The sequence below is a fragment of the Leuconostoc sp. S50 genome (assembly GCF_016624925.1).
GTDB classification, from domain to species: domain Bacteria; phylum Bacillota; class Bacilli; order Lactobacillales; family Lactobacillaceae; genus Leuconostoc; species Leuconostoc pseudomesenteroides.
In genome coordinates this window covers 1-47,232 of the sequence record NZ_JACVUE010000016.1, presented here as the reverse complement: position 1 = coordinate 47,232, position 47,232 = coordinate 1, and the positions used below count along the sequence as shown (strand labels likewise).

General features: G+C 38.2%; 57 protein-coding genes and 1 pseudogene. 54 read left to right on the top strand and 4 right to left on the bottom strand.

From position 1 onward, the window contains the following. The 43 genes from IAE53_RS10605 to IAE53_RS10400 all read left to right on the top strand — a co-directional run. On the top strand, positions 1 to 262 hold a 262-nt coding region (locus IAE53_RS10605; protein WP_200136431.1), incomplete at its 5' end, for a hypothetical protein. Positions 263 to 490: 228 nt separating this feature from the next. Further along, positions 491 to 703, top strand: coding sequence for a hypothetical protein (locus IAE53_RS10600; protein WP_200136432.1), 213 nt, complete (start codon positions 491 to 493; stop codon positions 701 to 703). A 183-nt stretch (positions 704 to 886) separates the two neighbouring features. Continuing rightward, positions 887 to 1,303, top strand: a complete 417-nt coding sequence (locus IAE53_RS10595) for a YopX family protein (RefSeq protein WP_200136433.1) — start codon at positions 887 to 889, stop codon at positions 1,301 to 1,303. After that, positions 1,303 to 1,506 carry a hypothetical protein gene (locus IAE53_RS10590; protein WP_200136434.1) on the top strand — a complete coding sequence of 68 codons (204 nt, stop codon included), beginning with the start codon at positions 1,303 to 1,305 and terminating at the stop codon, positions 1,504 to 1,506. Before IAE53_RS10595 ends, IAE53_RS10590 begins: the two co-directional genes overlap by 1 nt. Then, positions 1,499 to 1,621, top strand: a complete 123-nt coding sequence (locus IAE53_RS11580) for a hypothetical protein (RefSeq protein WP_255527381.1) — start codon at positions 1,499 to 1,501, stop codon at positions 1,619 to 1,621. Before IAE53_RS10590 ends, IAE53_RS11580 begins: the two co-directional genes overlap by 8 nt. Positions 1,622 to 1,857: 236 nt before the next feature. After that, complete coding sequence (locus tag IAE53_RS10585) at positions 1,858 to 2,301, top strand: SAM-dependent methyltransferase (RefSeq protein WP_200136461.1); 444 nt, start codon at positions 1,858 to 1,860, stop codon at positions 2,299 to 2,301. A 4-nt stretch (positions 2,302 to 2,305) separates the two neighbouring features. Further along, entirely contained in the window at positions 2,306 to 2,764 is a 459-nt protein-coding gene (locus IAE53_RS11445) for a hypothetical protein (protein ID WP_233610744.1), read from the top strand. A gap of 82 nt (positions 2,765 to 2,846) precedes the next feature. Continuing rightward, positions 2,847 to 5,051, top strand: coding sequence for a glycoside hydrolase domain-containing protein (locus tag IAE53_RS10575; RefSeq protein ID WP_234456359.1), 2,205 nt, complete (start codon positions 2,847 to 2,849; stop codon positions 5,049 to 5,051). 66 nt (positions 5,052 to 5,117) lie between these two features. Continuing rightward, complete coding sequence (locus IAE53_RS10570) at positions 5,118 to 5,741, top strand: hypothetical protein (RefSeq protein WP_200136436.1); 624 nt, start codon at positions 5,118 to 5,120, stop codon at positions 5,739 to 5,741. 169 nt (positions 5,742 to 5,910) lie between these two features. Then, complete coding sequence (locus IAE53_RS10565) at positions 5,911 to 6,447, top strand: HdeD family acid-resistance protein (protein ID WP_200136437.1); 537 nt, start codon at positions 5,911 to 5,913, stop codon at positions 6,445 to 6,447. A gap of 59 nt (positions 6,448 to 6,506) precedes the next feature. Continuing rightward, positions 6,507 to 6,701, top strand: coding sequence for a hypothetical protein (locus IAE53_RS10560; protein ID WP_200136466.1), 195 nt, complete (start codon positions 6,507 to 6,509; stop codon positions 6,699 to 6,701). A 249-nt stretch (positions 6,702 to 6,950) separates the two neighbouring features. Continuing rightward, the gene (locus IAE53_RS10555) at positions 6,951 to 7,109 is read left to right on the top strand and encodes a hypothetical protein (RefSeq protein WP_200136438.1); all 159 of its coding nucleotides are present in this window, start codon (positions 6,951 to 6,953) and stop codon (positions 7,107 to 7,109) included. Positions 7,110 to 7,156: 47 nt separating this feature from the next. Further along, complete coding sequence (locus tag IAE53_RS10550) at positions 7,157 to 7,450, top strand: hypothetical protein (RefSeq protein WP_200136439.1); 294 nt, start codon at positions 7,157 to 7,159, stop codon at positions 7,448 to 7,450. After that, positions 7,434 to 8,069 carry a hypothetical protein gene (locus tag IAE53_RS10545; RefSeq protein ID WP_200136440.1) on the top strand — a complete coding sequence of 212 codons (636 nt, stop codon included), beginning with the start codon at positions 7,434 to 7,436 and terminating at the stop codon, positions 8,067 to 8,069. The genes IAE53_RS10550 and IAE53_RS10545 overlap by 17 nt, the downstream gene beginning before the upstream one ends. A gap of 35 nt (positions 8,070 to 8,104) precedes the next feature. Beyond that, the gene (locus IAE53_RS10540) at positions 8,105 to 8,548 is read left to right on the top strand and encodes an HNH endonuclease (protein WP_200136462.1); all 444 of its coding nucleotides are present in this window, start codon (positions 8,105 to 8,107) and stop codon (positions 8,546 to 8,548) included. 307 nt (positions 8,549 to 8,855) lie between these two features. Beyond that, positions 8,856 to 9,323 (top strand): phage terminase small subunit P27 family, encoded by a 468-nt coding sequence (locus tag IAE53_RS10535; RefSeq protein ID WP_200136441.1) that lies wholly within the window; start codon positions 8,856 to 8,858, stop codon positions 9,321 to 9,323. Next, entirely contained in the window at positions 9,310 to 11,187 is a 1,878-nt protein-coding gene (locus tag IAE53_RS10530) for a terminase large subunit (RefSeq protein WP_200136442.1), read from the top strand. The genes IAE53_RS10535 and IAE53_RS10530 overlap by 14 nt, the downstream gene beginning before the upstream one ends. Further along, complete coding sequence (locus IAE53_RS10525) at positions 11,184 to 11,381, top strand: DUF1056 family protein (protein WP_200136443.1); 198 nt, start codon at positions 11,184 to 11,186, stop codon at positions 11,379 to 11,381. Before IAE53_RS10530 ends, IAE53_RS10525 begins: the two co-directional genes overlap by 4 nt. Before the next feature lie 2 nt (positions 11,382 to 11,383). Continuing rightward, positions 11,384 to 12,550, top strand: coding sequence for a phage portal protein (locus IAE53_RS10520; RefSeq protein ID WP_200136444.1), 1,167 nt, complete (start codon positions 11,384 to 11,386; stop codon positions 12,548 to 12,550). Further along, the gene (locus tag IAE53_RS10515) at positions 12,534 to 13,301 is read left to right on the top strand and encodes a head maturation protease, ClpP-related (protein ID WP_200136445.1); all 768 of its coding nucleotides are present in this window, start codon (positions 12,534 to 12,536) and stop codon (positions 13,299 to 13,301) included. The genes IAE53_RS10520 and IAE53_RS10515 overlap by 17 nt, the downstream gene beginning before the upstream one ends. 5 nt (positions 13,302 to 13,306) lie before the next feature. Beyond that, a complete protein-coding gene (locus tag IAE53_RS10510; protein ID WP_200136446.1) occupies positions 13,307 to 14,527 on the top strand; it encodes a phage major capsid protein in 1,221 nt (406 codons plus the stop codon). Between the two features lie 289 nt (positions 14,528 to 14,816). After that, positions 14,817 to 15,155 carry a head-tail connector protein gene (locus tag IAE53_RS10505; RefSeq protein ID WP_200136447.1) on the top strand — a complete coding sequence of 113 codons (339 nt, stop codon included), beginning with the start codon at positions 14,817 to 14,819 and terminating at the stop codon, positions 15,153 to 15,155. Next, positions 15,136 to 15,480 (top strand): phage head closure protein, encoded by a 345-nt coding sequence (locus IAE53_RS10500; protein WP_200136448.1) that lies wholly within the window; start codon positions 15,136 to 15,138, stop codon positions 15,478 to 15,480. The genes IAE53_RS10505 and IAE53_RS10500 overlap by 20 nt, the downstream gene beginning before the upstream one ends. Then, positions 15,473 to 15,901, top strand: coding sequence for an HK97-gp10 family putative phage morphogenesis protein (locus tag IAE53_RS10495; protein WP_200136449.1), 429 nt, complete (start codon positions 15,473 to 15,475; stop codon positions 15,899 to 15,901). The genes IAE53_RS10500 and IAE53_RS10495 overlap by 8 nt, the downstream gene beginning before the upstream one ends. After that, a complete protein-coding gene (locus IAE53_RS10490; RefSeq protein ID WP_200136450.1) occupies positions 15,898 to 16,269 on the top strand; it encodes a DUF806 family protein in 372 nt (123 codons plus the stop codon). Before IAE53_RS10495 ends, IAE53_RS10490 begins: the two co-directional genes overlap by 4 nt. Before the next feature lie 4 nt (positions 16,270 to 16,273). Then, positions 16,274 to 16,909 carry a phage tail protein gene (locus IAE53_RS10485; RefSeq protein WP_200136451.1) on the top strand — a complete coding sequence of 212 codons (636 nt, stop codon included), beginning with the start codon at positions 16,274 to 16,276 and terminating at the stop codon, positions 16,907 to 16,909. A gap of 80 nt (positions 16,910 to 16,989) precedes the next feature. Continuing rightward, complete coding sequence (locus IAE53_RS10480; RefSeq protein ID WP_200136452.1) at positions 16,990 to 17,433, top strand: hypothetical protein; 444 nt, start codon at positions 16,990 to 16,992, stop codon at positions 17,431 to 17,433. Positions 17,434 to 17,513: 80 nt separating this feature from the next. Further along, complete coding sequence (locus IAE53_RS10475; protein ID WP_200136453.1) at positions 17,514 to 17,657, top strand: hypothetical protein; 144 nt, start codon at positions 17,514 to 17,516, stop codon at positions 17,655 to 17,657. A gap of 15 nt (positions 17,658 to 17,672) precedes the next feature. Beyond that, positions 17,673 to 21,773, top strand: a complete 4,101-nt coding sequence (locus IAE53_RS10470; RefSeq protein WP_233610745.1) for a tape measure protein — start codon at positions 17,673 to 17,675, stop codon at positions 21,771 to 21,773. A 15-nt stretch (positions 21,774 to 21,788) separates the two neighbouring features. Further along, entirely contained in the window at positions 21,789 to 24,515 is a 2,727-nt protein-coding gene (locus tag IAE53_RS10465) for a phage distal tail protein domain-containing protein (protein ID WP_233610746.1), read from the top strand. After that, positions 24,488 to 25,591 (top strand): hypothetical protein, encoded by a 1,104-nt coding sequence (locus IAE53_RS10460; protein WP_200136454.1) that lies wholly within the window; start codon positions 24,488 to 24,490, stop codon positions 25,589 to 25,591. Before IAE53_RS10465 ends, IAE53_RS10460 begins: the two co-directional genes overlap by 28 nt. Before the next feature lie 13 nt (positions 25,592 to 25,604). Then, positions 25,605 to 26,423 (top strand): hypothetical protein, encoded by an 819-nt coding sequence (locus IAE53_RS10455; RefSeq protein WP_200136455.1) that lies wholly within the window; start codon positions 25,605 to 25,607, stop codon positions 26,421 to 26,423. 39 nt (positions 26,424 to 26,462) lie between these two features. Then, positions 26,463 to 26,726: a hypothetical protein gene (locus IAE53_RS10450; RefSeq protein ID WP_200136456.1), complete on the top strand. Its 264-nt coding sequence runs from the start codon at positions 26,463 to 26,465 to the stop codon at positions 26,724 to 26,726. A 3-nt stretch (positions 26,727 to 26,729) separates the two neighbouring features. Further along, positions 26,730 to 27,821 (top strand): GH25 family lysozyme, encoded by a 1,092-nt coding sequence (locus IAE53_RS10445; protein WP_200136457.1) that lies wholly within the window; start codon positions 26,730 to 26,732, stop codon positions 27,819 to 27,821. A gap of 9 nt (positions 27,822 to 27,830) precedes the next feature. Next, complete coding sequence (locus IAE53_RS10440) at positions 27,831 to 28,304, top strand: holin (protein WP_200136458.1); 474 nt, start codon at positions 27,831 to 27,833, stop codon at positions 28,302 to 28,304. Between the two features lie 98 nt (positions 28,305 to 28,402). After that, the gene (locus tag IAE53_RS10435) at positions 28,403 to 28,792 is read left to right on the top strand and encodes a DUF805 domain-containing protein (protein WP_200136465.1); all 390 of its coding nucleotides are present in this window, start codon (positions 28,403 to 28,405) and stop codon (positions 28,790 to 28,792) included. A 90-nt stretch (positions 28,793 to 28,882) separates the two neighbouring features. Beyond that, the gene (locus IAE53_RS10430; RefSeq protein ID WP_200136459.1) at positions 28,883 to 29,056 is read left to right on the top strand and encodes a hypothetical protein; all 174 of its coding nucleotides are present in this window, start codon (positions 28,883 to 28,885) and stop codon (positions 29,054 to 29,056) included. Between the two features lie 34 nt (positions 29,057 to 29,090). Further along, positions 29,091 to 29,234: a hypothetical protein gene (locus IAE53_RS10425; protein ID WP_200136460.1), complete on the top strand. Its 144-nt coding sequence runs from the start codon at positions 29,091 to 29,093 to the stop codon at positions 29,232 to 29,234. 1,102 nt (positions 29,235 to 30,336) lie between these two features. Then, positions 30,337 to 30,894, top strand: a complete 558-nt coding sequence (locus IAE53_RS10420; protein WP_148423690.1) for a WxL domain-containing protein — start codon at positions 30,337 to 30,339, stop codon at positions 30,892 to 30,894. A gap of 84 nt (positions 30,895 to 30,978) precedes the next feature. Continuing rightward, positions 30,979 to 31,986: a DUF916 and DUF3324 domain-containing protein gene (locus IAE53_RS10415; RefSeq protein WP_167497526.1), complete on the top strand. Its 1,008-nt coding sequence runs from the start codon at positions 30,979 to 30,981 to the stop codon at positions 31,984 to 31,986. Continuing rightward, positions 31,970 to 33,892, top strand: a complete 1,923-nt coding sequence (locus IAE53_RS10410; RefSeq protein WP_188353163.1) for a hypothetical protein — start codon at positions 31,970 to 31,972, stop codon at positions 33,890 to 33,892. The genes IAE53_RS10415 and IAE53_RS10410 overlap by 17 nt, the downstream gene beginning before the upstream one ends. 101 nt (positions 33,893 to 33,993) lie before the next feature. Beyond that, the gene (locus tag IAE53_RS10405) at positions 33,994 to 34,155 is read left to right on the top strand and encodes a hypothetical protein (protein ID WP_167497527.1); all 162 of its coding nucleotides are present in this window, start codon (positions 33,994 to 33,996) and stop codon (positions 34,153 to 34,155) included. A 486-nt stretch (positions 34,156 to 34,641) separates the two neighbouring features. Beyond that, positions 34,642 to 35,253 (top strand): hypothetical protein, encoded by a 612-nt coding sequence (locus tag IAE53_RS10400; protein ID WP_188353162.1) that lies wholly within the window; start codon positions 34,642 to 34,644, stop codon positions 35,251 to 35,253. A gap of 113 nt (positions 35,254 to 35,366) precedes the next feature. On the opposite strand, the gene IAE53_RS10395 is transcribed toward IAE53_RS10400, so the two are convergent. Further along, the gene (locus IAE53_RS10395) at positions 35,367 to 35,627 is read right to left on the bottom strand and encodes a SemiSWEET family transporter (protein ID WP_010279817.1); all 261 of its coding nucleotides are present in this window, start codon (positions 35,625 to 35,627) and stop codon (positions 35,367 to 35,369) included. Positions 35,628 to 35,716: 89 nt separating this feature from the next. Beyond that, on the bottom strand, positions 35,717 to 36,013 hold the full coding sequence (locus IAE53_RS10390) for a hypothetical protein (protein WP_148423693.1): 297 nt from the start codon (positions 36,011 to 36,013) through the stop codon (positions 35,717 to 35,719). 262 nt (positions 36,014 to 36,275) lie between these two features. Between IAE53_RS10390 and zapA the strand changes: the two genes are divergently transcribed. The 4 genes from zapA to IAE53_RS10370 all read left to right on the top strand — a co-directional run bounded on the left by zapA (position 36,276) and on the right by IAE53_RS10370 (position 41,055). Continuing rightward, entirely contained in the window at positions 36,276 to 36,671 is a 396-nt protein-coding gene (gene zapA / locus IAE53_RS10385) for a cell division protein ZapA (RefSeq protein ID WP_010279809.1), read from the top strand. Further along, a complete protein-coding gene (locus tag IAE53_RS10380) occupies positions 36,668 to 37,189 on the top strand; it encodes a CvpA family protein (RefSeq protein ID WP_148423694.1) in 522 nt (173 codons plus the stop codon). The genes zapA and IAE53_RS10380 overlap by 4 nt, the downstream gene beginning before the upstream one ends. 15 nt (positions 37,190 to 37,204) lie before the next feature. Further along, positions 37,205 to 39,604, top strand: coding sequence for an endonuclease MutS2 (locus tag IAE53_RS10375; RefSeq protein WP_148423695.1), 2,400 nt, complete (start codon positions 37,205 to 37,207; stop codon positions 39,602 to 39,604). A gap of 146 nt (positions 39,605 to 39,750) precedes the next feature. Further along, positions 39,751 to 41,055 carry an NCS2 family permease gene (locus tag IAE53_RS10370; RefSeq protein ID WP_148423696.1) on the top strand — a complete coding sequence of 435 codons (1,305 nt, stop codon included), beginning with the start codon at positions 39,751 to 39,753 and terminating at the stop codon, positions 41,053 to 41,055. A 37-nt stretch (positions 41,056 to 41,092) separates the two neighbouring features. On the opposite strand, the gene IAE53_RS10365 is transcribed toward IAE53_RS10370, so the two are convergent. Further along, positions 41,093 to 42,541 carry a peptide MFS transporter gene (locus IAE53_RS10365; RefSeq protein WP_148423697.1) on the bottom strand — a complete coding sequence of 483 codons (1,449 nt, stop codon included), beginning with the start codon at positions 42,539 to 42,541 and terminating at the stop codon, positions 41,093 to 41,095. Between the two features lie 215 nt (positions 42,542 to 42,756). Between IAE53_RS10365 and IAE53_RS10360 the strand changes: the two genes are divergently transcribed. Together IAE53_RS10360 and IAE53_RS10355 are read left to right on the top strand one after the other, a co-directional pair. After that, a complete protein-coding gene (locus IAE53_RS10360; RefSeq protein ID WP_148423698.1) occupies positions 42,757 to 43,107 on the top strand; it encodes a hypothetical protein in 351 nt (116 codons plus the stop codon). Positions 43,108 to 43,155: 48 nt separating this feature from the next. Continuing rightward, on the top strand, positions 43,156 to 44,232 hold the full coding sequence (locus tag IAE53_RS10355; RefSeq protein ID WP_148423699.1) for a metaphase chromosome protein 1: 1,077 nt from the start codon (positions 43,156 to 43,158) through the stop codon (positions 44,230 to 44,232). Positions 44,233 to 44,306: 74 nt separating this feature from the next. Here IAE53_RS10355 and IAE53_RS10350 read toward each other — a convergent pair whose 3' ends face one another. Then, positions 44,307 to 44,648, bottom strand: coding sequence for a hypothetical protein (locus tag IAE53_RS10350; protein WP_139968624.1), 342 nt, complete (start codon positions 44,646 to 44,648; stop codon positions 44,307 to 44,309). Positions 44,649 to 44,906: 258 nt separating this feature from the next. Here IAE53_RS10350 and gmk point away from each other — a divergent pair, with 258 nt between their 5' ends. From gmk to IAE53_RS10325, 5 genes and pseudogenes are all read left to right on the top strand, one after another. Continuing rightward, complete coding sequence (gene gmk, locus IAE53_RS10345; protein WP_080519261.1) at positions 44,907 to 45,500, top strand: guanylate kinase; 594 nt, start codon at positions 44,907 to 44,909, stop codon at positions 45,498 to 45,500. Positions 45,501 to 45,521: 21 nt separating this feature from the next. Then, positions 45,522 to 45,734 carry a DNA-directed RNA polymerase subunit omega gene (rpoZ, locus tag IAE53_RS10340; RefSeq protein ID WP_010279781.1) on the top strand — a complete coding sequence of 71 codons (213 nt, stop codon included), beginning with the start codon at positions 45,522 to 45,524 and terminating at the stop codon, positions 45,732 to 45,734. A gap of 17 nt (positions 45,735 to 45,751) precedes the next feature. Further along, positions 45,752 to 46,340 (top strand): annotated as a pseudogene (locus IAE53_RS10335) (peptidylprolyl isomerase). 80 nt (positions 46,341 to 46,420) lie between these two features. Next, the gene (locus IAE53_RS10330; protein WP_148423702.1) at positions 46,421 to 46,804 is read left to right on the top strand and encodes a CvfD/Ygs/GSP13 family RNA-binding post-transcriptional regulator; all 384 of its coding nucleotides are present in this window, start codon (positions 46,421 to 46,423) and stop codon (positions 46,802 to 46,804) included. Between the two features lie 11 nt (positions 46,805 to 46,815). Beyond that, complete coding sequence (locus IAE53_RS10325; RefSeq protein WP_148423703.1) at positions 46,816 to 47,187, top strand: hypothetical protein; 372 nt, start codon at positions 46,816 to 46,818, stop codon at positions 47,185 to 47,187. Positions 47,188 to 47,232: the final 45 nt, after the last annotated feature.

Below are 47,232 nucleotides of genomic sequence, written 5' to 3'. Positions count from 1 at the left end.
GACTGACAATTTGAACGTATTCGCTGAAGTGAATGACACCATCATGAACGTGTTGGACTTGCAATATCATGACTTTGACAAAATTAAGGTCACAGAATTTGTAAGAGATGTTGAAAGTGAGTTGTACAACAACATGATTGACTACAATCCCAAGATAATCAAGAGTCAAATCAATATGGTTATGCAACGAGAAAATTTTGTGAAAAAAGCTGTTACAGTTCATTCAAAAACATTTAGAGCGTACGTAAAATCTAACAATTAAAATTACAAAATATTTTTTCTTCAAAGTTGTTATGTTAACCAAATTACAAAATTGATGTAATTTTGCTAAAAAAATGTAATTGATTAAAACCTATGTGTATCAATCATTACAGCAGTCAAAATTACAAAATTACATTAACTATATATAAAATATATATATATTATTATACGAAGTTAAAGCACATATTGTGTTACTGAAAAACGTAACCGGAAAAACAGGAGATAAAAAATGTTGCAAGATGAAAAAGATAAAAACACTAAGTTAAACCAAGTTGCATTGACAGCTACTTATGATGCAATTCAAATCAAAAACGGTTCAGTTAAGATGACTGTTGAATTTGATCTAAAAAAGAATGCGCATCTATTGGAAAAGCTTTCAAATGAGAGCGGTAATCCAGTGATGTTAGGAATTGCGTTCCAACAACAAGAGATGGACGTTTAATAACGAGTAGCAGGGTGGGCGGAGGCATAGAAAGTGTGATGAGATGGAATTCAATATGGTAATGAAAATTTATTCTGCCGAATTTGAATATGAAAGAGGAAAAATAGATCTTCGATATGAAAGTTTGATTTATGAGGGGCTGATGCCAAATAATCAACGAATTGCGGAATGGAGCGAATAGTTATGCGAGAGATTAAGTTTAGAGCGTGGGATAAAGAAAGCGGTGTTTGGTTAGATGATGACGAATACGTCATTAAACCTGTTAGTGGATTAGTTTCAGAAATTGACTATGCAGATGGTTATGTAGTTATAGCCGCAGATAATCATGACGCAATTCTTGAAGAGTTTACAGGTCTCAAAGACAAAAACGGCGTTGAAATTTATGAAAATGACATCATCAAAAGTAGTGGAGATAATGTGGAAGTCGTTATCTATATTGATGGCAGATTTGAACCTGTTTGTTGGTATGACGAGAAAACTTATGAAGTCGTTGGTAACGTACATCAAAACGCAGATTTATTAGCTGCCGACATTGAACGCATGATTCCTGATGACATCGGCAATGATATTCATGAGTTTTTACACGGAGGAGATGAGTGATGAAAATATCTAATGTATCTCTCGAAAAGTTTGGTACTCAAATTGATGAATTTTTCAGAGACAGAGATTTCACAACGGTAACTTATAACAATGACGGAACTGTCGATATTAGTTATTTTGGAAATATGATGACTTTGGATCCAGAACAGGTTGAGGAACGAAACAACATTATGATTTTAATGGGCAAGGTCAACGATGATTGAAATAGGACACAACTTACAGCATGCGGTTGAGTTTGGCATGTTATTGTCAGCAATGGTCACAGCGTTGCATATCGTGATGAAATTTATAACAGAAACGCGATCTCACTATAAGTGATTTATGTAGACAAGTATCAATATTTGTATCGTTATACCGAAAATAGAAATTACTTTCGTGCCACGGCTATGTATTAAAAAGCCAATCAGAAGAGTGATCAACAATAGAAAAATCATAAAGTAAATTAAAGCGTGAAGTAGTAATAAGGTCATAGCACATCCTAACGTTTTTAATATTATAACATGTAGAAAGAAGAGCGAAAATTGGCGGATAGAGTTGATACACCTGTATTAGATATGACTGCCGGAAGTCGGATGATGTGGTTTGATAAGCAAAACAATCGTGCGACATTTGTCGATAAGCGACAGTTACATGAAAAATTATCATCAGGTCACGTGATTGATGTTGAACCTGATGTATTAGCAGATTGGACGTTAGGACTACCATTTGATAACGAAACGTTCAACTTAGTACTATTTGACCCACCACATTTAATCCATGCTGGTGATAATAGTTGGTTGGCCAAAAAATATGGAACACTCAATGCGGATAATTGGCAAGAAATAATCAAACTAGGCTTTGATGAGGGCATGCGAGTGCTTAAACAGAACGGAACACTGATATTCAAGTGGAATCATAGTCAAATACCATTGCGAGAAATATTATATGTCATTGGTGTTGAACCGTTATTTGGTCAAAAACGTCAGAAAACACATTGGCTAGTATTTATGAAGGAGTAAAGAGTTGAATTATGACCGTAAAAGAACAATTAAAAACGTGTCAAGTTTCTTCGGTGATCCAACCGCTATCAATAGTTCAAGTGAATTTAAGGACTTGATAGACTTGGCACATCTCACAAGTAATGACTTGATGTATCATTCGCCAGTTATATCTGACATGCCAAAAGCCACTTCTTTTGGTAATCACACCGAAGACGCAACGATACGCCTGATGGAAAAAATGTCGGAATCAGAAATAGCAAAGTGGAAAATACAGTGTATTCTTCGTGCTATCAGGAACATGGACAGACGGTTTGGAGACTTATTGTTCAACCGACACTTTAGAAACATGACATTTGATGAACTAGCTGATTTAACTGGCTATTCAAGTGCCAACCTGAGTAAATTACTCAATACTGCATATTTAAAACTAGCATTATGGACGACTGATGAACTAGATTTGATAGTTTCAGTAGATGATTAGTAGAGATTGAGTATAAACACAGTGAACAAAAATTAGTTATATTGTTAGTATCAAATAATAAAGAAAAGGTAGGTCAAGCAACATGGACGCAATGGTATTAGAAACACAAGAGTGGTTAAACAAGACATATGGATCTGTGACTAATTACACAAATGTCCCTCAAAATGGTCAAACTGGATGGGCAACCATTTACGGTCTCATTCAAGGATTGCAACATGAATTAGGAATAACCATTAGAGAGGGAGCACCAGCCTTTGGTGATGCTACGGCCGCCGCCTATGATGAACAAGTTGTTCCAAAATTAAAAAATGGGTATAAGAGTAATATTGTTTATTTAATTCAAGGTGCATTTTGGGCAAAGGGAATTAATCCTGGATCATTTACTGGGGTGTATTCAGATGACACAACCGCAGCTATAGAATCCCTGCAATCGGATGCAGGCATCCCAACAACAGGCGTTCTGAATTCAGAATTAGCGCAAGCATTGTTTGATATGAGTGCTTTTGTGTTGGTAAGTGGAGGTGATAGTGATGTCAGAAAAATGCAACAATACCTAAACGCTAACTATCGTCAATATACTGGTATTTTACCGGCAGATGGCATCTATCAACGAGCTACAAATACCGCGCTTATTTATGGTGTTCAGGCAGAGCTGGGATTGGGTAGTATCGCTAATGGTTTTTGGGGCCCAACCACTATTGCCACCTATCGTTCCGCTTTCAATAGTGGATTGAGTCAACGTGTTATTCAACTAGTTCAATACGCCTTATATGTCAATATGAAAGAATATTTGACTAAAAAGGGCGGGGGACAAGTAACATTTAACGGTAATTTAGATGCAGCAACTCAAAATGTTTTGTCTGAATTTCAGAGTTTCATGGTTTTGGAGCCGGTAAAAGCTGGACAGCCAGATAGCACCACGATGTATTCACTGATGTTATCAAGTGGTAGCCCAGCAAGAAACTTCTTTGGGATAGACACGTCTTATCAATTAGACAATGCGATGATTAAAGCGCTTGTTGATTACGAAGTGAATTATGTTGGCCGTTATCTAACAGGTAGCGTAGGCGTTGGCGATAGCCAGCGTAACAAGAATTTGACTCGTACAGAAGCTCAAAATATTCTTGATGCAGGGCTCAAACTCGTACCAATTTATCAAGACAACAATCCTCACTTGACGTATTTTGATTATGATCAAGGTATGAAAGATGCTAAGCTAGCTGTTTCAGCGGCACTTAATATTGGCATTCCAAATGGTCATACAATCTATTTTGCGGTTGATATGGATATGACAGATGATGAAATTACCTCGGCAGCCATTCCCTATTTTAATGGTGTAGCTGCTGGAATTAGTCATTACAATATTGGTGTATATGGTACGCGAAACGTTAGTTCACGAGTTTCACAATCAGTAAGCTCTGTTAAGTTTAGTTATGTTTCAAATATGTCGACCGGATATTCAGGTAACTTAGGATTTTCGCAGCCCATTAATTGGGCCTTTGATCAATTCTTTGAGGATGATAATGGTGTTGGCACACTACCTGCTTTAGATCGAGTGGCGGTGTCACATCGTGACGAAGGCGTCAATCAGTTGTCAGATAGTGTCCAGCATGATTGGGTTGACGATACAAATTGGACAGAGATTAAAAACTGGATTACAAGTGGTAAACTTGTTTATAATGGTAAGCCGTACACTTGGCCAGGCAGTAACGGTTTGTTGAGAATTGATGTATCTTACCAAGCCGCATTATCAGTTGGTAACTTACCATTTCTAGCACCAACTGTTGAAATTAAAAATGGTAAAATTGATTCATCACTTTTGAACTATTTAATTGCAGAAAGTGGACCAATTAATGGGTTTGTGATTTCTGGTACATTAGATAGCTTGGACTTTGGCATCGAAACAGGATATCTAACACTCAGTATGGATCCAGCAGCTAGCTTTTCACAAAATCAGCCGGGAGGGCATGTACGAGTTGAAGTAACTGGACAAGATCCTAGAGCGGAAAAACAAGAAGGAACAGTCGATTCAGCCATAATCTTTGATATTTATATCAACAATTCACCTTTAGCATTTGCAGCAGTAGCTAAGTGGACTGCTGAAGATGAGAAAAAATTCCAAGAAGGTTTGGAAACGAACATTAAAGTTACATTTGGAATATTTGCATTAATTGGGGTTGCGAGACTTGCTCCTGGCCTCTTAGATTTAGTTGCAGAAACCGGAGCAGGCATAGTTGGAATTGTTAAGACGGTGTTCAGCTTCTTAAAACCAATACTTAAACCATAAAATGGTAGTAGCGTGTATAATTAAACTAATTTATTTTTTAAAAAATTATGAATTTAGGGTAAAACTATGTTGAAAGAATATCAAATTGAGCGGAAAAATCATTACAATAAAATGAGTAGTAGCAGGGTTCTAGGCGAAATGAAGACAGAAGATGTCGTGTTTGGAACTATTGGCGGTGTTTGTTTTTTAATCGAATGGGAATTAAATAATAGCCATTTAATTCGTTTTTTGTGCGTTGTTGCCGCTCTTTTGATTTTTACGAGTATAACAAGTTCAGCTAACCGTTTGCATAAAAATCTGAAAATATTATCAAAAGATGTTACACGACATAATTTAGCGTCTCGTGAACGAAATTTAATTGGAAAGTTTTTATCAGAGGTAATATACCCGCGAGGGGAAGTGTCACGTAGTATTCTTGGAGTATATGAAACTGACTATGCAATTTTGATAGAGTTTACATCTAACAAACGAAAACAATATCAGCCTACAGTAGCAATTTTGAATAAAAATACAAGTGAGTGGCAACAGCTTAAACAGTCTAATAGAGCGATGAAAGCGCTCAATCAAATCAAATTAATTGATGCTGCCAATAGAAAACGGCTCAGGCGCTATTGGACTGTGAGTCAGCTTTTCTATATTGATAAAACCACGAAAGTAACACCACAAGTAAATGATGAGATATCTGAATAAGCGATTTATTGAACACTTCGGGCTAGTAAAAAAGCTAGACCGAAGTGTTGTACATACATGTGCTGCACCTTAACGGGTGCTTTTTTATTGAAATTAACCTTTTTGCAATGTATTAAACAAATAGCGTAGAATAGTACGTGTAAAGTTCTAGATTAGAGGGAGATATTTTATGTCAGATGAATTTTTTAATAAGTTGCGTCTTACAATAGGCTTTGATGGTTTGATTTCAACTATAATTGGTGCTTTGATCGTTTTTTTGCCTAATCGTAGTGCTAGAGCAGCCGCTGGAATGATTGGTGCTGTTTTAATCGCTGTTGGACTGTTCAAGTTACTAGCTGTATTCAAACGTGATGCAGAAAATGGCATGGCAAGATTAGGAAGCTTGATCGTGTCGATTATCTATCTTGTTGCTGGTATTTTCATTTTTATCGACATGCAATCAGCAGCTATTTCGTTAATCCTGGTTGTTGGTATATTAACAGGTATGACATGGTTAATTGAAGGCTTCATTCAAATCACAATCATCAACAAAATTAGTACGAATAAGACATGGTCAATTATTTCTGCATTGATTAGTATTTTGGGAGGATTAAGCCTTCTGTTCAGTCCGGTATTAGGTGGTTTGATTGTCTGGACGTTCTTTGGAATGGCATTGTTGGTTATTGGTATTTTCAAGTTAATCCAATACTTTACTTTGAAAAATTAATAGGTATTTGAAACCGCTAGTTAGTTAAATCTAACGGCGGTTTTTGTTTGGAGAAAACTATGAAAGAATCAACGCAAACAATTGAAAAGCGTAAACAACATTTGCGAGACAACAGTGCTGTGAATAGAAAACACGCTGAGATGATGAAGTCACAGAGTGCTGATCGCAAGCAGCGGTCACGTTTACAAGCTAGGGCTGAGATTATGGACAACAAGAATATTGATTACAAGAGATACATGTCGTGGTTAAGTTAGTTGCCAAGTGGCACGTTTAGGAGAATATCTTGATGATTACTGGTATGATAGTCTTTAATTATTATTGAGAGAAAAGTAGGTAAGGGATATGAGTGAAACAGCATCTAACGGGTCAGTATTATTAGGTGGAGCAATTATTTTAGGCGTCTTGATTATTATTGGTGGAATTCTATATCATTTCTTGAAGAAATAATTTCTAATCCAACCCACGTCTCTCTAGTAGTATAATTACGCTATTGGAGGTTGGAGATGAGACGAAAACGTATAATTGCTATCTACACAGGGATAATAGCAGCCGTAGCTTTATTGGCAACAGACCATTTAGGTCTTGATTTAGGTAAGTCAATGTTCATTGTAGTTGTTGCCGTGATTGTTGGTAGTGTCTTAATGGAAAAGTTTATAAAGTAGTCAAGCGCACAAGCGCTTTTTATTTTGCAGTGAATGAGGAGAACGTTATGCAACAACGACACCCAAGGTATAAACAATTAAGAACAGCTGACCGTGAAATGTATTTGCACAATAAACATAAGGCAGAAGGTGTTTGGAATGCAATAAATAATGTGATGACAGGTATTAACAAAGCAATCAGTGTAGTGGGCAATCGGATAAGTAGTGCGTTAGGAATTGACAAACAAATGTCTGCGCCTGATGTTGAATACGATAAGTTTGAGATTAAAGACATTGCAACGGATATGTTTAGAAACAATGCAGGAATTATGAAAGGACAAAGTTATGACACAATACATTAAAAAAGTAAACAAAATTGAAGCTATTAAAAACAGAGGGAACGTCTTAACTGATGTTATCCCCTTTTTAAATGAGCGTGTTATTCCTTATGAATATACATCATCTTTTTTGCGAGGTGAAAAAATTGGAATCATTAAAGATGGGGATAGTTATGAAAAGGAAGAGTATACACCTTTCAAATCTGGTGAATACTTGGTAATCAATAAAGGTGCTATCTCGATTATGAGTGCCGAAGACTTTGAATCTAAGTATCAAGAAGATGATGGTGTTGTTAGAAAACCTATTGACAATCAAATATCCACTAACATCACTTTAGATACCACGAAAGCAAAACAATCATTTGATTTGTTGGCTTATACTGTTAAACGAATTAAAGATGGCGAACACAAAGCAAAACAGCCACACGTTCGTATTGAGTTTGATGATATCCGTGATGTTCCAAAGGTATGGGTAGATGGTGAGTTGATTGGTGGAGTTCATGACAAACCATTAGTTAGTCTTAAAGTTGATTGGAACACTGACACAGCGGTTGAAGGTCACAAAGAGTTTGACATTAACTATCTTGATTTAAGTGATGGAAGTTTACAACGCAAGGGATTCCATCAACGCACAATGATATGAGAGTCAGACGTTGCAAAGCTAATGGTTGCTTCAATATGGTTGAGTTGCCTAAACATTACTGTGCTAAACATGCAGAGCAAGAACGTGTGTATGTTCCTAGAGATAAGCAAGCAACGCACAGATACAATACAGTGACACGTAACCGTGACGACAACAAGCGCGGTCAGTATAACTTCTATCGGACAAAGCAATGGGTTAACCTGAGGCAGCGAGTGTTAGATGAACAACATTACTTGTGTCAATACTGTAAGTGTGATGGTGTAGTCAAGCAAGGTAAGACAGTAGATCACATCGTACCAGTTGAAGCATCTCCAAATGATAAGGCAGACATGACTAATCTAGCTGTGATATGTAGTAGGTGTCACACGTTAAAGACCAAGTGGGAACAATCCTATTATGGTACAGGCAAAGACAATCAGTTGAAGCATGTCAGTCCTGTTAGAAGTGTAGCTATGATTAATAAGTTGATGAAAGGATAGAACATGAAAGCAAACAGTGCATTGATTAATCGAAAACGTATTTTAAGCTCTAAAAGAATACCTGAATATATAACTATTTTACGTGTCGACGGTACGAAACAAATTGTTAAATTGCAACGATAAAATCGTTTCTAAGACGTTTTAAATCGCTCAAGTGTATTGATACCAAACAAAGTTTAAAATGCAAAATACCCCCGCCCTATTCGAGCAGACAAGAGAGCGCACACATATCGTCATCTTGTAAAAATGTTCAATTTTTAAAATTTTAAGGTAGGGGGGGCTTGACAAGAAAGGAGGTGGTTAAGCGTTGGTAAAAAAAGTTGATAAAGATTTTAACGGCGGGCGTTTAACAATTACACCTCCTGCCTACTTAGGACAGCAAGCGAAGGTGATTTGGCGTAAAGTTGTGCCTTTTTTAGAAACACAAAGTAGCGTCAATCGCATTGATTCTGGTTTAGTAGAAATGTATTGTACCCAATATGAAATTTATAGAAATGCTTACAAACATGTGCGAGAAAACGGAGAAGTACAAGCAATTTATAAACCTGTTCAAGATTTTAAGGGTACAGTAATCGACAAAACGTTTCAGGGGTACAAACGTAATCCTATGACAAATATTTATAGCGATTCCTTAAAGAACTTAGCAAAGATAGGGTCAGAATTAGGCCTATCACCAAAGAGTCGGTCTGAATTAATGGAATTAAGTGGGAATGACGATAGTGATGAAAGTTCAACATCCCAAATGAAGGAGTTCTTTGCTGATGAAGAAGATTGATTTAACAATAAGCCATGATGTTATCGGCGTCTATCATTCACTTGATTTCTCAGACATAAGGATGCGCTACCACGATGAGGGAACGCAATATGCTTTTGATGTCTTAGATGAAAAAATTGAACAAGGCTACTTTATTAAGTTAGCAGCATTTAGACATTTACGTGACTTACAAAGGCAAGGGGATGATGATTTTAAATTTCATTATTCTGTTAAGCAAGCCAAAAACATTCTTAAATTCGCAAGCATTTGCCCTAATGTTGATACAGGCGAACCTACAGAGTTAATGGATTGGCAAAAGTTTATCTTAGCTCAAATGATAGGTTGGCGAAACGAAGATGGCGGTAAAAGATACAGCCGTGTGATTGTTTCTGTTTCTCGTGGCCAAGGTAAAACATATATGATGGCCATCGTTCAAACATATTCATTCTTGGTAGAAACTATTGGACTTGAAAACCAAGACTTCTTAGTTGCTTCAATTAATTTTAAGCAAACCAATAAATTGTTTGGATACATTAAGAGTATGATGCAGAAATTAATCATCAAACCACCGTTCAAAACCTATGCAGAAGAAGTTGGCTTAATGATACAAACTGATCAGATTATCATGAAGAAAAAGAACAATGTAATGCGTGCTATTTCTCATGAATCAGGCCAGTATGATAGTTTCCATTTCACTACAGCGATTGTTGATGAAATAGGCGAAATCAAAAGTCGTGATAAGATATCTAAAATCATATCAGGACAGGTCAAGGTTAAAAATCGTCAATTTATTCAAATATCAACCTCATACCCAGACCCGACCGTTCCATTTCATGAAGACCAAAAGATGATTCAACAGGCCATGGAACAGGATTGGAATAGAGATGCTGATAGTTATCTGGGGTTGATATGGGCTAATGATAGTCTTGACGAAACATTTAAGCCTGAAACTTGGATAAAAAGTAATCCGTTGCTTAATTTGGAAAGCGAAAAAGATGTTTTAATGCAGGGATTAGTTGATAAAAGAGACAGCGATTTGTTAGCTGGAACCATCAGTGACTTCCAGAATAAAAATCTTAACATGTGGTTACAAGAATCAACGAATAGCTTTTTAAAGTTATCAGATGTTGAACGTGCAATTACCACTAGTTTTGAAACTTATGGGAAGCAGGTTTACATAGGCTACGATTACTCAATGTTTAGTGACAATACAGCTATCGCATTTGTTTATCCATACCTAGATAGTAATGGTGACAAACGCTGGCACGTAGAACAACATTCGTTTATTCCTTGGGAAAAAGCAGGTAGTATTGAAGCTAAAGAAAAGCAAGATGGTATTAATTACCGTGAGTTAGCTAAGAAAGGGTATTGCACAATAACGTCACACCCACAAGGGCTAATAAATGATGATCAGGTTTATCAATGGCTATTAAATTATGTAGAAGACAACGCTTTAGAGGTTGTCTTTTTTGGTTATGACGCATGGGGTGCAACTCCGGCGATTAAGCAACTTGAATTAAATACGTCTTGGAACTTGATGGCTATTAGACAGCGGACTAGTGAATTAAAAGACCCCACAAAGTTCTTACAGTCTGCCTTTGTTGAGAGTTCAATTACACGACTTGATGACAAAATCATGGAAAAAGCGTTGTTGAATGCACAGATAATTGAAGACAAAATAGGCATTCAAGTTGATAAAGCAAAAGCAACGCTCAAAATTGATGTTGTTGATGCTATTATTGATGCCTTATATCAGGGGATGATACATTTTGAAGATTATTCAGATGTGAATGACCCTGAAAAGCAGATTGAACGAATGACACCACAACAGAAACTAGACTGGCTACTTAGTGATGAAGCCGGATTGATGGGAGATGAACTATGATTTTTAAACAACTATTGCCGTTTATTTGGCGAATATTTGACTTGCTATGTTATTTAGCAGCTTTAATTACAATTAATTGGGCAATGTTTAGCTTAAACCAAATAGCGGGTGGTGTTACTTTAGCTGTTTCATTTGCTGTTACTGGATTAGTTAGTGAATTGATTGCCAATAACACACCGAAAGGGGGTGATTGATATTGCCATTATTTAGCCCACGCTTTACAAACAGCTTAGATGTGGGTGGTGGTAACGAAATTAATTTTGATGATCCAGAAATTGTGAATTTTTTAAATCCGGTAGGTAAAGATGATTACGTGAGTGCAGACGTTGCGTTGCGTAATTCAGACATTTACTCTACCGTTTTTCAATTAAGCGCAGACTTAGCTTCATCAAAGTTGATTACTGATAATTCGCAGAATCAGAGTATGTTGAATAACCCAACGACTTGGACGAACGGACATAGCTTTTGGCAAGCGGTATATGCTCAACTATTGTTGGGCGGTGAAGCCTTTATTTATCGTTGGCGTAATCGAAACGGTATAGATATCAGATGGGAATATTTAAGGCCTAGTCAGGTTAGTGTATTCCCGTTAGATGACTACTCCGGATTGTACTACAACGTTACGTTCGATTCACCGTTAGTTGGTATTAAACAAAGCATACCATCAGGAGATATGATTCATTTTAGATTGCTAAGCCAAAACGGCGGCGCAACTGGTATTAGCCCGTTGCGGTCATTAGCTAGTGAGTTGAAAATTAAAGACTCATCTAACAAATTGACTATCAATGCTTTAGCAAAATCGGTCTTAACGCCTGGTATTTTAGAAACAGACGGCGGTGGCTTACTGAATGCTAAACAAAAGTCAGCTCGTTCAAGGCAATTTATGAATCAAGTTAACAATTCCAATGGTGGGCCAATCGTAATTGATAAATTAGAGACGTATACACCACTTGAAATTAAAGGCGATGTTTCAAAGCTACTTGCTCAAACAGATTGGACTTCCAAACAAATTGCAAAAGCCTATGGTATACCTGATTCAGTTTTGAATGGACAAGGCGACCAACAAAGCTCGTTGAAAATGATAGGTGGTGACTACGCCAAAGCCCTAATGAGGTTTGGACGTTCAATTACCAGCGAATTATCAAATAAGCAATCATCTTCGGTTGATATCGACATTAAGCCGGCTATCGACCCAGTAAATGATGATTACACAACCAACATCAACGCATTTAAGCAAAGTCAACTACTCTCATCAGGCGAGAGTAAGTGGCTACTCAAGAAGACAGGATATCTACCGCCTGATATGCCGGATATTCCTGAAACAAATACAGAAAGGAGTGAAGATAGTGACCAAAACAATTGATATTAAGGGCACCGTTGTTGATGACGATACGGCTGCGTTTTATAGTTTCTTTGGTATTCCTAGCGCTTCACCGAGTGCTGTTTCTCAAATTCTTAATGATGACGATGATCCTGAAAATCCTGATACAGATGTTCAAGTTAACATTGCTTCAAATGGTGGAGACGTCTTTGCTGCAAGTGAAATATTTACATTGTTAAAGTCGGCTAACGCTAATGTGACGGTGAATATTCAAGGATTAGCCGCCAGTGCTGCAAGTGTCATTGCAATGGCTGGTGATACGGTTAAAATATCACCAACAGCTCAAATTATGATTCATCAAGCCGCTAGTTATGGGAGCGGTGGTTTTGGAGGCAACAAAGATGACCTAGCCAATGAAATAGCCGATTTATCACATGAAATAGATGTACTAGACGGCATTGATAAGTCCATTGCTAATGCCTATGAATCAAAAACAGGCATGCCACAAGGTGATTTGCTCAATATGATGGCTAAAGAAACGTGGATTGGTGCACAAGAAGCAGTTGACAAAGGTTTTGCTGATGAAATCATGTTTGTTGATGAAAAACAGGCAGCTTTCTCAAACGCAGCAGCCAATATTGTTCCTAAATCAGCCGTTAACAAGCTATTAAACTTGTTGAACAAGTCCGAAAAGACTAAAAAACTAGAAAATACTACTAACGAAAGTCAACCTACGGACGCCCTAAAGCAAAGTAAGTTGGCTATTTTATTGGGAAAAGAAAAGGAGAAATAACCAATATGGCAGTAAATATTAACGATTTGAACGAAAAATGGGTGAATTTGGGACAAAAAGTATCTGATTTGCAAAACAAAGCACAGCTCATGGTTGATGATGATGATACTTCTGCGGAAGATGTTGCCGAAATCCAAACAAAGATTACAAATGCGATCGCTAAGCGTGACTTAGCACACGAAAACTTGGTACAAGCGCAAGCTGAAAATATTGTCGATGATGATGTCGAGCCAGCTGCCGAGTTGACACCAAAAGAAAACGACTTGAAGAAAAAGTTTGTTGATACATTCAAGGGAATGATTAAAGGTGTACCAACTGTTGTTAATCAAATTGATTCAAGCACTGATGCAAACGGTAACGCTATTGGCTTGACAATTCCGCAAGATATCCAAACGGCTATTCACACGCTTGTTCGTCAATATGACGCTTTGGAACAATACGTCAACGTTGAATCAGTATCAACCTTGTCAGGTTCACGTGTTTATGAAAAGTGGTCTGATGTTACACCTTTGGCTAACTTGGATGCAGATGATGCAACTATTGGTGACAATGATGACCCTAAGTTGGCAATCGTTAAGTACTTAATCAAGCGCTATGCTGGTATCTCAACAGTTACTAACACATTGCTTAACGATACTGCTGAAAACATCTTAGCATGGCTATCATCATGGATTGCTAAAAAGGTAGTAGTTACGCGTAACCAAGCCATCATTACTGCAATGAATGCTGTTCCTAAAAAACCAACTGTTGCTAAGTTTGATGATATCAAAGACATTGTGTATACATCGGTTGACCCAGCGATTGCCACTACATCGTTCTTCCTTACAAACGTGTCAGGTTTGGCAGTTCTAGCTAAGGTTAAAGACGCCGTGGGTAACTATTTGTTGCAACCTAATCCAACACAACCAGATGTCAAGCAAATTGATGGTAAGAACATTGTTGTTGTAGCAGACCGTTGGTTGCCATCGGCAGGAACTGCATCAGCTCCAGTTTATCCTTTGTACTTTGGTGACTTGAAGCAGGCGGTAACGTTGTTTGACCGACAACAAATGTCTTTGTTGTCAACGAACATTGGTGCCGGTGCTTTTGAAAAGGACTTGACCAAGATTCGTGTGATTGATCGCTTTGATGTTGAAGCAACAGATACGGAAGCGTTTGTTGCCGGTTCATTCACCGCCATTGCTGACCAAACAGCCAACTTTGCGGCTGCTGCGGCTGGCAAGTAATTAAACTTACTCGCTTAGGAAATAAACAGTACACGAAAGTGAGCGGGTAATAACAGGTAACAGTCATTAACTTCGTATAATAATATATATATATTTATATATTGTTTTATGTAATTTTGTAATTTGAACGCGGGAAACTCATGTAGGAGTACGGAATAGGTCAATTACATTTTTTTGATGAAATTACACGATTTTTGTAATTTTGAAGATGTCTCTCATTTTCTCATTTAAAAAGTGTAATTTTATTACTGATTATAATGATTATATTTTACCCAGAAAGGAGGCAATTTTGACAGTAACTTTAGAAAATTTAAAGCTCTCGTTGCGAGTTGATTCTACGGCTGATGATGATTTGTTAAATGGATATATCTTAGCAGCAACTAACTACATTAAGAATGCTATTGGCACTGATGACCATAAGTTTTATGCTGATGTCAATATCTCTTCACTTGTAGATGTCGCTACCATCGCTTTGGCAAGTGGATATTATACCTTTAGGACCTCGCTGTCATTAGTTCAATCCTTTCCGGTTGACTTGGCCACTAATTCAATCATTGCCCAATTAAGAGGCAACTATGCCGATTATTTAGCAGATAAGGGGGTATTTGATGGCGATAAATCCACTTGAGTTTAATGAACGCGCTGAATTTGGCGTTGAGGGAACAATTGGTTACAATCCTAAGAACGGGAATCCGATTAAGGGTTTTGTATCATCGTTTTCAAGGTGGTTTGGTTATCGAACACAAAATTTAACGCAACAGTACACATTTGCTGGTAACAACAGCACTGAAACAATATTAATTGCTATTCGCCATGATGATTCAGTAGTTAAAACACTAAACGTTAAGATTAACGACACTGTTTATAGTATCTACAATATCAGTCCTGATAAGTCATTTGGTCGTGATACTGTTGACCTTATAACCTTACAAAAGGTGGTGAAGAATGGCTAATTTATCAGAACAACTTGATGAAATGTTGCAAGAAATAGGTGGTGTGGTTAACTTGACGATTGAGGAGCGTGAAGAAATCACACAAGCCGGTGCAGATGTGCTTGCTAAAAACCTAAAGCAAGCGACAAAAGACGCAGGTCACTACAACGCTAATCGTAAAGTTGGCGATATGACTCATCTTGCTGACAGTATTCAAATTGGAAAGCTAAAAGGGACAGTAACTGATGGTAGTTCTGCTGTTGGTTTTACTAAACCAGACGCCGACCATTCTCGTATTGCTAGATTTTTAAACGATGGGACACGATATATTAAAGGCGATAGCTTTATTGATAACGCTCGTGACAATTCTTCGGAAGAAGTGTTAAAAGCGCAATCAAAAGTCTTCAAACGAATCGTTGAAGGGAAAAGAGGTAGCTCATGACAGTAGTAATGGATGCCTTTAATTTAATAAAAAAACACGTGACTTGGGCTGACGGTATTTATCCTAAGTTAATCCCACAAGAGGCGCCTGCAAATCAGACGTCTCTTTTAGTTAGGGACGCATATAGCAGTTTGGGTAGTTATGGTGGTGATACTTTTAACACCGTTGCTCAAAATATTGTTATCCAAATCTACTATTCGGTTGATAGTGATTTAGATTATGACGATGTAGAAATTGAACTGATGAAGTTCTTAACTGCAAATGGCTATACGATCACTGACATTAAAGGTCGTCAGACTGACCCGGATACTGAACAGGATTATCAAACAATTCAAGTCACACGAAACAAAGTTATAAAGGAGAAATAAATATATGTCATTAGGTATTGCAGGAGCAAAAATAGCTCTGGTAGATAAAAACGGTATTGTGCTTACTGGTGCGAACGGTATTTTTAAGTATACTGACACAGCTACAACGGATAAGTTGGGGATTTTCGACATAACTGTTGACAATTCTTATGGTGTCGCTTCATTGGCACTTACCAACTTGGTTGGTTCTACAACAGATATCGCTGGAAACAACAAGATTGTTTACAAGGCAGCCGGTAAGGGATCAGCGCAAGCAGTATTAACTGTAAACGCACTGCCAAATGAAATTAAAATGGCTGCGCTCGGCATGCCGTCAGATGGTAAAGGTGGTTACACCATTACTGGTAAACAAAATTCAAACGTTCGTTTAGCTGTCCTAGCTGAATCATCAGAATCGTTTGACGAGACTAAGCCAGTGTATGTTGGAATGTACATGGGTAATGCTTCCGAAGCATCTGCAACTCTGACTTCTAACAGTGCAACAGAATCACGTACACAGGACGTTTTGACCATTGCACAATTAGAGCGTGGTAATGATGGCTTTGGTAAGTATTACTTTAGTTCTGCTTCAAAGTTTGATAACGCAGCTATGTTGGCTGATGTATTCAAGACAACAGCTACTACTACAACTGGTCAATAATCTTCACAAGTCGCTTAGGCGGCTTTTTATTATGTCTCAAAACGAGGCTCCAAAACTAAAATTATTATAGGAGAAAATACATGACTGTTAAAATCAGCGTTAAAGAAGAGCTTGGAATTTCAAAATTATTTGAGGTAAAAGAATCAAATAAGAATATTCGCAAAACATGGAAATTTCAGAAAGATATGGTGAGTGTAGAAATCGATAGTACAAAAAGAGAAAAAGCTCAAAAAGAAAAAGAAGCTGCTCGCAAAATTGCTATTGATGCTGGTGAAGAAGTTGAATCATCTGATGACGATGATGACATTGAAGCTTACGAACAGTCTATCGACAAAATGTTAGCTATTCAAGACAAGATGATTGCATACATTTCCGATATGTTGAATTTGCCCGATAAGTTATCTGAAAAACTAGATGATTTGGATTACGAAAAGACGCAGGAGCTTGCAATGCGAATTTCATCAGAAATTCTTCACATTAAAACTGAAAAAGCTAGTGAGGAAGAAACGGGTTTAGAAGCTTAATAGAAAGATACGACACCTTAGATACCGCTATTAAGGACTTTGATTATAACGAGCAAAAAGTGTTGTCTAACCTGCATATTATGCCCTCTCAATTTGAAGAAGAGGACTTTTACCGTTTAAACGAGGTTTTGAGCGCTCAAAGTCAAGAAGACAGACCAATGACAGGTTCACAGTTTATGGCTTCATTGGGTATCGACCCAGAAACGGCAGAACAATCTATTTAGAAAGGAGGACATTAAATGGCAAAGCAAATTGTTAATGAAATGGCTACCAACCTGACACTTGATTCTAAGAGTGCAGCGGCAGCGATTAAGCAATTAACGCAAGAAGTTAAGAGTGCTAGTGCTGAATCCAGAATCATGGAAAACCAGTACAAGGCAGCGGGTGATACACTAAATGCTTCAAAAGCCAAATATGAGGGCTTACAAACCACTATCGAAAAGCAAAAAGCTAAGGTAGATGATTTAAAGCAAGCTTTGGAAAACAACAACACGACCACTAAAAAAGGTCAAGAGTTGCAAACCTATTTGACTAATGAATTAGCTAAGGCAGAACGTCAATATGCTAGTTACAACGGTCAACTTGCTAAGGCAGAACAGGCTTATAAGTATCAAGAATCAGGCCTTGCTAAGCTGAATGACGAAGTTAAACACGGCAATGATCTAACAGACGCACGAGTACAAAAACTTGAAGCTGAGGGCAACAAAGAAGAAGCTCAAAAGGTTAAGCTTGATAACTTAAAGAGTTCCAACGAGAAGTACAATCAGATGTTAACCATTCAAAAGAATGAGTTAAACAAGCTATCTGAAAGTGGCGACAAGAACAGTGATGCCTATAAACGTCAACAATTACGTGTTGAACAGATGGGCGCAAAGGTCGCTGAAACTACTCGTGATATACAGCATTTTAATAACACGGAAGTGAAACCAAAAACAAGTGGTTTTACCAGCTTTAGAGGACAGATAGAGTCTTTAAACAGAAGTTTAGAGGGTACAAGAAGTCGATTTAAAGCAGTATTTATGGGAAACCTTGTTGCAACTGGTGTTACGAATGCTTTGGGTTCCATCAAGTCACACATTACTGGCGTGATTGACGCCGGCATTGAATATGATAAAGAAATGCAAAATATTCAGGTCGGTTTTGATAACTTCACTAGTGGCAATCAAAAGTTAGCGGGTGATTTATTAACTAATTTCAAAAGTGTTAAGGAAGAGTCTGGTTATGCTTCTGATACCGTAGCGCTGTTAACCAAGAAGACATACGGTTTAACACAAAATACAGATGGTGCAAAAAAACTATCTGATGCGTTTGTCAATCTCGGTCGTGCCACAGGTATGGGTGATGACAAATTAACCGGTTTAATTACAAAATTTAGTCAAGCAAATGCTTCTGGTGAAATTACAACTGGATCTATTACTAAGTTGAACAAACAGTTACCGGGATTCAGCGACGCTCTAGCGAAATCAATGAACGTCTCTAAAGATAAACTTTCGGAGCTGGCTTCGAGTGGTAAGCTGTCAATGCAAGATTTGGCTAAGGCAATAGAAACAATGTCTGACGCTAAGCCTAAAGGTCTTGATAACTACTACAAAACATTTGATGGTTTTACCAATCATTTTGAAGAACGATATAAAAGCTTATCTGGAAAAATAACAGAGGGCTTTTTTAGTCAGTCAAACACAATGTTGGCTGGGTTATCCAAATCATTAGACGGTTCTGATGTTGATAAATCATTTGATAGAATTGGACAGGCTGCTAATAAGTCTGTCAATACAGTTGTCAAAGCGTTTAGTGAATCATTCGGAAAATCTAAGACGAATCCTATTGCAGATATGGCTAATTTTACAGCCGATAGTATTCAGAAGTTGGGCGATTTTGTAGCGAAACATGCAGGCGATATTAAAAACTTCTTTGAGATGACAAAAGAATTTGGTGGAGCTGGCTTTGGTGTGATGAAATCCACACTAAAAGTTGCTTTACCATTGCTTGAAAAGTTAGGTAAATTCGCATCAGAACACCCAACGTCTTTCAAAATACTTGCAGGTTCCATCATTGGATTTGATGTAGCTCTAAAGGGAGCATTAGCAACAATGACAACTTTTGGCAAAGTCAGTGCTTTAGGTTCATTTGCAAAAGGTTTAGTGATTAAACCTCAAGTAGACGGAAAAGAGTCTGAAAGAGAATTGACATTGCTTGGCAAAACATTAACAACAACTGGCCGAGGAATAAAAAAAGGATTAGATTGGACGGCTGACATAGCAACCAAAGGTGCCTCAAAGAGTTTAGAACTTTTTAAGAAAGGTTTGAGCGCATCTAAGTCGGCAATTACTAAGGGATTAAAATTCACAGCTGAAATTGCGACTAAGGGTGCTTCAATAGCAATGGCTGGATTAGTTAAGACTGCGAAAGCGACAGGATCTGGAATTAAGTTAGCTTTTAATTTCTTGAAAGCTAATCCATTCATACTAATAATCACAGCTATTACAGCAGTAATTGCAGCTTTTGTGGAACTATATAAGCACAATAAAAAATTCAGAACTTTTGTTAATGGATTGGTTCAAGGTGCGCAAGACTTTTTCAAGGGTATCGGGAAATGGTTTGGTCAGGCTTGGAAAACTATGTCAAGTTTCTTCAGCAAGGTTTTGAACTTTGCTAAAAAGGACTGGAAAGAGTTACTACTACTGCTTGTTAATCCGTTTGCTGGTGCCTTTGCTTTAATCTACAAGCATAATGATAAGTTCAGAAAAGCAGTCAATCAGCTAGTTAAAGATGTTGTTAATTTCGTTAAAGGAATGGGCGAAAGAATTTCTAACATTGTTAGTGGCATTGTTAAGTGGTGGCAAGACAAGTGGAATGGGGTTTCAAATTTCTTTACTGGTATTTGGAAGTCAATTTCAAAAACAGGCAGCAATGCAATTAACGGCATTAGTAGTACTATATCAAGTGTTTTGGGTGGTATTGGTTCAACATGGCGCTCTGTTTGGGGTGGTTTAAGCAGTTTCTTTGGTGGTATTTGGAAAGATATTAAAGGCTTTGCACAAGATGGTATTAACGGCGTTTTGAGCGTTATTAACGCAGGCGTTGATGGTATTGATTCAGTATGGAAGTTCTTTACTGGACATGAGACATCTATTCATCATTTGAAGCCTGTTAAGTTTGAACAAGGTGGTATTGTTCAGCAACAATTGGCAATGGTCAATGATGGTGCGGGTGAACATTGGAAAGAACTGATTCAATTACCGAACGGCGAAATGAAAATGTCGCAACAGCGTAATGCAGTGATGGCGTTGCCTGTTGGTACACGTGTTTATAACGGAAAAGAAACTAAAGCGATCATGTCAATGGCTGGCATAGAGAAATACGCTAACGGTGGTGTTGTTGGTTCTGCGATTGACTGGACTAAAGGTGCTTTGTCTGACGTTGGCAGTTGGATAGGTGACAAGATGGACGCTATCACGAGTTTCTTAAAGAGTCCGTTATCAGCTGTTAAATCGCTGATTTCTAAGGCAACCAGTGGCATTGTTTCTGGTATGGGTAACTTTGGTCAACTCGCAACAGGAACATGGGACAAGTTATCCAATAGTGTGGCTGAATGGTTCACTAAAGGGTTAAAAAAAGTTCAAGACGAAGACGGTGGAAGTGGTAACGGTGCGCCATCTGGTTCAGGTGTCACACGTTGGACTGAACAAGTCAAAGAGGCACTGAAAGCTAACAACTTGAGCACCAGCTCTGATATGGTCAATAAAGTTCTCCGTCAGATTCAAACAGAATCAGGTGGTAATGAAAAGGCTGTGCAAGGTGGCTACACAGATGTGAATACAGTGAGTGGTGACTTAGCTAAAGGACTAATGCAGACAATCTCTGCTACTTTTAATGCTTATGCTTTCCCTGGTCACAAAAATATCTTCAATGGTTACGATAACTTGTTGGCGGCTTTGGCTTATGCTAAAAACCGCTATGGATCTAACCTATCTTATTTGGGACAAGGACACGGTTATGAAAACGGTGGCTTAATTACCAAAAATCAAATGGTTGAGGTTGGTGAGGGTGATAAATCAGAAATGATTATCCCCTTGTCCGGCATCAAGTCATCTCGTGGTTTTGAGTTACTTGGTAAGACGGCCGTAGCAATGGCTGCTCGTGATGGTGCTAGTTCATCAACTTCTAATGACAGCGAATTGTCATCACAATTAGCACAAAGTAACACGCTATTGGCAACGGTCACGCAGTTATTGGCAAGTATTTTGGGTGAAACTCAAAAAGGTAATGAACCGTTATCAACGACAGCATTAGATGGTTTATCGAAATCGATGGTTAATCGAGCAATTAGAAGTTATTAAAAACAGGAGGGCAAGATGCCAGAAATGTTTCAATTAACGAACGCCAAGCAGGAAAGTGTTGGCATCAATAATGATGTTTTGCGTTCTTATACTCCGACGGGTTTGGGTGTGCAATTTACAAACACATATAGTCAGTTGGAAAGTTATTTTAAAAATACTGATACTAAAGTAGCTCAAGGACAATTACAAGTAAATGTTTTGTTTGGCGATATTGAAAGTGATTCATATCAAACCTTTGCAGATTTTGCAGAATTCTTGGCCTACCAGCCATTGACGCTCACTTATACAACGGATTCAGGCACTTGGTATCGCGATGCTAAAGTAAATAGTTTGACTAAAACAGAAATCGGCGGCAGTACGATATTCGCCACAGACCGTTTAAACGAAATATTTACTTTAGATTTTATCAATCCATGGTATCAATTAAATACTTTGACCTCTACTAAATATGAATTGGATAGTAACTATGGGACTTATGGCAAGATATACGGTCAGGCTGCACAGGCAGGAGGTCGTAATTTTGCCTTGAAAACTTACTTACCATCGACAAATGATGGCACCAACACTAGCACAGAATCGTTTGACTTGTATGATCTATCAACTGATTTTGTTAATCTCGGTGCAGAATGTGTCATCTCGTTTGAGGTTATTGGTCAAAACGCTTCGGGGACTTTTGATGTTAGTTTGAGTTCCACCAGTACAGATGTTGTTTCTCAAACAATCATGAGTGCTCAAACTTTAAGTAAAAGCAAAACAAAGGTCGCATACAATTTTAATCTTACGGATAGAAATTACAAACACGTCACCATGACGCTACACAACGTGACCGGTCAAGTCATCGTTTCAAGATTAAAGATTGAAATGAACGATACAGCCACGCCGTGGGTAATCGCGCCAGAAGATAACTTTATTAAGCGAGTTAAGTCCGGTAACGTTTCAGCGTGGATTAACAGTAAGTTATCCAATATCGTCAGTGCAATTCAAACTCTTAATTTGAATACGATTACTTTGAACGTTAAATTGACCGCAGTTGATAAAAACGACTCTAAGCCAGTCGTTTCTGATGACGATTTAGCTGAGTTAGAGGCAGCCATTAAAGCGATACAAGGTTTTAGAGATGGCACTAGAATTATTTTGGAGCCTTATCCATATGTTAATCAAGGTGTGACACCAGAAACCGAATGGGTTCCTGATGACATGAATACTTGGTTCACTTACTGGGGCAATGCTGTGAATAAGGTAGCTGCGTTAGGAGAAAAATATCACGTCTATGCGATGTATGTTGCCTCTAACTTGGTTAATATGGAATCTTATACCTCAAAATGGGCGACTTTGATCACAAACACTAAAGCAATTTATAATGGTCAGATTGCTTATCGTACAAATTATTGGGTTACGGCTACTTGGGATAGTAGTACTCAGGCAGCTTATCAGAAAAAATTAAATAGTGGTATTTGGCAATACGTTGATATCATTGCCATAGCCGCTTATTTTGAATTAACGGATAAACAGAATCCAACTCTTTCAGATTTAGAGACATCCATCTTCAATGTGCCAAAATACAATCGTGGTCAGAACGTCTTCAACGAGGTTAAGGCTTTTTATGACAAATGGAAAAAACCAATTTTATTTGGTGAATTAGGCGTCCCTGATTTTTCAAGTGCTGCTAGTATTCCATGGAATTATGTTATGCCTGAGGGTGATACTCACTCATCGACTATTCAAGAGTACTGGTTTAATTGCTGGACGGATGTCTTTGGTGACCAACCATGGTTTTTGGGGTATTCTATTTTCTCTGTTGGTGATCCAAGTATTGGCTATTATGTTGAAACAGGTGGTGCGGCATCATATCTCAACCACGTTGATTTAGGGCAGACCGCGGTGGCTAATTTTCCAGAGTACAAATTTATGAATGATAACCTAGCACAAGGGACAGGCACACCAATGGTATTGATTGGTGATAATTCCGATATCAACGCCACAACGTTTTTGTATCAACTTGATAAGAAAGTGATGGGAAACACTGTGACGGTCTCGTTTGATGCTATCTTGTCAGACGATATGAGCTCATCATCAGCCCTTGCCTTACAACTTTACGATTATCCCTCTTGGGACGCTGTATCGGGTTATATCGGTGGTTTAACAAAAGGCGCTAATCACATTGTGGCACTGTATACATTCCCAGCTGACACCAACACTAGTCAAGCTGTCTTTTTACGTGGATCAGTCAATCATTATTTAGGAACGATTACCATTGAAAATGTAAAAGTTGAACTGGGAAAAGAGGAAACACCCTGGCAGAATAACGACAATGACGAGTCGGTTTTTTCGCATTTAGAACCGTATGTCTATTTGCCACAGAATGCAAATTCACTTGGTTTTACGGTGCAAAATGATTCGGTTTATTACGGAACGCAAAAAGGATCGCCGGTGCTAATCACAATTTATGGCCCGCTGAGTCAACCCTCATGGGACGTGATTCAAAACGGTGAGGTTTTTGCAAGTGACCGTTATTTCATCAACCTGAACGCCAACCAAAGGCTAGTTGTTAGCTCGATGCCAGATGATGAGTATGCGCGTATTTATGAAAATGATGGTTCATACCAGTCGGCGATTCCATACCAAGATAAAAACAGAACAAACTTTGTGACTTTACCAGTTGGCAATTCGTCTATCAGATTGAGTCTACCATCAAGTGTAACGGCAAAGTTGCAGTGGAAATTAGAGAGGCTGTTAGTATGATTGTTCAAGTCGATATTTTTAATTCACAATTTCAGCCAACTGAAACAACGTTTTGTTCAGATTTTTCGCTTAGCATGGATTACCTTTCTAATGAAACGTCAACTTTTTCATTAACAGGGGTGAAAATTGATTTACAAAGTTATGTGGCAATCAAAGTGAAAGGGTCAGGCAATAGTTTGTATTTTGGTTATGTTGATTCAATCGACACGACTACTGATAGCAATGTCATCACCGTCACGACAAAATATATTTATGGTCTACTAGATGGCGACATTATTGTGACTAATAAAAGCGGTAATAGTTATGAGTCACATCTTGTTAATCTGCTTAAAATGTTTATCAAGCAAAACAACGCCACTATATTTGATGCTGGTAGTATTGCCAGTACATCATCTACGCCTTATTCGGTCAGTGTTTCTGAAAATATCACAACGACGAGTTTTTTAACTTATTTGATCAGAGGTTTAAAGCTACACGCCGTTACATTTAAAGTTGATGGACTGGCAGTTAATAAAAGTACCGACATTCCGGTTTATCACCCTAATATTGTCGTGGGAAAATCGACACAGACGACGTTAAACTTGACTGACAAGGATAGTCATTTGGTTAACTGGTCAGTGCAAGACTCGCGTTTGAATCGCGGGTACACAAATTGTCTTAAAATTATTGATCAGGCTTCCAAAGATATGGAGGTCCCTAATGTGTTAGCAACGTATTACCTGACAACTGATGGTCAGGTCACTGCAACATTGAATGATAATGTAATTCAACCCTGCAAAGTTTCGGTTTATCTGTACGATAGTACACAAAGTGATAAGCCAAGCTATTTGTCAGTAGCACAAGGGTCATTGACTGGTAATAATTATAGCCATTTAATTCAGGTTGATATGACCGAGGGGCAAGAAAGCATAGATTTTGAGCATTTAATGATTGGAACATTAGCTAATATAAGGTATAAAGAAACCAGTTATCAAAGTATTTTGACCGGATTCACTTGTAGTGGAACGAGTCAGACAGTGACGTTGTTATTTGGAAATATTAGAAACAACTTAAAAGACTTATTAGAAGACATTTAAAGGAGAACATAAAATGGCTATTACAGGTTATCAATTTGATATGCAGGCGGTTCCTGCAAGTAAAGACGCCAGCGTAATTCATGCTCTAACTGGAGAATCAAATGGTGTGTTGAGACGCGGTAATGATTTTGCAATCACGGCAAATGGGTTACAAGTAACAATAGGAACAGGACAAGCAATTATTCAAGGGCGTTTAGTGGAAGTTACATCTAATGAATCAGTGACACTACCAGCTAATAGTACGGGAAAAATTTGTATTGTTGTTGATTTGACCAAAACCAATTCTGTTGTTGGTGTTCCGGGACAAAGCGGCTATAGTGCAACGATAAATCAAGTATATGTTTTACCCGTAGTTGGTTCGTTGACACAAGACGATCTTAACAACGGAGGTTACATTTACGAATTGCCGTTAGCGACATTTACAACAACAAGTAATTCGGCTACTATAGTTCAAACTAATTCAATTTTTAACGATACGGGTTGGAAGCAAATGACACTGGCAGACGGCGCAAAATTTAATTCTAAGTCTAACCAGTATGCCAAATATCGTGTCATCAATAACATGGTTACAATTATATTTGATGGTATTGATTTGACCGGAACATCCGGAAAGAACCAAATATTTAAGCTAACGCAAGATATAGCACCTGCCATTACCCCGTACCAAGCGATGCTATTTCCCATTGTCAATTTTGATGATAACAATAGCAATACTTATCCAGCTACGGGGGTTGTTAGTACTGATCATATATATGCGCGTTGGAACACTAATACATTTGGAGCCAGTTCATTTACACATGCTTCAGGAACAATCATCTATTTTATTGGTTAAGAATATTTTGACATTAAGTCAATGAAAGGAGGTGCGTAGATGATATGGCCACATGATGTATTAAGTTGGTTGACGATTGGGTCAATTTTAATTGGAGTATTAACAGGGCTAGTAAAAGTTGTGATCATCAATCCTTTGAGCGTTAAAATTGATGAATTAAATGGAAACTTCACAACTTTAAACACCGCTTTAGTCAAAAGTCAATCAGACTTTAAAAAGCTGGAAGATCGCGTTGATGGTCATGACTTAAAGCTGACAGAACATTCAGAACAGATTAAAACTCTGTTTCACAAGGAGGTATGAAAATTGAATAAATTAAAACGATGGGTGATTGCTTCAATTGGAGCGGTTGCCTTTTTAGTTGCCACAATTTCAGGCGTATCAGCCAATACATTAGGTATTGACGTTGCCAGTTATCAGGGTACAACCACAAGCTATTTCAGCCAGTTTAAGAGCTATGGTGATAAGTTCACTATGGTTAAGCTAGGCGGACGCGGCGGTGGTGAGGGTAGCCATTATGTGAATCCTAAAGCATACGCCCAAATTCATAACGCTGATGCCGTTGGTATGCAAACAGGTGGTTATTTCTGGGGTGAGTTTGGTGATTCAGTTAGTGAGGCGAGTTATCACGCACAACTAGCTGTACAAGACGCGCAGAACGCTGGATTAGCTAAGGGTAGTTACATTGCTTTAGATTATGAAGCGGGGGCTGGTGCTAACAAGGCTAACAACACGACAGCTATTTTGACCTTTATGGATCGGATTTACGCTGCTGGTTATAAGCCGATGTTCTATAGCTACACAAGCTACGTCAATTCATACGTTGATTTGAGCCGTATCAATGCCCGTTATCCAAACGCTTTGTGGTTAGCTTGGTACTTGACTACAGCACATCAAGCAACGCCGCCTATGCAATACTTCCCAAATTATTCCAACGTGAAGATTTGGCAGTACGCAGATAATCATTTTGGTGTTGACGGTAACGTTATGGTGGTTGGTTCATTGGATAATGACAAGCCTGCCGAGCAAACGGCTTCAAAGCCATCACAGTCAACCAACACACCAAGTACACCAACAAAGACACGCTACGCAACCTTTAGCGGTGTCTACGTGGCTGATTACTGGACTAAGTACAATAACAAAATGTACGGTGTCAACATTGATATGAGTATTCCAGTGATTGATTACAACAACTATATTCCAATTTCAGCCTTAACTTTGACTGACCGATATGGTAATAAGTTGAAGAATCAATACATTCAAGGAAACAACGGACGTATGGAATACTTTACTTTGAACGGTAAGTACAAGGTTATTTCACAAACTGCTACAACGATTAACGTTGAAATCGGTGGCGAGCCAGTATCAATGATGAAGTCGTTTGCAACAATCAAATAAGGAGATCACATGCAAGTAAATAGTATTTCAGATGTTATTATCGCAATCGCTTTGGCATCTATTCCAATCATAGGTGGTTGGATTGGTAAAGTCATTACTGGTAATAGCAAAGCCACAACGTTGATTAACGTTCTATCACCATTGGCTAAAGCTGCAATCGTAGCTATGCAAAAGTTGGGTGTGACACAATACCTAGAGGGTGAAGCAAAGAAGTCTGGTGCCGTTGATATTGTCAAACAAGCTTTATCAGCATTAGGCTTATCAGACACGGATGAAGCAATAATCAAGAATGCTATTGAAAAAGAATATGCTGCATTGATTAATGAGTTGAATCAGACGTACCCACAGATGACAGCTGAACAAGCCCAAACACAAGAGGCAGCAGCGCAACAAGCTAGTGAAGTAGCTAAGGCTGATGAATTAGCCAAAGCACAACAAGCATTAGCTGATGCACAAGCAAAGGTTAACGCCTTACAAAATTGAATAATATAAATATGCCTAATCAGTTTTGGTTAGGCTTTTTTGTTTGCATATCAAACTCATTTATGTCAGAATGTTATAAATAAATCATTCGGGGGGATATCATGACTGCGTATAAAGAATTTTGGACGAAAATGTTTGTTTGGAATGGAACGGCAACCAGAACCCAATATTGGATTCCAATCATAATTAACTATTTTATTGGTGGTATTTTAATCAGTATCGTAGAAAAAATACAGGGTCATTCAATTGAAGATATATACAACTTCACTGATCTAACAACTAATACAGTGGCTAAACTCATTGCAATACTAGTGTGGATTGCAACTTTAACTATTAAAGCGAGACGATTGCACGATACCAACAGGAGCGCTGGTTGGATTTTCATTCAAATAGTACCATTGATTGGCTCAATTTGGTTCTTCATATTGATGATATTACCGACGACGTCTGAATCTCGTTGGATTGATAATCAATCAAGAATCTTGTGATAAATTGTATTGTAAGTTTAGAAATTATCAAAATAAGAGACACTAAATCAACAAATAATATTAATGTTTAGCAAAGTGTAGGGGAATAATATGTCATTGAATGAAAAGTTGAATGCTGCTAAGGAAGTTGTTACTGATGCAGCTAAAACTAGCGCTAACGTAATTAAAGAAACTGCAGAAGATGTCACTAGTGCAACAAAGCAGGCTGTTAAAGATACACTAGATGACTACAAAGAAGATAGTAAGAAAGAAATTGATAAGTAATTTTACTATCCGCACAGAGGGAGACATCAATATTATGGCATTGGAAGACAAGCTCAATAAAGTTAAAAACGCCGTTACTGAATCACCTAAGAAGGCAGCTACTGTAGCAAAAGAAACAGTAGATGGTGCAAAAGAAATGGTAGATGACTTTAAAGAAGATTTGAAAAATGTAAAGTAAAAAAACCGCCCGACTGGATTATTTCTGGTTGGGCGGGTTTTTATTTGCTTTCAAAAAGTAAGAGTGATAACATGTAGTCAGCCCAACAATTTTTCTTTCGTTCCTATTCGGAATCTTCCTATTGTATTGTTGGGTTTTAATATTCAATTAATTTTTATTTATTAGAATCTGTTTGCTCGGTAGGACGTTTGGGGAACTGATTAGTATTTGTTATTACTCCTGCCGGGTTTTATTATTGCTCATTCGAGTATTATACTGTATAGTTAATCAAGTAGTTGACTCCTGAAAGACAATTACATGACCTGATAGTTTATCTGATGTTACACTATCAGGTCTTTTTTATTTGCTTTGAACTCGAAACATGATATGATTAATGAGGCTCAATAGACTTTTATGTACGTTTTCAATTAACACGTTTTGCTATTGGGCTTTTGTTGTACTTTCTTTTTAAAAATAGGGTATACTTAACGAGTAATGATTCTACGCATTACGCTCATCTATAAATAGATCTTATCCAAATCTAATTATGTTCAAAAGGTGATCTTTTTATTTGCTTTATTTTTCATAACAACGTACGATTAGTTGAATCGAAAATAGGAATTCTGCCAAGCATTGATTTAAACGTTAAAAAATAACGATTTAAAACATCACACAATAATTGGTAGTTTTTTATTTGCTATAAAATAGTAAGTCATTTATAATTGTAAGTGTAATCTCCCTATTGATTACTACTTCAAAGCCCTATTAGTCAGTGTAAAAACTGGCTAATTTTTTTACCATCAGAACATAAAACACCGACTAGAAATTTATCTGGTCGGTGTTTAATTTGCTACAAATTTGCTACAACAAGCTCTGAAAGCCTTTAAAACAACAAAGTTATGCTCCCTCTAGCGCTATTCTAGCCGTTCTATCAAATTTCTTGATAGAACGGTTTTTTTGTTATCATAATGTTATTTCTCACGCTTAAAATGACTATAAAACACTAAAATTGATAAATATATGAAAATATATGTTATAATTATGGTGTAATAAATTAATTGTAAACGCTACCATATTCAAATCAAAATATGAACCAGATGGGTGGCGATGACGGGAGAAAGCTATGACAAAAAACACTCAAAAAATAACAGCTATCGTTGTTTCTGTTGCGCTTACTGGTGCGTTTGCCATTAGTGCGCCACTTATCGCTAACGCAGCTGCGGGCGATGCTGTAAACGGGACTACCAGTCTAACGATTACAGGAAGTCCTAGCGCGCTAACATTAGACAGTGTGCCAAGTTTTGCATGGGAGTCAATGACAACATCAACTTCAGAAACATCACGACATGTTGCAGGAACTGGTAATCTCCAAGTGACTGATGAACGTGGCGGATCAAGTGGCTACACCGTGACTGCTTTAGCTTCCAGTATGACTAGTGGTGATAACACATTACCTGTCACTGCTATGTCAATTGATACGACAGCGTCATCCCCTTTGACTGGTGCTACTGGAGCAAATATTCTGGAATCTAATACCGTTCTCTCAGGTGGCGCTGATTCTAACGGTACCCTAGCTACAACCAATTCAACAGGACATATAACAGTCAATAATGCTGCTGCCAAGACCGGTACTTATTCAGGTACAATCACATACACTATAAACGATGGTGGTCTTGAGTAATTGTGCTGTTAAATGCTAAATAGATGATGCAAAAGCAGGCCGACCATGACCTGCTTTTCGTTTCATAAACGCAAGAGGTCTTACATGATAAAAAAGATAATTGCAGTGCTGGCAGCAGCCCTATTTTGTGCTGTTAGTCACCCTGCTTTCGCTGCTGATGTTGCTGAACAATCAGGTTTTTCCATTATTAGCCAGCCAAATGAGCTACAAGCCTCAAATCAGTCTTATTATGATTTGAAAATGCAACCTGGGCAAACCACAACATTGACATTAGGCGTTAAAAACATGTCCAACGTGTCATCGACATACGAAATTGCTGTTAATCCCGCTCAAACATCAGATAATGTCATTATTGATTACTCTTCTGCTGGCAATGGTAAGGGCGTGGGTGCAACGCCAAACCTGCAAATTAAAAGTATGACGAAGTTGAGTACAACCAAGATCACAGTACCGGCTAACGCCAGCAAACAATTTTCAGTCACTTTAACGATGCCGGACACAACGTTTGATGGTATTGTCGCTGGTGCGGTTCGAGTTGAACGGCTGACAAAAAACGAAAAAAACGGTATTACGAACAAATTTGCCTATGTTAAAGGTATTGTTGTCCGCCAAAATGATAACGCTGTTGATCCTGACCTAAAAATTAACAAGATCAAAGTTGGTCAGTACCATTATTTGCCTGGCGTGATTATCACAATGGCGAATCCCACCAATATCAATATCTCAAAATTAAAAATTGATGCTAAAGCTGTCAATGATAAAACGGGGGAAACTTTGAACACGAAAACAGTTGCTTCAGGATCAGTAGCACCTAATTCTGAATTTAACTATGTCATTCGTTATTCAAAAACAATTCCGGCTGGAAAATATCACTTTATCGGCACTGCTACCGATCAAAAAGGTCACCATTGGGAATGGCGCGAACCATTTACAGTCAAAAAAGCTGAAAAAGTCGCCAATCAACCGATACGTGTTCGTGGGACCTTTGAATGGTGGTGGCTACTGATTGCGATTCTCTTGTTGATTATTCTCGCTCTAATTTGGTGGATCATTTTAATGAAACGGAAAAAGAATCATGACGATGAAGAATAACAAAAAAATACAATTTTTACTTTTATTTTTCACGATGCTGATTGGATTTGCTTTTGCCACAACAGTCAATGCTGATGTGACAAAGGATGGGGATGTTTATCATATTACGACGGGGCAAGATTTAGCTGATTTATTGGGAGCAGGAAATACAGGTGGTTATTGGCGTGTTCAAAATCCAGCACCCGCAAGTATTAGTATTTCAGTTGATAATGATATTACTATTCCGGCACAGCAGGCATTGCTAAACAGTAATTTTTCAGGAACAGTAAATATTAATTTCAACAATCATATGTACTATGTTGCCGATCAAAATCAATCCAGTTTTATTATGGGCACTTCAACACCTGATGTCAGTGTTGTGATTCATAATCTGACATCAGCAAGTAGCAACATATCAAATACATCTGGTGCTGCAACAGTACCAAGTCCAACAGACGCTAATGCAACGATTTCTGGTTTTTTGTTAGGCATAAATTCTTTATTCTCAGGCCTCACCGGTTATGGTGCGGCTAATAGCGGGACGATAACGTATGATAATGTCTCAATTAACTATCCTAACTTAGCAGATGGCAAAAGCACGATGCTGACACCGATGTATGTGCCAATGAAATTTACTGGTACGAATGTCCTTGCTTTAGGTGGATTATCTGGGGCTAATTTCAGTACGGTTTCTGATGCTGAAATTGTCAGTGGCAGCACGACGATGACGTGGGGAACATCTGGATCTACGGCACAAACCGCTATGATTAATATGAGTGCCAACGGCACTGTCAATACATCAGTGGCATTTACAGTAGATAGTGGTGCTAACCTAATAATTAACAATCATGCTAAAGCAAGAACGTTTTTAGTTGGCAATACAACAGCCAAAACGGCTAACATCACTAACAATGGAACAATGTCGGCAGTGATTGATGGTAATGCCACAAATAGTACGACAGGAACCGATCAAACTATTACAAGTTCTTTTGTAGTGGGCGGTACCGGAATTGCCAACACGAACATAACGTTTGGTCCTAACTCTGTCAGCAATATTACTTCTAATACTGGCTTGATTAAGATGGACAATGTTGCCATTTTAAACGTCAGTGCACAGGCTGGCAGTCAAACAACCTTAGAATCAAAAAATACTCAAAATAACTCTGCCATTCGCGTGTTCAATGGCACAGCATTTTCCGGTTCATCACTCACACTAGATGGTGTTGCCTTCTTTTCAATGCGAAATGCAGCTACACCACCACTTCAGCAAGACAATATGCGAATTGTTATTGCCAATACACCGTTAACAATTTTAGGCTATGCAGCGAATAATGACACTGTTACAGCACGTTATGTAGCTGAAATTGGTAGTATTAACGGCGCTTGGGACGGCAATGGAACGCCTGGGGATCAAATGAGCCCGCCGTTAGCCACAAATAGTAGCGCAACTAAATTAAAGCCGGCTTTTGGGATTCGTTTTGAACCTGGATTGTTAGCTAACAGTTTTACGGTGAACCCCAGCGTTTGGAATTACGCCTTATCCAATCCAATTTTCCCAACTGACAACACACCTGTCTGGCTGAGTCGTAATGGCAGTGGGGATAATACGCAAACTTTTGATGTTTATGATTCGCGTTCCCAAACGGCTTCATTCAGCTTACAAGCATCAGTGACAGGAACAGGTAGTCGACAATATGGTTTTAAGAAGAATAGCACCAATGAGGTGTTATCATTAAATGACCAAGCGCAAACGATTTTAAATGCGAGTGATTTCACGGCTGGCACCATTGGTGATGCGGCAACTGCTGGTCACTGGACATATACAACCGACGCCAATCACGGTTTGCTAGTGCAAGCCGCACGATCTGAAAAAATCGGGACTTATACCGGGTCAGTAACCTATTCTTTAGTTGATGGACTAGAATAAAAAAATACCAAAGATTCAATCTAACATGTTGATTGAATCTTTTTTTATAATAAAATTTGTGTATAATGGCGATTAAATGAGTTCTGAAGTGGAGAGGCGCCGTGAATTTAAAGACAGCGAACAATCTCGTTTTGATGACTATTGTTGGCAGTATCATACTCAGCATGGTCATTGCAGCGTTGTGGTTCAAGATATTAGCCACTATAAGAATCGCAGTTGCGATGATTAATTATTTTATTGTCATGAAACATGAAAAGCCGTGACACAACATACTTGTTTTTGTGATAATACGGTAATATATCATGAGTTCAGAATGATAAAAATGGGTGTAAAATAATTAACAAGAGGGGTAATATTTTTAAGGAGATATTGCCATGTATTTAAGTTCTGAAGATTACATCAACATTTGGTTGTACTTTGTGTTTTGTTTGGCATTAGGATTGATGATGGTAACGGCAATGATTTATTATCATTTTAAAAAATGACCCTAGTTGACAATGAAGTATCATCATATCACGTTAAAAGACATTAGCTTTCGCTAATGTCTTTTTTTAGATTTTGGTATCGTTTTTGAACATAAATATAACGAAAATGGTTAAAAATTGATAAACGAATAGCAATAGCTTTGTGACAACGTTTTTAATGCAAAAAATAAATAAAATAATGTATATATTTCAATTGACAAATGTATATATACAAAGTATGATATTAAACATGTGCAAATTATGAACAATTTTATAGGAGAAATGATGAAGTACAAAAAAACTATTGCTACGATAGCTATTGCCGCCGCTTTTGGCACAGGAATCGTTTTAGCCGACAATAACACATGGCAAGGGTCACCTAATTTAAGTCATACACGCTCAATTATTGACCAGTTAGGTGATAAATTGACAGCACAGTCGAACAAAATTACATCATTGAGCACGCAAACTACGACAGCGCAGAATCAATTGACAGACGCGCAAAACAATGTAGCAAACATGCAATCTCAATTAACTAGTCTGCAAAACCAATTAACACAGGCTAAAGATCAATTGACTCAAGCTAATAACCAAAAGCAACAAGAATTACAACAAAAGCAACAAGAAATTCAACAAAAAATTGACGAAATTAATCAAAAAATTGCTGAGGGCAATCAAAAAGTTGCTGACAAGCAAAAGGAACTTGACGGTGTTCAAAGTCAGCTTTCAGAAGCTAATAACAAAGCCTCACAGTTACAAAATCAATTAAATGATGCGCAACAAAAACTAAATGAAGCTAACAACAAAAATTCCGATTTGCAAAAGCAATTAGACAATGCTTTGCAAGATGCAAAAGACACAGAGGCTCAAGCGCAATCTGTATTAAACGCACACTAATAATATGAACTGTTTGCACATCGCGCAATCGAGCCATTCATCAGGCTCTTTTTTTGTGCGAAAGTATAAAAAAAGACATGCGTAACATGTCGACTAAAAAATATTAATGAATATTATAAGGCGGTCCAGAAAGTGACAATGCCAAAAATAATACCAGGGAAATTAGCTGCAGCTAATGGCAAGTCACGATCTTCTTTGATCAAACCATAAGTGACCCACAAGGCACAATTTATAGCGGCAACTAGGGGCTGCACGGGATTTCCTTTTGAACCAGAGAGATTGTTCAAAATTTGGGGGATGTAAGAAACATACATCATAATTGACATGATGGTCGCTGTCCAACTCAAATATTTGATAAATTTTTCGTTTTTCATTGATTACCTCTTACTACAAAATTATAAGGCAAATCATTTATCAAAATCAAATTGATAGTTTCGGTTTTTAGGTTGTAGGTGTTATAAAACTAGTCATAAGTTGGCAGATGACCTAAATAATCAGCTTTAATACCATCAGGCGTCATTTTAATATAACCATTTTCATCAATGGCCACGGGATTGCCGACATGCCATTGACCATCGCTTTTAGTTAATACTCTAAATCCAAATCCGTTTTGGATTTTGGATACAATCGTTTCTCGGTCGAGTGAGATGACTTTAGTGGCATCGAATTGATGATCGTCTGTGACACGATAGACGTGAGCTGCCTTGATTAGGGCATGATTTGATGAAGGATTTATCTCGAATATATAATATGCTGCCATTGTGGTTCCTCCTAATAAAATGATGATTTTAGTAATGTAAACGTTTACTTTATACATTAATCATAACGCAAAAATTGAAAAGTTAAAAGAAGACGAACTTGTTATTGCACATAATATTTTTCTGCAAAATCGAGTCATCGTTTAGTAATGTGTTGGAAAACCTTGAGTTTGTTAATTCTGTTTGTGTCAGTGCGAATAATCTAATCAAAGCAGATGACCTCGTTTTTTAGCGTGTTGATAGGTTTTATTGTATAATTAAAGCATGACAAAACAAGCAAAAAGACAATATAAAGCCGTCATTGCCGGCAAAAAATACATTATATCCGGTCATGCGAGCATTCCGCATTTTAAAGCAACCGAAGAATTGATCAATAAGCAGTTTGCCCAAATAGCTATTGTTGCGCCAAAACTTGCACCTTTAGATCAAGCAACTTTGGTGACATTTAACGCAATTTCTGATCAGCTTTACAAGCAAGCAGAAATAGATGATTTGCAGCAACAAGTCGCGCGGTTACAGGCTGAACTCGACAAGAAGCGTAACGAGATACCTACACAACCTAAGGCTAAAACAAGTGCCGTGTCAAGTATTATTGATACGGCAAAGCAGGAAAGTCGTTCGCGTACTTCGAATCAAATCTTTAAGCGTACAGAACAATGATTATATTAGGATTATCGTTCTTATTTGTGTTATTGTGGATTTTTTCTGGCTATCGTCAAGGGGTCATACGTGCGTTACTACGACTAGTTCTTTGGGTAGTGGTCTGGTACATTGCGATTAAATTATCTCAACCAGTTGGTCAATATCTGACACACATTGTATCTGGTCAATTTGTCCGCACCACAATTCCAGAATCGGTGATAGGCGACGGGTCGCAATTTCTAGCTTCTGGGCTGGTATTTGGTTTAATAATCATTGTTGGTGGTATCCTCAGTCACGCTATTTTGAGAACAATTAAAATTGTGCGGCGTATACCGATTCTTGGTTGGTTAGATGGCGTTTTGGGCGCGATATTTTGTGGCCTTATTGGTGCAAGCATTGCTTTTTTTGTACTTGAAATGTTGTCGGTTGTTCCCAATGCATGGGTGCAGGACCAATTTTTAAATACGCCACTGCTTAATACCATATTGGATAAAACCCCGTTCTTGGCTGACCAAATTTATCACTGGTGGTTGTAATTTTAGGAAAAATAAATGAACAGTAAAGTTTTAGAGACACTTGAATACGATAAAATCAAATCCCAATTAGCGGCATTTTTAGTGACTTCGTCAGGGCAACGGGAAGGTCGTGCGCTATTGCCCAGTATTGATGAGCAAGAAATCAATTATTGGTTGCAAGAAACAGCGGATGCTGTTTTAATTGATCGCCTCAAGGGTGGTATTCCACTCAGTAAATTAGCTGATATCAGCGCTCATTTGAAGCGTTTGACAATGCAAGCCTCACTAAGTGCAACTGAAATTTCTCAGGTAGGTCAGGTGCTACGTAATACGGGCACAATCGCTAATTTTTTTGTACAAATGCAAGACGAAACGATTGGTGAATCATTGCATGTGCTACCAGAACAGGCGGCAAACTTAGCAACGTTACCTGATGTAACGCGACTGATTCAAATTGCTATTGACGAAACCGGTCGCATTAATGATGAAGCATCTTTTGAACTAAAATCTCTGCGCGGGAAAATTGTGGGTAATGAGAATGCGGTTAAAAATCAAATGCAGGCGTTTACTCGTGGTAAATCTGCTCAGTATTTGAGCGATCCGATCGTCACGATTCGTGCCGATCGCTATGTTATACCGGTCAAAGCGGAATATCGTCATCAATTTGGTGGCGTTGTCCAGGACCAAAGCCAATCTGGTTTGACACTGTACATTGAGCCACAGTCGGTTGTTGATTTAAATAATAAAATTAGTGAGTTGCGCGTCAAAGCACACGCAGAAGAGCAACGGGTGTTACAGGAATTATCAGCTGAGTTAATGCCATACGTGACTGAAATTCAACGTAACGTGTCTATTCTCGGTCATTTTGATTTTGTAAATGCCAAAGCACGACTGGCTGCAAAATTAAATGCCATGCAACCACTTGTAAATCCAGCCAATCATATTTCATTGGCTCAGGCTTGGCATCCATTATTGGATCAAAAAATTGCAGTGGCTAATGATATTGCAATTGGTGACCACTATAAAACAATTATCATTACAGGACCTAATACCGGTGGTAAAACAATCACCATCAAGACATTAGGACTGCTGCAATTGATGGCACAGTCAGGATTGTTTATTACGACGAAGCGGCCATCAACTGTCGGTATTTTTAAAGAAGTGTTTGCGGATATCGGTGACGAGCAATCTATCGAGCAGAATCTGTCAACATTTAGTTCGCACATGGCAAATATTGTGTCGATGCTGGACAAAATTGATGATAAAAGTTTGGTTATTTTCGATGAACTCGGTGCCGGTACCGATCCGGCTGAAGGGGCAGCATTGGCAATTGCTATTTTGGATAAAGTTGCGAGCTTAGGGGCTTATACCATTGCCACGACACATTACCCTGAATTAAAGTTATATGGTTATAATCGACCTGAGACACAAAATGCTTCAATGGTTTTTGATGTCGAAACGCTACAACCAACTTATCAATTTTTGATGGGTGTCCCTGGGCAATCTAACGCTTTAGCGATTGCTAAGCGTTTAGGATTTGGTGAGGATGTGATTGGTGCAGCGACATCTTTGACCAACGACTCAGACCAGGATCTGAACAATATGATTGCTGATTTGGTGGCGCAACGCGACGAGGTAAAAAAGAAAAACGTATCCTTGACTAATCAGTTAAATGATACAAAATTGCAAGCTGAAGCGTTACGTGACAAAGAAATGCAACTTGACAAAGATCAAGCGCGTATATTGTTAGATGCCAAAAATGAAGCCAATCACATTGTTGCAGCTACCAAAAAGAAAGCAGAGCAATTAATTAGTGAAATTCGTCGAGAACGTTTAAATGGTGGTGCAAAAGCCACATCTACTGAACAAGAGTTGCAACAAAAAAAGGGGCAACTTGATAATTTACGCCAAAATGTGAGTTTAGAAAAGAATAAAGTCCTTCAGAAAGCTAAAAAAGCCAAGCAATTATCACCTGGAGATGACATTACCGTACAATCCTATGGACAACAAGGCACGCTTGTAAAAAAGCATAGTAATGGTCAATGGGAAGTTGAGATGGGTATTTTAAAGATGTTGGTTGACGAAGACGACATTGTAAAAACTGAGGCGACGATTAAGGCACAAAAGGAAAAATCAAAGCAGAAACAACAGAAAATAACCCGTACCAAAGCTGCAGGATCGGCACGTGCCACGGTGAAATCAACGCTTGATTTGCGAGGCATACGCTATGAAGCAGCCCTTAGCGAACTAGACAAATACCTTGATACAGCAGTGTTAGCTAATATTAGCCCAGTTGAAATTATTCATGGAAAAGGCACAGGTGCACTACGACAAGGCGTGACCGAATTTTTACGTTCGGACCGGCGTGTTGATTCATATCATTTCGCTAACGCTAATGCGGGTGGTGATGGTGCGACAATTGTGACACTTAAGTAAGCAAAGTGCTTACTTTTTTTACGGTCAAAATTTGTCCGTTATTTTGTATTCAATGCAAAAAAGTGCGACAATTAATCTTGTGTCATTTTGAGACGTAACCGTATTTGTGCGGTTCATATTTAAAAAAGTGAGGAGAAAAAATAGGCATGATTGAGAAATATTTTAACTTAAGCGCTAATCACACTACGATTAGAACTGAGTTTGTGGCTGGTTTGACCACATTTGTGTCCATGGCATATATTTTGTTTGTTAACCCAAGTGTTTTAGGCGCGGCTGGTATGGATAAGGGGGCTGTGTTTACAGCCACAGGATTAATTGCAGCGATTGCCACAATATTTATGGGTGTCGTTGCAAAATATCCATTTGCTATTGCACCGGGTTTGGGGATCAATGCTTTTTTTGCTTATTCTGTTGTTTTGGGGATGGGCGTTAAGTGGCAAACGGCCTTGGCAGCTGTGTTTGTTTCTGGAGTCATATTCTGGCTGTTAACTATTTTTAAAATTCGTGAGGTCATTATTAATGCGATTCCTGCTGATCTAAAATCAGCAATTGCAGGTGGTATTGGTCTTTTCATCGCCTTTTTGGGGTTATCTGATGGTGGCATTGTTGCGGCTAATAAGGATACAATCATTGGGTTTGGTGATTGGAGTAAACCTGCGACATTATTGACGATATTTGGTATTTTGGTGACGTTTGCTTTATTTGCTCGCCACGTTCCCGGGGCGATTTTCATTGGATTGGTGATTACCGCTGTTGCTGGTTTGATCATCGGACAAGTTCACGCGCCTACTGAAATTATTAGTACAGTGCCTAGCTTAAAGCCCACATTTGGACAGGCAATTTTTGGATTGAAAGACCTTGGGTCGTTACAAATGCTAGTTGCTGTTGTCACATTCTTATTAGTGGCTTTCTTTGATACCGCTGGTTCATTAATTGGTGCTGCTCGTGCAGGTGGATTTTTGGTTAATAATGAATTGCCCAACGCAGGAAAGGCGCTAATGGCTGATTCAATTGGTATGCTTGGTGGCTCGTTACTTGGTACGTCACCTACAACCGCCTATATTGAATCATCAACAGGAATAGCTGTTGGTGGTCGAACTGGATTGACTAGTGTTTTCACCGGGATTTTCTTTATACTTGCATTAGCATTTTCACCATTACTAACTGTGGTGACATCACAAGTCACAGCACCTGCACTGATTGTTGTAGGCGTGTTGATGGCTGGTAGTTTAGGCAGTATTGATTGGGAAGATTTTCCAATGGCTGCGGCAGCTTTTCTCACAGTGTTAGGTATGCCATTATCTTATAGTATCTCAGATGGTATTGCTTTAGGATTTATTGTCTATCCTTTCTTGATGCTAGTGACAGGTCGTGGTAAACAAGTTCATCCCATTATGTATGGTTTAGGTCTAGTTTTTGTAGCGTTTATGGTTATTTTACAAATTGGTTAAACTAAAAAAGATTGCCCTTTTCTAAGGACAATCTTTTTTAGTTAATGCCTTGCATTAAGCGATGTATATAACGTGATAATAAGACGAGAACAATACCCAATATGACAGATCCTAAACCAAACCAGAAAAAGTAACTCACTTCGTTTTTGGCGTTATATAGTGTCACAAGTTGTGCGTTGAGGGCAGAGCCAACTGCGGTTGATAAAAACCACATGGACATCATCTGTGAATTAAAAGCTTTTGGCGCCAACTTTGTTGTAACTGATAGCCCGACTGGGGAAATCAACATTTCACCAACAATGACTAGGGCCCATGAGCCAACTAACCAAAACGGCGAAACTTTTACATTTGTTCCAAATAAGGTGCCTGGAATTGCCATGAGCAGGAAGCTTGCACCAGCGAACATCAAACCAATCGCAAATTTCATGGGTGATGTTGGTTGCTTTTGCCATTTTGACCATAAAATAGCAAAGAATGGTGTGTAAAGCATGATAAAAAATGGATTCAAAGACTGGAACCAAGAAGCGGGAAAGAAAGATAAATCAACACGTTCGGCAGCAAAAGTAGCCAATACAATGGCACCTTGTTCTTCAATTGCCCAGAACAAAACAGCGGCTAAAAATAAAGGGATATAAGCAATTACTCTGGAGCGTTCCGATTTTGTAACTTTCTTGGAAGAAATCATGGTGATAAAATAAGTAACTGGAATTAAAATGGCAACAAGAGTTAACAAATTGATGAAATCAGGTAAGCTGTTCCAACCAAGCAGCATCATAGCAACAATAATCAAAATTAGTGCCACAGAACCAAACACTATTTTTGTTAATAATGGCTTGATTTCATTTTCAGCTAATGGATCACTTGGCAGCATTGTCGCAGGCGCCAAATTTTTATTCGCACCGAAATGATACTGTATCAAACCAATAAACATACCAATAGCTGCTAGTGAAAATCCAACATGGTAGCCAGCTATTTCTTGCGCTTTTCCAACCAACAGTGGTGCAATAAAACCACCTAAGTTAATCCCAAAAACGAAAATAGAAAATCCAGCATCACGACGTTTGTCGGCATCACTATATAGTGAGCCCACTAATGTAGAAACGTTGGGTTTCAAAAAGCCAGTGCCGAGTACGATAAGAATGATTGATAAAAATAAAGCTTTAGCGCCAAATGGGGTTGATAATGCGATGTGTCCTGCCATTATCAACACACCACCCCAAAAAACTGTGCGACGCGGTCCTAACACACGATCGGCGACAAAGCCACCAATCGCACCGGTGAGATAGACCATTGAGGCATAAATAGCCATAATGGAAGCAGCCGTGGCGCGACTAACATTGAGTTGACCGTCAGCAATCAATGACCACATATAGTAGAGTAGAATAGCACGCATGCCATAGTAGGAAAATCGTTCCCACATCTCCGTCATAAACAGAGTGAGCAATCCGCGCGGCTGTCCTAGAAATTGTTTTTCTTTGACTTTCAAAAGTCTCTCCTTTGACCTTGTGACAATAACTAACGTTAATAAACAGGCATTCACAAGATTTTTATTAAAAGTAACGATACCAGTCTACGCCTAATATGTGAAATATTCAATCCTTAATATTTTCATTGATTCAAAAAATGAATTAAAATGAGGTGTCATTAGTGAGGTTGGTTGTTTTATAGTATAATCAAATCAGAATAAATTAAGGATATTTTATGGCAAACGAAAAATTTGATGCTTCGGCATTTTTATCATCACTCTTTCACTACGCACGAGATTTTAATTACAATCATATTATTTTTGATGCGAATCGTTACAAAATTTCGGTTAATTTAGTGCGCAAATCATCAACCTATGGGAATGCTGAGATGTTTTATGTTTCTGCAGATCCTAAAGCTTTTGCGCCTGTTATTTCGCGTATCAATAGCGCAATTGAAATTGCTGAGCTAGAAGGGTCACAACAAGCAACCGTTAAAACACCACTATTGGCTCGTGAAAATCAGGTTTTTCAATTTAAACTAAAAGAATTTGGAAATGGTAAATATAACTTGGATCTCAGCATATAAGGAGGAAACTGTCAAATGGTTTGACGACCATTGGGACACAAAAATATTATGAAGCAAGGCAAATCAGCACAAATTAAAAAGATGCGTCACGTACAATCTAAACAAAAGTTAACGGCAAGGAAAGCGATGCCAGCTTTCAATTATGATGAATTTGCAGGTTTTTTAAGGGCACGATATTTTTTGACGCATCGCAATAAATATGCACCAGAAACATTTGAAGTTGCATCATTCTTTCTTGATGATGTCATTGCCACTATGGTTCAACAACATTTTACGCAATTTACCAGTAATGAGCGGGCAACGATTAACTTGAATGAAACGATGCAGGCTGCCTTGGTTAATAGTGACGATCGTGATTGGCGTTATTTTGTTTTACTAGTACCGGTGCTATTTGATATGCAACAATTTTTGGTCAAAGAAAGCCAAGTCAACGATCGTTTTGTCGCGCAAACGACTAATTTTGATGTTAATTTTTGGCGTATGATTATGCGTACAGTGATGGCAATCAACTTTTTCAAATGGCAAGGTAAAGATGTTTCAGAAATGATGAAAACATCAAATGCTATTGATACCTTACAATTTAAGTTTTTGAGCGAAAATGAAGACGATGATGATTTTAATATGGCAGTTATTGCCGAAACATTTCGTGGTTTAGAACCAAAATTGAAGCCGCTCAAAGTTTCAGAGGCATTCTTAAAGCCCAACGAAACGTTAACAGCAGAAGAAATTCAAGCTGAAGAAGCATACGCAGAAAAACGTCTCGTACAATTTAAAGAAAACTCAGTTAAAGGTGTTGTGAGTGAGAATGTCATCAACTTGTTGCACGCATTTCACGTCGGTATTGCTAAAGAGTATAATCTAACGCACGAACAATGGGATGCTAATGTGTTGAACGATTTTGTGCAACAACATTTGATGATGTATTGGACGCCACAGTGGTCGGACTTAGATGGTATTGGCGGCGAAGTCAAATCTTATTTAAAGTTTTTAAGCCAAAAAAAAGCCATCACAGGTTTGGGCAAAATTGTGAGTGGCATTATAGATCTTGATCATTATGTTGATGTTGCTGCAATTAATAGTTTATTGCGTCAATTAGAGGATGAAGACTTGGAAAAGCTTGTCTAAAAACACGTACAGTATAGTAACAACTAGTGCTGGATCCTATTCTAGTTTTCGGGTTGTTACCACTGACGTGTTTTTTAGGATTTCGTGTTGATAAGTAAAGTAATATGACGAATTGTCCCTGGTAGAATTGCGATTGATTGATGCGTTTTGATGGCGTGTAACCAGAGTTGGCCGCCTTGTGTTTGGTATACATAACCTGTCAATTCAGTGATTTCTTCACTCAAGAGTGATTGGTTGATTTGAATCGTGACAGGCTCCTCTTGATTGATGGCGCATGTCAATCTTGTGATGATTTGATTAGCAGTGAGTTGGCGCTTTAAAGGAACATGCTTTTTTGGTGTCAAAAGCTGCTTTAATCCTCTTAGTATGCGACCTAACGGTGACCTATATTGATGGCGTACAATATAATTTTGCATATTCATCTGCTCCACTCGTAATTGATTAATTCCATCATACGAACAAATGTTCAAAAAAGCAATCTTTTTGTTGCCTCTTAATAAATTCTTGAATAATTAATTAAAGCGTGGTTGTTGATAAAATTGGGATAATTGTTGATAACCACAAAATATGTCCATGCGAACAAATATTCATTCATCCAGCCTGATACATCTATTCGTTGAATTATGAGATGAAAATTGGTATAATCAGTCTATTAGTTTATAAAGAGGAATATTATGACACAGCGTGGTTTATTGATTGTGCTTTCTGGTCCATCAGGCGTTGGCAAGGGGACTGTTCGCAAGGCGATTTTCGAAGAAGATGGAATTGATTTTCAGTATTCCATTTCAGCAACAACGCGTTCCCCTCGTAAGGGTGAAGTAGATGGTGAGGATTATTTTTTCGTCACACGCGAACAATTTGAGGAAAGAATTAATAACGGCGATATGTTAGAATACGCCCAGTATGTTAATAATTACTACGGTACCCCTAAAAGCTTCATTGACCAAACGCTTGCGAGCGGCAGAGATGTTTTTCTTGAAATTGATGTTCAAGGCGCGCTTCAAGTGAAGTCAAAAATGCCTGAGGGTATTTATATTTTCTTAACACCGCCCGATTTAACAAATCTGCGTTCACGATTGGTTGGTCGTGGCACTGATTCTAGTGAAGTGATTGAAAAACGTGTTGCTGCGGCTCGTGACGAACTGAAAATGATGATAAACTACGATTATGCAGTTGAAAATGACGTGGTTTCTCGTGCAGTAGATCGTATCAAAGCGATTATTACGGCCGAGCGCTTACGCGTTACACGTGTATTTGAACAAATTTAACTATAATTAAGGAGAACATAAATGTTATTATATCCATCAGTTGATAAGCTCTTAGAAAAAGTTGATTCGCGCTATAAGTTGATTGCACTGGGGGCAAAGCGTGCACGGGAATTAGATGCCGGTATGCCAGCGACACAAGAAACATTCAAATCCAACAAGTCAGTTGGTCAAGCGCTTGAAGAAATTGAAAATGGGGACGTTGTTATTGACCCTGATTTCGAAGACGAAGTTTAATTTATCTAGGAGGCAACATGGCAGAATTTCCACAATTAGAACCCAAAAAATTTGCAGGACCAGTGGCGACGTTTGATACTAACCACGGCACCATTAAGGTAAAGTTGTTTGCTGACCTTGCACCAAAAACGGTTGAAAATTTTACAACTCATGCGAAAAAATGGCTATTACAACGATGGCGTATTTCATCGCGTTATTCGTGACTTTATGATTCAAGGTGGCGACCCTGATGGCACAGGCATGGGTGGCGAAAGTATTTGGGGAAACAGCTTTGAAGATGAATTCAGCGACCAATTGTTTAATGTTAGAGGGGCATTGTCAATGGCTAACGCTGGGCCAAATACGAATGGTTCACAATTTTTCATTGTCCAAGCGTCTGAATTTCCAGCGCAAATGGCTTCTGCTTTGAGAAATGTACCAACAGAAATTGCTGACTATTATCGTCAAAATGGCGGTACACCATGGTTAGATGGCAAGCATACTGTATTTGGTCAAGTTATTGAAGGCCTTGATGTTGTTGACGATATTGCCAACACACAAGTTAATATGATGGATAAGCCCAAAGAAGATGTCATTGTTAAGACAATTACGATTGCAGGAGAGTAACCTGCTTTTTTTATGCTCTTAACTGGGAATTACACTAGAAATTAATGGTCGTGATATAATATTTTATAGAGGTTAACTATATGTCATACTACGTTGGGCAAAAAGTAAAAGGTAAAATAACGGGAATTCAGCCTTACGGTGCCTTTGTGGCACTTGACGAACATACGCAAGGGCTAATCCATATTTCTGAATGTAAATCAGGGGTTGTGCGAGATTTGAAGCATGAGCTCGCTCTTGGTAAAGAGGTAGAAGTGGTGATTATGGATATTGAACAATACAACGGCAAGATTAGCTTGTCGTTGCGTCAAGAAGATATGCATGTATATTCGCAGGCGCCCTTAATAAAAAACACCAACCTTCGCAAGCGTTTTTGGACAAATTATCATCTGGATTATGGTTTTTCGCCAATTGCAAATCAAAAAGAAGAATGGATCAAAGAAGCGTTGACGCGCATCGGAAAGTGAGAGAGGACCCTATGTCACTAATCGCAGCTACCGCAATAGCGGTCAAAGACAACTTGCCGTATTTTTTGGTAAAACAATCAAAAGATAACAGTTACCGATTTTTTACAACAAAAATGCATCGACACAATAATGACACCTCGCTAGGGGCAGTCTTGAGAGGGTTGAAGTTACTTGGACCCGTTGATTTTGATGATTGGCGTTTGGGAGAACTGACTAGTGTTTCAGATGGTAATAGTTTGATGTCGATTTATTCGTTTGACGTTAAAGATATGCCTAAAATTGAAAAAGAATTAAATCATCAACTAGTTTTTGTGCCTGCTAATGAAATTCATCCACTGCTAGAAACCTTGCAAACAACGGCTTTTGTTAGTTTTGAAGAATAAAACGAGAAAAAGGTATTGACAAAGGGAAAAAAGAGCGTATAGTTT

Coding starts and splice junctions, on each gene's coding strand:
- IAE53_RS10440 (WP_200136458.1), top strand. CDS start 27,831: ATGCAAGTAAATAGTATTTCAGATGTTATTATCGCAATCGCTTTGGCA.
- IAE53_RS10600 (WP_200136432.1), top strand. CDS start 491: ATGTTGCAAGATGAAAAAGATAAAAACACTAAGTTAAACCAAGTTGCA.
- IAE53_RS10410 (WP_188353163.1), top strand. CDS start 31,970: ATGACGATGAAGAATAACAAAAAAATACAATTTTTACTTTTATTTTTC.
- IAE53_RS10485 (WP_200136451.1), top strand. CDS start 16,274: ATGTCATTAGGTATTGCAGGAGCAAAAATAGCTCTGGTAGATAAAAAC.
- gmk (WP_080519261.1), top strand. CDS start 44,907: ATGACACAGCGTGGTTTATTGATTGTGCTTTCTGGTCCATCAGGCGTT.
- rpoZ (WP_010279781.1), top strand. CDS start 45,522: ATGTTATTATATCCATCAGTTGATAAGCTCTTAGAAAAAGTTGATTCG.
- IAE53_RS10560 (WP_200136466.1), top strand. CDS start 6,507: ATGAAAGAATCAACGCAAACAATTGAAAAGCGTAAACAACATTTGCGA.
- IAE53_RS10490 (WP_200136450.1), top strand. CDS start 15,898: ATGACAGTAGTAATGGATGCCTTTAATTTAATAAAAAAACACGTGACT.
- IAE53_RS10395 (WP_010279817.1), bottom strand. CDS start 35,627: ATGAAAAACGAAAAATTTATCAAATATTTGAGTTGGACAGCGACCATC.
- IAE53_RS10420 (WP_148423690.1), top strand. CDS start 30,337: ATGACAAAAAACACTCAAAAAATAACAGCTATCGTTGTTTCTGTTGCG.
- IAE53_RS10510 (WP_200136446.1), top strand. CDS start 13,307: ATGGCAGTAAATATTAACGATTTGAACGAAAAATGGGTGAATTTGGGA.
- zapA (WP_010279809.1), top strand. CDS start 36,276: ATGACAAAACAAGCAAAAAGACAATATAAAGCCGTCATTGCCGGCAAA.
- IAE53_RS10590 (WP_200136434.1), top strand. CDS start 1,303: ATGAAAATATCTAATGTATCTCTCGAAAAGTTTGGTACTCAAATTGAT.
- IAE53_RS10500 (WP_200136448.1), top strand. CDS start 15,136: ATGGCGATAAATCCACTTGAGTTTAATGAACGCGCTGAATTTGGCGTT.
- IAE53_RS10555 (WP_200136438.1), top strand. CDS start 6,951: ATGAGACGAAAACGTATAATTGCTATCTACACAGGGATAATAGCAGCC.
- IAE53_RS10545 (WP_200136440.1), top strand. CDS start 7,434: ATGACACAATACATTAAAAAAGTAAACAAAATTGAAGCTATTAAAAAC.
- IAE53_RS10495 (WP_200136449.1), top strand. CDS start 15,473: ATGGCTAATTTATCAGAACAACTTGATGAAATGTTGCAAGAAATAGGT.
- IAE53_RS10565 (WP_200136437.1), top strand. CDS start 5,911: ATGTCAGATGAATTTTTTAATAAGTTGCGTCTTACAATAGGCTTTGAT.
- IAE53_RS10330 (WP_148423702.1), top strand. CDS start 46,421: ATGTCATACTACGTTGGGCAAAAAGTAAAAGGTAAAATAACGGGAATT.
- IAE53_RS10400 (WP_188353162.1), top strand. CDS start 34,642: ATGAAGTACAAAAAAACTATTGCTACGATAGCTATTGCCGCCGCTTTT.
- IAE53_RS11580 (WP_255527381.1), top strand. CDS start 1,499: ATGATTGAAATAGGACACAACTTACAGCATGCGGTTGAGTTTGGCATG.
- IAE53_RS10360 (WP_148423698.1), top strand. CDS start 42,757: ATGGCAAACGAAAAATTTGATGCTTCGGCATTTTTATCATCACTCTTT.
- IAE53_RS10525 (WP_200136443.1), top strand. CDS start 11,184: ATGATTTTTAAACAACTATTGCCGTTTATTTGGCGAATATTTGACTTG.
- IAE53_RS10470 (WP_233610745.1), top strand. CDS start 17,673: ATGGCAAAGCAAATTGTTAATGAAATGGCTACCAACCTGACACTTGAT.
- IAE53_RS10455 (WP_200136455.1), top strand. CDS start 25,605: ATGGCTATTACAGGTTATCAATTTGATATGCAGGCGGTTCCTGCAAGT.
- IAE53_RS10350 (WP_139968624.1), bottom strand. CDS start 44,648: ATGCAAAATTATATTGTACGCCATCAATATAGGTCACCGTTAGGTCGC.
- IAE53_RS10390 (WP_148423693.1), bottom strand. CDS start 36,013: ATGGCAGCATATTATATATTCGAGATAAATCCTTCATCAAATCATGCC.
- IAE53_RS10375 (WP_148423695.1), top strand. CDS start 37,205: ATGAACAGTAAAGTTTTAGAGACACTTGAATACGATAAAATCAAATCC.
- IAE53_RS10425 (WP_200136460.1), top strand. CDS start 29,091: ATGGCATTGGAAGACAAGCTCAATAAAGTTAAAAACGCCGTTACTGAA.
- IAE53_RS10355 (WP_148423699.1), top strand. CDS start 43,156: ATGAAGCAAGGCAAATCAGCACAAATTAAAAAGATGCGTCACGTACAA.
- IAE53_RS10530 (WP_200136442.1), top strand. CDS start 9,310: ATGAAGAAGATTGATTTAACAATAAGCCATGATGTTATCGGCGTCTAT.
- IAE53_RS10370 (WP_148423696.1), top strand. CDS start 39,751: ATGATTGAGAAATATTTTAACTTAAGCGCTAATCACACTACGATTAGA.
- IAE53_RS10380 (WP_148423694.1), top strand. CDS start 36,668: ATGATTATATTAGGATTATCGTTCTTATTTGTGTTATTGTGGATTTTT.
- IAE53_RS10585 (WP_200136461.1), top strand. CDS start 1,858: ATGACTGCCGGAAGTCGGATGATGTGGTTTGATAAGCAAAACAATCGT.
- IAE53_RS10465 (WP_233610746.1), top strand. CDS start 21,789: ATGCCAGAAATGTTTCAATTAACGAACGCCAAGCAGGAAAGTGTTGGC.
- IAE53_RS10325 (WP_148423703.1), top strand. CDS start 46,816: ATGTCACTAATCGCAGCTACCGCAATAGCGGTCAAAGACAACTTGCCG.
- IAE53_RS10595 (WP_200136433.1), top strand. CDS start 887: ATGCGAGAGATTAAGTTTAGAGCGTGGGATAAAGAAAGCGGTGTTTGG.
- IAE53_RS10570 (WP_200136436.1), top strand. CDS start 5,118: ATGTTGAAAGAATATCAAATTGAGCGGAAAAATCATTACAATAAAATG.
- IAE53_RS10575 (WP_234456359.1), top strand. CDS start 2,847: ATGGACGCAATGGTATTAGAAACACAAGAGTGGTTAAACAAGACATAT.
- IAE53_RS10480 (WP_200136452.1), top strand. CDS start 16,990: ATGACTGTTAAAATCAGCGTTAAAGAAGAGCTTGGAATTTCAAAATTA.
- IAE53_RS10415 (WP_167497526.1), top strand. CDS start 30,979: ATGATAAAAAAGATAATTGCAGTGCTGGCAGCAGCCCTATTTTGTGCT.
- IAE53_RS10540 (WP_200136462.1), top strand. CDS start 8,105: ATGGTTGAGTTGCCTAAACATTACTGTGCTAAACATGCAGAGCAAGAA.
- IAE53_RS10450 (WP_200136456.1), top strand. CDS start 26,463: ATGATATGGCCACATGATGTATTAAGTTGGTTGACGATTGGGTCAATT.
- IAE53_RS10550 (WP_200136439.1), top strand. CDS start 7,157: ATGCAACAACGACACCCAAGGTATAAACAATTAAGAACAGCTGACCGT.
- IAE53_RS10475 (WP_200136453.1), top strand. CDS start 17,514: ATGCCCTCTCAATTTGAAGAAGAGGACTTTTACCGTTTAAACGAGGTT.
- IAE53_RS10430 (WP_200136459.1), top strand. CDS start 28,883: ATGTCATTGAATGAAAAGTTGAATGCTGCTAAGGAAGTTGTTACTGAT.